Below are 55765 nucleotides of genomic sequence, written 5' to 3'. Positions count from 1 at the left end.
GCGTTGCGTTACTGCCGAGAACAGACCGAGCCGAAACGGGTGGTGAGCTTCGTCTGCGATACCGGTACGCGTTACCTGTCCAAGGTCTACAACGACCAGTGGATGAACGATCAGGGCCTGCTGCAACGCAAGCACTACGGCGACCTGCGCGATTTGATCGCGCGACGCTTCGAGGATGGCCGGGTGATCAGCGTCGGCCCCGACGACACCCTGCTCACCGCGTTCCAGCGCATGCGCCTGGCCGATGTCTCGCAACTGCCGGTATTGATCAAGGGGCAGCAACTGGTCGGCGTGATCGACGAATCCGACATCCTGCTGGGCGTGCATGAAGACGTTGCGCACTTTCGCAAGACCGTGTCGAGCGCCATGACCGATAAGCTGCAGACTTTGTCCCCCGACGCCACGCTGGCTGAACTGGAAGCCGAGCTGGGCCGTGGTCTGGTGGCGATCATCCAGGACGCCTCAGGTTTCCACGGCCTGATCACCCGAACCGACATGCTCAACCATTTGCGGAGATCACTGCCATGAGCCAACAGGACAACGAAGCCCCGGCACAGCGTTTCGCCACCCGGGTGATTCACGCCGGGCAAGCGCCGGACCCGTCCACCGGGGCGCTGATGCCGCCGATCTACGCCAACTCCACCTACCTGCAACAGAGCCCCGGGGTGCACAAGGGCCTGGACTACGGGCGTTCGCACAACCCGACGCGCTGGGCGCTGGAACGTTGTGTGGCCGACCTCGAGGGCGGCACCCGGGGCTTCGCGTTTGCCTCGGGGCTGGCGAGCATTTCCACCGTGCTCGAATTGCTCGAAGCCGGCTCACACATCGTCTCGGGCAACGACCTGTACGGCGGCACCTTCCGCCTGTTCGACAAGGTGCGCCAGCGCAGCGCCGGACACCGTTTCAGCTTCGTCGACCTGACCGACCTGGCGGCGTTCGAAGCCTCCCTGCAAGACGACACCCGCATGGTCATGGTCGAGACCCCGAGCAATCCGCTGCTGCGCCTCACCGACCTCGCCGCCATCGCCCGCACCTGCCGCGCCCGCGGCATCATCTGCGTGGCCGACAACACCTTCGCCAGCCCGTGGATCCAGCGCCCGCTGGAGCTGGGTTTCGACATCGTGCTGCACTCAACCACCAAATACCTCAACGGTCACTCCGACGTGATCGGCGGCATCGCCGTGGTCGGGCAGAACGCCGAACTGGCCGAGCGCCTGGGCTTCCTGCAAAACGCCGTCGGCGCCATCGCCGGCCCGTTCGACGCCTTCCTCACCCTGCGCGGGGTGAAAACCCTGGCCCTGCGCATGGAACGGCATTGCAGCAACGCAATGGAGCTGGCGCAGTGGCTGGAGCGCCAACCGCAAGTCTCGCGGGTTTACTACCCCGGCCTGCCCTCGCACCCGCAACACGAACTGGCGCAACGGCAAATGCGCGGTTTCGGCGGAATGATCTCCCTTGACCTCAACAGTGACCTGGCCGGAGCCAAGCGCTTCCTTGAGAGCGTGCAGATCTTCGCTCTGGCCGAAAGCCTCGGCGGCGTGGAAAGCCTGATCGAACACCCGGCGATCATGACCCACGCCACCATCCCGGCCGATACCCGCGCAGAACTGGGAATTGGTGATGGCTTGGTGCGGTTGTCGGTGGGGGTTGAGGATGTCGAGGACTTGAGGGCTGATCTGGCGCAGGCGTTGGCGCGGATGTAAGCCACCTTTTTAAGGTTCAAAGCTGTTCTTTGTGGGCCTGAGCGCCCACAAAGATCCTGCGCCGATGACAAAACCCCACGCAAATCTGGCACCCACAACCAACCACATGGCATGCGCGCAAACATCCCTCGCAGCACCTCGGGCGTAGTATCGAAGCCGACCTCGGGGCACAAACCCGTTCCCGGGCGCCCTGCAATGCAACGCTGAACCCCTCCATTTCTCACTAAAACAATAAATCGACCTTCGGGTCGCGGGAGACTTCTGTGCTCAAGAAAAGTGCGCTGGGCTGGCCAAAGATCGCCGGCCTTGGAATTGCGTTAGTGGTGGCCGGGCAGTTTTCCGGCTGGAACTTCGGCCTGATGGCCGGTGGCTGGTTGAATATGCTGATCGCCACGCTGTTGATGGCGCTGCTGTGCGGTGGACTGGCGTTGTGCGTGGCGGAACTGTCCACGGCATTGCCCAGTGCGGGCGGCGTGTTTGTGTACGCGCAAAGTGCCTTCGGACCGTTCGTGGGCTACCTGGTTGGCGTGGCCTGTGCGATAGCGCTGACCATCGGCACTGGCGCTGCCGCGACGTTTATCTGCGCTTACACCGAGTCGATTTTCGGGCTCGGCGGTTGGCCGGTGAAGATCGCCCTGTTCGCCGTGATCATCGGCATCCACATGCGTGGCGTTGGTGAGGCCATGGGCCTGACGTTCATTGCCGGCGTCATCGCCGTGGTCGCCTTGCTCACATTTGGCGCAGCCATGGCGCCCCATGTCGAACTGGCCAACTTGCTCAAATTGCCTGCCAATGTGGCAACTCCGGTCAGCCTCGGCGGCGTCTTCGCTTGCGTGCCGTTCGCCATCTGGCTGTTCATCACCGTCGAGCAAACCGGTTCGGCGGCCGAGGAAGCACACAACCCCGGTCGCACCATGCCCCGTGGCATTCTCGCAGCCATCGGCACCTTGCTGGTGACCGCGCTGGTGGTACTGGTCTGTGCACCGGGTGCCGGTGGCGTCGAGTTGGTGGGTTCGGCGGGCGACCCGTTGTACGCGGCAATGTCCAGCAACAGTGCCTTCGGTGAAGGTTCGTGGCTGGCCAAGGTGATTGGCTGCGGCGCGGTGTTCGGTCTGATCGCGACCTTCTTCTCGCTGGTCTACGCCGCCTCCCGTCAACTGTTCGCGATGGCCCGCGACGGCCTGTTCCCGCAATGGATGGGCAAGACCGGCAAGCGTGGCACGCCGTATCCGGCCCTGCTGCTGATTGGTGGGATTGGTTTGCCATTGTCGGCGGTCGACCCGGCCACCGTCATGCTCGCCGTGGTCCTGCTGCTCAACGTTTGCTACCTGTTCATTTTTGGCGCGTACCTGCACATCAAGCGCAACCAACCACGCCTGCCCCGCCCGTTCACCCTGGTCGGCGGCAAGCTGGTCGCCTGGCTCGGCCTGGCGCTGACGCTGGTGGTGATCGCCGCCTGTTTCCAGCTCGACATGCTGATGCTGATCGCCCTGGCCGTGACCTTCACCCTGTGCATTTTCAACTTCCTGCTGCGCGCCCGTCGCACCACCGTCACCGAGGTTCCAGACCATGCCTGAAGACACCCTGCTGCAACGCCGCCATCGCGTACTCGGCAGCGCTTCGCCACTGTTCTACGACAATCCCTTGCACCTGGTGCGCGGCGAAGGCGTGTGGCTGTTCGACGTCGATGGCCGCCGCTACCTCGACGTTTACAACAACGTGCCCTGCGTCGGTCACTGCCACCCCCATGTGACCGAGGCCATGCACCGCCAGGCCACCACGCTGAACATCCACACCCGCTACCTGGATGAACAAGTGGTGCGTTACGCCGAGCGCCTGACCGCAACCTTCGCAGCACCGCTGGACACCGCGATGTTCACCTGCACCGGCAGCGAAGCCAACGAACTGGCGCTGCGTCTGGCGCGGTTCACCAGTGGCGGCACCGGCATCATCGTCAGCGACTACAACTACCACGGTAACTCGGCGTCGCTGGCGCAGGTCACCACCGCCCTGCCCTCGCCGGAACCCTTCGCCGCCCATGCCCGAGCGGTGCCGATTCCATGCCTGTACCACGCACCGGCCGGCACCACTGAAGCACAGTTGGCGGAGGAATACGCGGCCAACATCGCGGCGGCTATCGCGTCGATGCAGGCCCAGGGCATTCGCCCGGCCGCGCTGCTGATCGATACCCTGTTCGCCAACGAAGGCCTGCCACGGGTGCCTGCGAGTTTCGTCAACAAGGCTGCCGCGCTGATTCGTGCAGCGGGCGGTTTGTTCATCGCCGACGAAGTGCAGTCCGGTTTCGGTCGCACCGGCGATCACCTGTGGGGTCATCAGGCCCACGGCGTGGTGCCGGACATCGTCACCCTCGGCAAGCCCATGGGTAACGGTTATCCGCTGGCCGGCCTGATCACCCACAAGGCCTTGGTCGAATCGTTCGGCCGCCACGCCATGTACTTCAACACCTTCGGCGGCTCGCCTGTCGCAGCAGCGGTCGGCATGGCGGTGCTGGATGTGATCGAAGAACAGCAATTGCTGCACAACGCACAAAGCGTCGGCGCTTATGTGCAGCAACGCCTGCAAGTCCTGGCCGCAAAACATTCGATCATTGGCGATGTGCGCGGCAAGGGACTGTTCTTTGCCATGGAGTTGGTACGCGACCACGCCAGTAAGGACCCGGCCGGACTGGAGGCGCGCAAGGTGGTCAACGACATGCGCGAGAACGGTGTGTTGATCAGCAAAATCGGCGCCGGCGACAACATCCTCAAGTTGCGCCCGCCACTGGTCTTCAGTCGCGAAAACGCCGATCTGTTTGTCGACACCCTGGACCACGCCCTGAGCGCCATTTGAGACTATGCCATGACCGAATTTCATACCCTGAGCCACGACCAGCAAGTCGCCCGCCTGCATGATCTGGCGCGCCATGCGCTGGAACACTGGGACGGCGATTTTGCCGAGATCGAACTGATTAAATTCCGCGAGAACGCGGTGTTCTCCGCCCGCCGAAACGACGGGCAGCGCGTGGCCCTGCGCATCCACCGCAACGGCTATCACTGCGAAGCGGCGTTGCGCTCCGAGCTGCAATGGATGGAAGCGTTGGCCAGCGCCGGCATTACCGTGCCGCAGATTATCCGTGCGCAGAATGAAAGCCACCTGATCGAAGTCACTCACCAGGCCATCGGCGAGCCGCGCCACATCGACATGCTCGCCTGGCTGCCGGGTGCCACCGCCGGAACCTCCGAGGCGGGTGTGCAGGCCGATACCGCCATCGATTTCCTGTTCAATGAGGCCGGTGCGATTGCCGCGCGGATTCACCTGCATTCGGCGCATTGGCAGCAACCGGATGAGTTCGTCCGGCATGCCTGGGATGAGGAAGGCCTGATCGGCGTCAATCCGTTCTGGGGGCGGTTCTGGGAGCTGGAGCAGCTTAGCGACGAGCAGCGGGATCTGCTGCAACAGGCCCGACGTACGGCACGCAAGGACTTGCGCCAATACGGTCGGCACCTGGGCAATTTCGGCATGATTCACGCCGACCTGGTGCCGGAGAACCTGCTGGTCGAAGGGCCGCAATTGCGTCTGATCGACTTCGACGATGCCGGGTTTGGCTGGCACATGTTCGAGTTGGCGACAGCCCTGTACTTCTGTCTTGACGATCCGCGTTTTGAGCAGATCAAGGCAGCGCTGCTGGAGGGCTACAACGCGGTCAAGCCGCTGACCGAGGCGGATCGCAAGACCCTGGCGCTGTTCCTGATGCTGCGCGGCACTACGTACCTGGGCTGGATTCACACCCGCCAGGGCACCCCGACGGCGATTGAAATGGCGCCGATGCTGATTGAACGGGCTTGCTGGTTGGCTCGGGAATATCTGCAGGCTTGATTCATCCTGTCCTTGTAGGAGCAGCCGCAGGCTGCTCCTACAAAAGAAGGTCTCAATCAAGCTGCGCTGGCATGCTCAACGCGATGAAACAAACGGTTGAAATACACCAGACTGTCGCGCGGTTCGCGCACGCCCACTTTCGTCAATTCCACGAACATCACCGAGTGCGAGCCCACTTCCTTGCACTCAGTGATCCGGCCTTCCAGTTGCACCAGGGCATCGCGCAGCACCGGCACATCGGCAGCGCCGTCGTCCCACAGATCCCAGGCAAAACGTTCGTCCATCGGCACCTTGGTCATGCCGGCGAAGTGACGGGCCAGTTCTTCCTGCTCGCCACACAGCACGTTGACGCACAGATGACCGTTGGTGCGGAACACATCGTGGGTGGCGCTGTTGCGGTTGACGCACACCAGCACGGTAGGCGGCGAGTCGGTCACCGAGCACACCGCGCTGGCGGTGATGCCGCAACGACCGCCAGGGCCGTTGGTGGTAATGATGTTCACCGCAGCAGGCAGCTGCGCCATGGCGTTGCGAAAGTCGATTTGCTGCTGGCTCAGGTCGGCCATGTCGATGCCCCTTCCTTCAGGAGGACCGCTGTCTGGCGGCCCGTAGGTGATGGAACAAGACTAAGGTTGTGCACGCGCCGCAACCATTCTGACGATCCCCATGACGAGGTTGGGTTTCCGCTAGTCGACTAGGTGGTTTCTTTATCGCAAGGGCCGTCGACAGTGGGTATTCTGCACACTGGCTCCACAAAGACGAGCCGTTGTGTGCCGCGCGTTCGCGTGCGAAAACAATAATTAGAAAACTTTCGTGGCAGCCCCGATGGAAATCCGTAAACCGATTGTTTATATCGTTGACGACGACAAAGACCTGCGCACCTCACTGGCGTGGTTGCTGGAGTCGGTCAGTGTGCAGGCGCAATGCTTTGCCGGCGCCGAAGAGTTCCTCAGCCAGTACGACCCCAAGCAGCCCGCCTGCCTGGTGCTCGACGTGCGCATGCCGGAGACCAGCGGCTTTCAGTTGCAGGAAATCCTCAATCAGCGCGGCAGCACCCTGCCGACCATTTTCGTCTCGGCCCATGGTGACATCCCGATGTCGGTCACGGCGATGAAGAACGGCGCGCTGGATTTTGTCGAGAAGCCCTACAACCCGCAGCAAATGATCGACCGCATCCAGGCCGCGCTGAAGACCGCCGTGCACGCCCAGGCGGACCAGCAGCAACGTCAGAACCTGCAAGGCAAGCTGGCGCTGCTGACGAGCCGTGAGCGTGAAGTGTTGATGCTGGTGATCGATGGCAAGGCGAGCAAGGTGATTGCCCGCGAGTTGAACATCAGCGTGAAGACCGTTGACGTGCACCGTACCAAGATCAAGGAAAAGATGGGCGTGAGCAGTATCGCCATGCTGGTGCGCGAAGTGCTGCATTTACCGGTGGATGAGCCGGTGCGGCATTGAGGGATTTGTGGCGGCCGTGAGGCCGCCATCGCTAGCAAGCTAGCTCCTACAGTGGTTTTGTGTTCGCTAGAGGTCCCTGTAGGAGCTGCGGTGTCAGATCTGACTGTAGCGCTTGCGATAAGCGCCCGGTGACACGCCGAAGCGCGATTTGAAGGCCGACGAGAAGTAGCTCGAATCCGAGAAACCCCAGGCATAACACAGCGCCGAGAGCTTCTGTTCGACATCGGCACGACGCAGGTTTTCGGCGCAGAAGTCCAGGCGACGGTGCTTGATGTATTGCGCCACCACCAGGCCGCGCTTGGAGAACATCCGGTACAGGCCGCGCACGGAAATTCCCACTTCACGGGCGATCATTTCGGGGCACAGTTCTTCGTCACTGAGGTGCGCGTCGATGAAGGCGATGATCTTGCGAAACTGCCGCTCGTGCGCATCTGCACCGCAGTCACGGGCGCTGATGCCCGGCAGCAGCAGGCTGGCCAAGGCATCGAGCACGGCTTCGCTTTCCTGCATGTCCAGCCCGTCTTGCTGGCGAGTATCGAGCACCAGTTTATTGGCCATCGACGCCAGGGGGCTGTTGGCCGCAATGCGCGTGGCGCAATTGACCGCGTTGAAATGCGACCCACGCTCTACCACCTGGCGCGGCAGAATCAGCGACAGCTGTCGGCAATCATCGTTGTAGATCATGTCGCTCGGGCGGCCCGCGTCGATCAGGGCGATGTCGCCGCAGCCGAGTTTCGCACGGTTGTCGCCCTGCTCCAGTTGCGAGCTGCCACGCAGTTGGAACACCGCGTAATAGTGGCCGTCGCTGCTGGTGCTGACGTCCTTGCTGGTGCGATACAAATGCACGTGCGCCATGTCGACCACACTGAGGTTGATCGCACCGCTGCGAAATTCCGCCAGTTCGCCGTAGAAATCAGTGTCCAGCGCCCGGGCATCGAAACGCCCACAGGCCTGGTTCACCTGGCTCAACCAACTTTCGAACGCCTCGTTGCGCACCGTCGATGCTGTAATCATGTCCGCAAAGCCTCACGTTTTTGTTGTTATTTTTCGACCGCTTCATTGAGCGGTTCGTCAAAACGGTTATTTCTGTAGCCATCGCCTCCCTCGACGGCCGCCGGGCGCCCATTCAACAGGCTCCGGCCCAAGCTTTCCAGTGAACTTTCGGTTTAAAGGTCCAGTACCAGACGAGCGGAAAGCGCCCGTGATACACACGCGCAAATCTGCTTGTTGGAGGCCTTTTCCTTGTTTGACAGGCAGTTGTCGCGGTGCTCCGGCAAACCGTCCAGCACCTCGACGATGCAGGTGCCGCAGATACCTTCGCGGCACTCGGTGTCGATGTCGCAACCATGGGCCTGCAACACGTCGACCAGGCTGGTGTTGGCCGGTACTTGCAGCACCACGCCGGAACTGGCCAGTTCGACTTCGAAGGTGCCGGCAGGCGCGCTGTTGGCGGCCGGGTCGGCGGCGAAATGCTCCAGGTGAATGGCGTCGTCCGAGCGACTGCGGGATGCCACTTCCACCACTTTGTTCATGAACGGTGCCGGGCCGCAGGTGTAGACGTGGGCCGCAGGATTGGCGCGGTTCAGGCACTCGCTCAATGCGCCGTCCAGATCCGCGGGTTCAACGCCGTAATGAAACTCCACATTGTCGGCAAAATTTGCCGCCAACAGCTCGGTAAACGCAGCGTATTGCGCCGAACGGGCGAAATAGTGCAGGCGATACGGCTGACCGCTTTCCGCCAGTTTGTAGGCCATGCTCAGCAGCGGCGTGACACCGATACCGGCGGCAAACAACACATGTTCACGGGCACTTTCATCGAGACGGAACAGGTTGCGCGGCGCCCCCATTTCCAGCTCCATGCCCTCTTCCACTTGCTCGTGCAGCGCGAGCGAGCCACCGCGCGACTGCGCTTCTTTTTTCACCGCCACCAGGTAGGCACGGCGATCCTGCGGCGGGCTGCACAGCGAATACTGGCGGGTTACCCCGGTCGGCCCGGTCAGGTCGACGTGGGCACCCGGTTCATAGGTGTCGAGCGGCTGGCCGTCACTGCGCACGAGGCGAAAGGAACGGATATCCAGCGCTTCGTCGACGATCCTTTCGATTTTCACCTTCATCATGGCATCACCTGAATACATATTTTTCGTTTAACACAGCACTTGTAGGAGCCGGCTTGCCGGCGAAGGCAGCCTTGAGTCTTGCATCGCCTGTCAGGGCGCCATCGCCAGCAAGCCGGCTCCTACAGGGTTATTTGTCCTGCCATAAAATCTGCTGTCAGCGCATGAACAGGCCGCCGTTGACGTCCAGGCACGCACCGCTCACTGAGTTCGCGTTGTCGGCGATCAGCAGCAATACACTGTCGGCGATGAACGTCGGGTCGCCGAGGGTGCCGGACGGGATCATTTTCAGGATCTGTTCCAGACGCTCCGGGGCGACACTTTCGCGCACCACCGGCAGGTCCAGCGGGCCTGGGGAAATGCTGTTGACCGTCACGCCTTGCGCTGTCAGTTCGCGGGCGAAGACCTTGGTCAACGTCGCCACGCCGCCCTTGGCCGCCGCGTAATGCGCGCCGGTAGCGGTGCCGCCGTTCTGCCCGGCCAGGGATGCGATGTTGACGATGCGACCGAAGCCACGCTCGGCAAAGTGCGCGCCGAACACCTGGCAGGCGACAAAAGTGCCGCGCAGGTTGATCGCCATCGACTCGTCGAACTCTTCCGGCGTGATGTCCATCAGCGCCGCGACTTTTGACACGCCGGCGTTGTTGACCAGGATGTCGGTGCCGCCCCACTGCTCAGTGAGCAGGTCACGAGCACGCTGGAAGTCGGCTTTGTTGCGCACATCCAGCTCAATGGCGATAGCGCTGGCGCCGCTGCCATCCAGTTCGGCGGCCAGTTGCTGCACGCCATCAAGGCGCAGATCCGCCAGACCGACGCGATAACCCGCTGCGTGCAGACGACGGGCGATGCACTCACCCAGTCCACGTGAGGCACCCGTTACAAGGGCTACTCGACTCATGATGTTGCCCTCACAAAAGGAAGCCGAGCGCGCTCAGGCTGTCGGTGGAGTTGATCAGCCGCACCACTTTACGCTCCAGGGTCGGCACGCCATCGGTGAAGCGAATGCGGTGGTTCAAGTCGGCCACGAACGGTGTGTGCACGCCGCGCTTGTAGGCGTACAGCAACTGCGCCGAGTTGACTTCGACGATGTCGCCCGCCGCTTCCACCAGGCGGAAACGCGAGATGGTGCGAATGGTTTTCGCCGCGTCGACGGCCGACGGCGAGTAGCCGGCGGTCAGGCGTTCGATGCGCAGATCACGCATGCGCGCATCGTCATAGGCGTAGTTCAGGGTCGCTTCGAAATCTTCGGTGTCCGGGTCGATCGGCACGATGTACTTGCCGCTTTCGCTCCACAAGGTCGCCCATTCGGCGTAGTTCTTGTGGTCGAGCAGTTCGGCTTCGCGCCAGATGAATTCCATGGCCTGGGCCAATTGCCCGGAAAAACCATTCAGGGTGTCGTGATTGCTCATTGGCTCATCATCCTTTTCCACATGTCGTAGGCACCGCGCATGCCGCCTTCGTCGGTGGCGTGGCTGACCTTGTCGCCGTTTTCTGCGGTGATTTCGCGGTTCAGGCCGCGGTTGACCAGGATCGGCGCATCAACGCCGGCATACGAGCCGCGCTGTACGCGATCCCAGGCTTCGGCATCGTCGGGGCTGCCGAAACCGAACGGACCCTGGAAGTGTTCGTGGATACGCATGCGTTCGCGGTTGGCGATTTCCGGGCCGCCTTCCATGCCGAGGGCCACGTGACGGATCTCGGTTTCGGTGACCGACACCGGGCGCAGTACACGGAAGAACGACATCGACATCGCCACGTTCGGGAACAGGTTCAGGTTGAAACCGGCGCCGTGCAGCGAGCGCACGATGCGACGGACCTGATCGGCCGGCATGGTTTTGGACAACTCTTCAGTGACATGAGCGAAGCGCTCCTGCAACTGTTCGGTGCCATCGTCGTGATCGAGATCGACGTGCTCCGGCACCATGACCATCACACTGTGGCCGTTGCCCAGTGAGTGGGTCACGGCTTGTTCGTCGGTCATGAACGAGAGCATTTCCGAGGTTTCTTCATCCACCGACGACATGAACGACTTGTGCACGATCGGGAAGTGATAACCGTCGGTGGTGTTTTCCAACTGGATCTTCCAGTTGCCCTTGAAGCTGAACTTGTGTTCGCCCTGGGTCTTGATCGGGTAACCGGCGCCCTGCTTCATGAACAGGTCCATCCAGTGTTTCGCACCGCCGAGGAAGTCTTCCAGCGGTTCGATCTCGTCGTTGTAGCTGGCGAAGACCATGCCGGCGTAGCTTTCGACGCGCAGGCTGGTCAGCGGCAACTCGGATTTCTCCAGGATGCCTTCGTAGCCATCCGGATACGGCAGCGCACGCAGCTTGCCGTCCAGGCCATAGGACCAGCTGTGGTACGGGCAGGTGAAACCGGTGGCGTTGCCCTTGTGCTTCTCGCACACGGTGGCGCCACGGTGGCGGCAACGGTTTTCCAGCACGTTGATGTTGTTCTTCTTGTCGCGCACGACGATCACCGGGCGACGGCCGATCATGGCGGTCTTGAAGTCGCCGCTGTTGCGCACTTCGCTTTCGTGGGCAACCCACACCCAGGTGCGGTAGAAAATCTTGTCCAGCTCGACTTCGAACAGCGCCGGGTCGTTGTACAGCGAGACGTCGACACGGTCGTGCTGGACCAGGTCTTCGGGGCTTTTCGACGATGCGATCAGCTGATATTCATGAGTGCTCATGCGGTTCTCCTCATGGCTTCTTTTTATGATTTGGTTTTAGCAGCCGGTCGTTGACCGGCCATGCTGAGTTGCAGCTGCGCACCGAAGGCGCAGACCCGTTCGTCCTGACCTTTGCGGCCAACGATTTGCAGGCCGACTTTCAATCCGCCGCAATCGAGTTCCACCGGCACCGTCAGGGCCGGATGGCCGCTGAGGTTGAAAGGCCGAACCAGCGGAGTCATGCCAGCCACGGCTTTGCTACCGGCGCGGGCTTCGCTGAGGGTCGGCGGCAGGGTCGGCATCGTCGGCAGCAGCAACACCGAAAAGTCTTCCAGCGCCGCATCCACTTGTCGGGTGAACGCTGTGCGCACGGCTTCGGCCTGAGCCAGTTCTTCGCGTGTGGTACGGCCGGCCGCCAGCAAACGTGTTTCCACATCAGCGCCGATCAAGCCTTTGCCGGTCAGGTGACCGAAGGCCGCCCAGTTTTCAAAATTGATCACGGTGAGGCCGGCGGCGAACGCTGCTTCGAATTCGCTCAGGTGCAGGCTGCCACGGCGCCATCCGGCACGGTCGGCGGCGGCCCCCAGGCAGGCTTGCAGGTGCGGGTCGCAGCCCACTTCCAGAAAGGCGACTTTGGCAGCGGCGCTCGGCAGGCCCTGTACTTCAAATCCGGGGCAAATCACCTGCATCGCGGCAATCAGATCGTCCATGGATCTGGCGAACGGCCCGACGCAATCGAGGCTCGATTCCAATGGATGGGCACCGACACGGCTGACACGACCGTAAGTCGGCTTCAACCCGGCGATGCCGCAGCACGCTGCCGGCACCCGCACCGAACCACCGGTGTCGGTGCCAATGGCGATGTCTGCAAGGCCTGCCGCGACTGCCGACGCCGAACCGCTGGACGAGCCGCCAGGCACGCGATCCGGTGCTTGCGGGTTGATCGGCGTACCGGTCAAGTCGTTGATACCGGTGACGCCGAAAGCCAGTTCATGCAGGTTGGTCTTGCCGACAATCTGCCAGCCAGCGTCGAGGATTGCGTCGACCACTTCAGCGTTTTTCGTCGCGGCCGGTGCGTCGGCGAAGGCGCGGCTGCCCGAACGGGTCGGATAACCGGCGATGTCGATGGAGTCCTTGATCGCAACGCGTTTGCCGTCGCCACCGAGGAGGAATTCGCTGATGAAAGTACTCATGCACTCAGCTCCGTGTTGAACAGCCGTTGCGTACGGAAATGCGCGATCAGCCAGACGCCGTCGACGCAACGAAAATCGATGTTCAGGCGCGTGCCGAACAGCTCGTTGCGGCCATCGGCGTAGGTCGAGATCTGCTGCATGATCCATTGCCCTTGCGCAGCCTTGCCGTCGACCACAATCGACTCGCTGGTGAGGTAGTGCAGGTTCAGCTTGAAGTGGTCCGATGGCGGCAGGTAGCCGCCGACAAACGCCGCCACCGCCTCACGTCCCTGATGCTGACCGAAGGTCTGCGCGGTCTGGGCGCCGAGGCCTTCCCAGATCGCATCTTCGGTGAACAACTGCGCCAACTGGCTTAGATGAATCGCCGCCCGCGGCACGTCGCACAGGTCCATGTAGCACGCCATCAAGCGGCGCACAGCACTCTCCCCTTCAAGCGTCGCCAGACGCTGCAGCAAGGCCTCGTTCATGGCTTACACCTTGGCCGCATCAGGAATGGTCAGCGGGCGACCAATGCGCGCTTCGATCTTGGCGTAGCGCCACAGGCTGTACTGGCCGACCGGCGTGGTGCGGAACAGGTTGCAGGCGTCAATCACCGACTGGTGGCAGTCGACGTCGGCCATGATGTACACGGTCCATGGCGAAGTCGTGGAGGGGCCGACCATCAGACGGTCGTCATCCATCGCGCCGAGCACGTTAATGCCGGGCATCGCGCCGAGATCGCCCATCATCTGGCTGAAGCCTTTCCACACGCTCAGGCCTTCGCCGGTGGGCAGGTCGAAAAAGTTCTGGGTGATGCCGATGCAGAAGACGACGCGCAACGGTTCCTGGGTAGCTTGGGACATGCGGTTGATCCTTGAAAAAGTGAAAAATCAATAGGGTTCAGATGTAGCCCGGGAACGGCGGGACGCCGAGGAACACCGAGCCCGCGCCGTCGTAAAGGCCTTCGCTGAGGAACGCGTGCTGGGTCACCACCATCGAGTCGCGCAGGTAGCGTTGCAGCGGATGGCGCAGGTAAATGGCGGTGGTGCCCGCCAGGCTGTAGGCGCTTTGCACGACTTCGGCACCGGCCTGGGACACGTGAATCGCAGACAGACGCAACAGGCTGGTCTGCTCTGGCGTGACCGGGTTGCCGGCGACGATCGAGTTCCACACCTGTTCGGTGGCGTTGTAGAAGAAACCGCGTGCGGCGCTGAGCTTGGCTTCAGCCTTGGCGATCTCGATGCGCACGTAGGCGCGGTCGGACAATTTCGGTGCGCCGGTAATGCCGCTGCCGCCAGCCATACGGCTGATTTCGTCGAGAGCCGCACGGGCCAGGCCGAGGTTGACCACTGCCAGCACTTGCGCGGCGTAGGCGATCGACGGGTAGCGGAACAGCGGCTCGTCGATGGTCGAGGCACCGCCACGGATGAAGGTCCAGCGCTCATCAACGTGTTGATCGGTCACGCGCAAGTCATGGCTGCCAGTGCCTTTGAGGCCGACCACTTCCCAGTTCTCGACGATGTCGACCTGCGCCGGACGAAACACTGCGGTGCGCGGCTTGCCGCCGGCAGCGCCGATACCAACGCCCAACAGGTCTGCACCTTTGCAGCCGCTGGCGAATTTCCAGGTGCCGTTGACCTGATAACCGCCGTCTACGGCCTCGGCTGGTTGCAACGGGAACAGACCGCCAGCGAATACGAGATCAGGGCTTTCGGCGTAGAGCTCAGCCAGGGTTTCCCGCGGCAAGGCTGCGAGGTAAACACCGGCGCTGCCGAAGCTGGCCACCCAGCCTGCCGAGCCGTCGGCTTCGGAGATGCGTTCGATCATTTCCAGGAACAGAGCCGGTGCCAGGGCGTCGCCACCGAAGCATTTCGGCGTGGCGGCGCGATAGATGCCGACCTGTTTGAAACGCTCGATCATGTCCCGGGGTACGTGGGAACCTTCGTCGAATTCATTGCGACGCTGGCGAACTTCTTCCAGTACCTGCGCAAAGGCCTGGCTGTCGACGACGTTCTCGTCAACGCCAATCAGTGCGTCTTGTTGCGCAACCGCTGAACGCAGCATGGGGCATTCTCCGTTTTGATTATTGTTAGTGGGCTGAACCGGTATCTTCTGTAGGAGCGAGCTTGCTCGCGAAAAAAGTCTGAACAACGCGATCATTCAGACAGGACGCGTTATCGTTGACGTCCATCGCGAGCAAGCTCGCTCCTACAGGTAGCCGTCGCAGCCTTTGCATTGCGGTCCAGTGTAAAAACCGCGTCCGGCCGCAACTATTGGTGCGTGCAGCCCCCCGGCTAAAGAAAACCCCTAGTTCGACGCCGGTTACCTCTGAGCGCATCCCCATGCGCGAGCGGGTATAAAAAGCCATACTTCTGACTTCACCGGTCAGACCCCTCTGCCGCCAAGGGCTGTGCGATGTATTTGCCAAAACCGAACGACTTTTATGCGCTGATCGAAGCCATGCCGCTGTGCATCATTCTTCACGATGCGCACACCAAGGAAATTCTCTGGGCCAACGCTGCCGCCCTGGCGGCGCTGGGCTTTACCCTGGAAGAACTGACGCCGCTCAAGGCTCCCGACATGACCCGCGACGCACCGAAGTACCGGCGTTCGGTGGGTCTGCGCTGGCTGGAGGGCGCTGCACGCACGGGCCAACGGGCCATCGAGTGGTGCTATCGGTCCAAGCAAGGCGTGGAGATTCTTTCCGAGGCGGTGGCGACGCTGGTGCACCTGGACGGTCGCGATGTGTTGATGGTGCAGTTCCGCGACATCTCCAAGGAAGACAAGGTCAAGCGCGACCTCAAACGGTTCGAAAGCCGACTCACGGCCTTCATGCAAGACCTGGCTGAAGGCGTGGCCGTACTCGGGCCCGAGGGCGATATCCGCTTTATCAGCGACTCCGGCGCGCTCCTGCTCAACAGTGAAGTGCGTCAGTTGATGGGTAAAAACTTCCTGGCCTGGTGCGACGATGCTTCGCGCCGGCGCCTGCTGCAACAGCTTGCCAACGAGACACCGGAACACGCGCCGTTCAGCGTCCACTATAAATTGCAGCGACGTGACGGCGAGTGGCGCTGGCATCACGCAACGTGCCGCTATATCGAGATCGAGGACGATCTGGTCGGTCACCTCCTGCTGTTTCGCGATGTCACCGAGCAGGTGCAGGCCGAAGAAGCGCGGCGGGTCAGCGAGCAGAAGATCGAATATCTGGCGCGCTACAACGCCATGGGCGAAATGGCGGTGGCCATCGCCCATGAACTGAGCCAGCCGTTGGCGGCAACCCGTAACTTTATTGAAGGGGCGGTGATTCGCCTGGGCAAATCAGCCGATGCCGATCAAGGCGTGGCCTGGGGTTTGCAGAATGCGGTGCGGCAAATCGAGCACGCCTCCGTGATTATCAAGAGCGTGCGCGATTACGTGGTCAAGCTTGAGCAATCGGAGGAGCTGGTCGATCTCAACGAACTGCTGCGCGAAACCCGTTATTTCATCAGCCTGCGCGCCGATCCGAGCCTGGTGCGCGTGGAAATCGTGCCCTCGCCCGTTCCGCTGCGGGTGAGTTGCGAGAAGGTGCTGATCGGCCAGGTGATTCTCAACCTGGCCTTCAACGCCATTGAAGAAATGGCCGACCTGCCGACCGAACGACGCTTGCTGCGCATTCATGCCAGCGCCGATAACGGCGTGGCGCTGGTGCGGATTGAAGACAGTGGGCGTGGCATTCAGGCTGCGGCGCAGGAAAAGCTGTTCGACGGTTTCTTTTCATCCAAGGTCAGCGGCAACGGCATCGGCCTGGCACTGTGCAAGAACATCATCGGCCGCCACCGCGGTGACATCTGGGCGCAAAACCAGGAGCCGTGCGGCGCGGTGTTCAGCTTCTCCCTTCCCCTCGTCTGACGCACACAAATCCTTCGACCTTACACAACCCCCGTGGCGAGGGGGCAAGCCCCCTCGCCACAAGTGCGCCTTGCTCCACTCTCTCAATCCCCGCTTTTCAGCCCGTGAAGCCACTTTCATGACACTGGCACAGACACACAAACACTTGGCAGGCAGGGCAATTCTCCTGATCCCGGTGCAAGGCAGAATCAAAGGGTAAAAATCTGCCAAAGCACCCGCGATCCGCGTTACCAACAATTCAGGAAGTTCCCCTTATGCGAACAAACAGGATCTCCGTACAGTCAGCGCTTGGCCTGAGCCTGCTTGTACTCGGTTTGAACAGTGCCCGTGCGGACCTGCCCGCCGGTACGATTGGCCAGACCGTTCTGGCGTTTCCACCCGAAGCTCACCGTGCGTTCGTCGTCGACGTCGAGTTCGACAGCTTCGTGGCTGGCCGCGTAACGGTTGTCGATCCGGACCAGAAACGCATTCTCGGTATGGTGCCGACCGGTTTCGCCGCGCCATCGGCCCTGAGCCATGACCAGAAAACCCTCTTCGCCGCCGATATCTGGTATTCGCGCGGTACTCGGGGTACCCGCACCGACGTGCTGACTGCCTGGGATACTTCGACCCTGTCGCCGGCCTGGGAAGTGCTGATCCCGAACAAGCGTGCCGAGTCGCTGACCCAGCGTTACGCACTGAAGACAAGCGGCGACGACAAGTTTGTCTACGTCTATAACTTCACCCCGTCGACGTCGGTGACCGTGGTCGACACCCAGGCCAAGGCCGTTACCACGGAAATCGCCATCCCTGGCTGCGTGCTCAACTACCCGATCGGCAACCGCCGCTTCGCCTCGCTGTGCGGCGACGGCAGCCTGCAGGTGGTGACCCTCAACGATCAGGGCCAGGAAACTGCGCGCAGCCGCACGCCGTTCTTTGATCCAAATGCAGAAAAACTCGTCGAGCGCGCCGTCAATGTCGGCGACACCTACTACTTCACCACCACGACCGGCACTGTGCGCCCGGTGGATTTCGCCGGCGATGCACCGAAGATCCTGCCGTCCTGGTCGCTGGTCAGCGAAGAAGAAAAGAAAGCCGGTTGGGCCCCGGGCGGCTGGCAGCTGATGGCCGTGTCGCCGAAGCTGGACCGCTTGTACGTGCTGATGCACGACGCTCACGAAGCGATGAAGTGGGAAGACCCGAGCCCGCTGATCTGGGCGTTTGATCTCAAGACCCATAAGAAAGTCGCGACCCTCGAAGCACCGGTGCCGGTGTGGAGCATGCAGGCGACCGGCGATGACAAACCGCTGCTGCTCGGTACCGACGTCGAGGGTGGCTTGCAGATCTTCGACCTCAAGACCAACAAGCTGACCGGCAGTATGCCCAAAGTCGCCAAAACCGCGACTCAGGTCATGAGCTACTAAGAGGTTCGGCCATGCACACAGATCCGATCTTCATCATTGCCAGTGCCATCGCCATTGCGGTGCTGCTGGCCAGTGCCGCGACCCACAAGGTACGAGCGCCGGCCCGTTTCAGGAAACAACTGGCGGACTACCAACTGTTGCCCGAGGCACTGGTACGCCCGAGCGCGCGGTTGATTCCATGGGTGGAACTGGCCATCGCGTTTGCCCTGCTGGTACCGGTCAGCCGTGGTTGGGCTGCCGTGAGCGCGGCAGGCCTTTTGGCGCTGTACGCAGCCGCCATCGGCATCAACCTGTGGCGCGGTCGCGCGGACATCGACTGCGGTTGCGCCGGGCCTGATCAGGCTCAGCCACTGCGCCCGGTCCTGCTGCTGCGCAACAGCGCACTGGTGGCGCTGGCGCTGGTGGCCAGCCTCGCGCCGGTCGCCCGCGACCTCAACCTGTTCGATGGTTTCGTGACCCTGGCAGCGGCCGCGGTTGCACTGCTCATTTACGCCGCGGCCGATGGCCTGCTGGCGAACTCCCCTCTTCTGCTCAAATTGATTGGTAGGTAACTCAAATGGAAGGCTTGATCGTTTCCAATGTTCTGCTCTGGGTGCTGCTGGTGGCCGTGGCGTTTGTCGTCATGGGCCTGGTGCGGCAGATTGGCGTACTGCACGGTCGCCTGGCGCCGGCCGGTGCGCTGATGGTCGACAAAGGTGTGGCCGTCAACGAAGCCGCGCCGCAAATCACCGCATCCGACCGTCATGGTCGCCCGGTGAACTTCGGCTATGCCGGTGAGAAATCGCAACTGCTGTTCTTCCTCTCGCCGACCTGCCCGATCTGCAAGTCGCTGCTGCCGGCGATCAAATCCATCGCCAGGGAACAGGCCGGTACGCTCGACGTAGTGTTCGTCAGCGACGGCGACATGGATGCCCAGCAAGCGCTGATCCGCGAACACAAACTCGAAGACGCCACCTACGTGGTCGGCCCGGAAGTGGGCATGACCTACCAGATCGGCAAACTGCCGTACGCCGCGCTGATCGACAAGTCCGGCACCCTGCGCGCCAAAGGTCTGGTCAACTCTCGCGAGCACCTGGACAGCCTGTTCGAAGTCGAGCATTTGAAGCACGCCACGCTGCAGCAGTACCTCAATGCCCAACCGCACACCCATGACCACGACCACAGCCACGGCCATAGCCACTGATAAGGCAGGGAGACCTTTATGAAACTGCTGGATCTGTTGTTTGAGCGTTCGTCCCGCCGTGTCGCCGACACCACCTCGCGCCGCAAACTGCTGGCGCGCATGGGTTCGCTGATGGTCGCCGGTGCCGCCCTGCCCCTGTTGCTGCCGCTGGATCGCACCAGCAAGGCCCTGGCCGCCGAGCCGGCACAGGCTGGCGACCCGGGTGATCCGAACAGCTGCGACTACTGGCGCTATTGCTCCATCGACGGCTTTCTGTGCAGCTGCTGCGGCGGGTCGGTAACGTCCTGCCCACCGGGTACCGAAGCCTCACAAGTGACCTGGATCGGCACCTGCCGCAACCCGGCCGATGGCAAGGACTACATCATTTCGTACAACGACTGCTGCGGTAAGCAAAGCTGCGCCCAGTGCGCCTGCACCCGCAACGACAGTGAAGAACCGGCCTACCGCCCGTTCAACAACAACGATGTGAACTGGTGCCTGGCCGCCAAATCGCACATCTATCACTGCACTGTTTCGGTCATCCGCGGCGTCGCCGTTTAAACGCGCACTTTCCGCCGGTTGCACAGGCAAACGGCGGTTTTTTTTTCAGGAGCTGGCTTGGCAGCGATGGAGCCGTCAAGGCACGCATCGACCCTGCGCACGCCTTCGCTGGCAAGCCAGCTCCTGCGAAAGGCAGATTTTTGTTGACCTGTAGGAGCCGGCTTGCCGGCGAAGGGGCCTTCAAGGCACGCATAGAGCTTGGGGGTGCCTTCGCTGGCAGTCCGCCTCTACCGATAACTTTGTATGCAGGCAAGGGGATTTTTATGCGCAAGTTGCTACTTCTCGGTCTCATCTGCTCCCTGACCGCCCCGCTCGCTTTCGCCCGCGCCATTCCCAACCCGGCGCAGGGCCATGCACCGGGAAACGAAGAAGTACAGAAACCAATCGCCCAGGCCGGCTACAGCAATAGCGTGAATTACCAGCTGCAATGCGCCGGCTGTCACCTGGGTGACGGCAGCGGTTCCGCCGCCAACGACACGCCGCGTATGAAGGGCTTTGTCGGCAACTTCCTGAAAGTCCCGGGCGGCCGGGAATTCCTCGTGCGAGTCCCCGGCATGTCGCAATCGGCGCTGAACAACGCGCAACTTGCCGACCTGCTCAACTGGCTGATGCGCGAAGACGGCATGGCAGGCAGCAGCCGACCCGCCGACTACCAGCCCTACACCACCGAAGAAGTCACCACATTGCGTGCCAAGACCATGCTCAATCTGCCTGGCACTCGCGGTGAGTTGATCAAAGAAATGCGCGCCCAAGGCATCGTCATCGATGACGGCATGAATTACTGAGCAGCGCTCACGCCCCGTTCGTCGATCAGTCGGCTATCTGCAATGTGGCAACGGGCGTTTCTTGCATCCTGCACGCCCTCGAAGTTTTCCCTTCTGCGCAACCCTCTGATTTTCCGAGAGTCGGTTCACCCATCGGTCTGGCATGTTAAATGCGACGACTGGATGGAATACCCGCACCGACCCATAAGGGTTGTCACTCAGCGAATTCAGAGGTCACCACCATGAACGCCATTGATCTGTTGCAAGCCGACCACGAGAAAGTCAAAGCCATCCTGACCCAGTTGAGTGAATCAACGGATCGCGCCATCAAAAAACGTACCGAGCTGCTCGGCAAACTGGAAATGGAGATCTCCATTCACACCAGGCTCGAGGAAGAAATTCTCTACCCAGCCTTTAAAGAGGCGGGCGCCAAGGAGCAGGACATCCTGTATTTCGAAGCCAAGGAAGAACACCGCACGGTGGACTCGCTGGTGCTCCCCGACCTCAAACTGACCGATCCCGGCACACCGGAGTTTTCTGGACGGGTGAAAGTCGTCAAGGAATTGCTTGAGCACCATATCGAGGAGGAAGAAACCACGATGTTTCCTCAGGCGAAAAAACTCCTCGGTAAAGCCCGGCTCGAAGAGTTGGGTATGCAAATGGAAGCGATGAAAACCAGTTATAAAAAGGAGTGGGCGGCAGGTATGGCGGCTTGATGCCGAACAGTCCACGTGTAGGGGCGAGCGTGCTTCGGGCGGTGAAGGACTTGAGAGCGCTGCGTTTTTCAACAAACACGCGATCGCGAGCGTGCTCGCTCCTACAGAAAAAAACGGTGATTCTCGATGGCTGCTTCTATGCAAACTCTTCTTCTCTACCGCAACGGTTGGGTGCCGAATAATCCGCGGTTGCCGGTGCTGATTTATCCAAAGGCAATCTCCGTTGAGGGCGACGATCCTGCTGCGTTTTTCGAGCAACGCTTCAGTGCCAATGGCTGGCCGCCGCAATGGCGCTATGGAATCTACGACTATCACCACTATCACACCGAAGGCCATGAAGTACTGGGCGTTGCCAGCGGCAATGCCCGCCTGATGCTTGGTGGGCCGGACGGGCGTGTGGTGGAAGTCAGCGCGGGGGATGTGCTGTTGCTGCCCGCCGGAACCGGGCATTGCAATCTGGGCTCAAGCGACGACTTTCTGGTGGTGGGCGCCTACCCGCCGGGGCAACACGCCGACATCCGGCGCGAGGCACCGAGCACGGCGCAACTGGAACAGATTGCCCATCTGCCGTTTCCCGACGAAGATCCGGTGCAAGGGCTCAAGGGTGCTTTGAGCGAGCACTGGATACCTGAGCAACAGTCGTGAATCGTGGGCACGCGATCCCCTACGCAATGATTTTGGCGTAAACCGTTCTATCAATATTTCCCCCGGACAGAATCACCCCCACCTTTTTGCCCTCCATCGTTTCACGCTCCTGAATAAGCGCAGCCAACGCAGACGCGCCGGCCCCTTCTGCGAGGTTATGGGTGTCGGTGTAATAAACGCGCATGGCCTCGGCAATCTGCGCGTCGCTCACTGTAACGATCCGCGCTGCACCGCCGGCATAGACGACGAAGGCTTCGGGAATGGGTTTGCGCACGGCCAGACCGTCCGCAAAGGTATTGGCCGAGTCGGTTTCGCAGATGACGCCGGCATCAAACGACAACTTTGCCGCCGCCGCTTCAGTGGAAACCACACCCACCACCTGCGTGCTCAAGCCCAGCGCATCGCGGGCGGCGATCACTGCGCAGATCCCCGAGCCGCAGCCGATTGGCACGTAGACCGTATCCAGGTCCGGTGCAGCCGTGAACAACTCCAGCGCATAGGTGGCCACACCTTTGACCAACTCGGTGTGGAACGGCGGGACCAGAAACAGCCCATGCTGTTGCGCCAGACGTGCGGCCTCTTCACGGGCTTCGTCGAAATCGCGGCCGTACTCCACCACCTCGCCGCCAAAGCCGCGCATGGCATTGTTCTTTTCGACCGAATTACCTTGCGGCACCACGATCAACGCTTTCAATCCCAACGCACTCGCCGCCAATGCGAGGCTCTGACCGTGGTTGCCGCGGGTAGCGGTGACGATGCCTTTCGCCTCAGGGTGCGAACGCTTGAGCCAGTGCATGAAGGTAATGCCGCCGCGCACTTTGAAAGCGCCCGTCGGGGAGTGGTTTTCGTGTTTGACCCACACCGTGCAACCCAACCGCTCAGCCAGCAACGGCCAAGGGTACTGGGCGGTGGCCGGCATCACCTGGTAAACGAGATGGGCAGCTTGTTCGATATCGTCGCGGGTCAGTCTGTGCATGAGTGGCCTTCCTGAGGTTTTGCCCAGTCTAGACTCGGACGCAGCCTGGCGGCTTTCAAAAAACTGACCTGACTTTTGTCCCCGCTCTTCACTACTATGCCGTTATGAGCCCTCGAAACCGTCCACCCCCATCGCTCCCGCCTGAACCGGTGCGTCGCATCGAGGCCGGGCCATGGGCGATCGAATTGCTGCCCGCCAACACCTACGCGACCCGCTATGTGGCGTCCCGATCGGCGATTGGCTTCGCCTTCGACAGCCAGCGGGGCCTTCACGCTATCGGCAGTGACCGGGTGCTGCCCTTCGAGGCTGTCCCGAACGGCCTGGCATTTGTCCCAGTCGGGTGTGACGTTCTGTCCCAATCACCCAAGGGCGGTGAATACCTTCGGATGATTCGCACCGACGACGTTGCGCTCGGGGGCGATCGTGCATTCAACAATCGCATCGATCAGCCAGCGACGATCCTTGCGCTGCACATGCGCAGTGCGCTGTTGCGGGCTTCAGTGGACGACGATTGGGAGGCTTGGGCGGTTGCGTTGTCTGAACGGGTAAAGGGTAACGATGCGCCAGTACCGTCCCATGGCTCGATAACCGGCAGCCGGATGCGCCTGCTCGATGAGTTCATCGACGCCGGCCTCGACGGCCCGCTGGGAGTCCAGGCCATGGCGCAGTTACTGGGATTGTCCGAAGGCTATTTCATTCGGGCCTTCAAGCACGCGACCGGTAAAAGCCCCCACAGCTACCTGATCGACCGCCGCCTCGCCAAAGCCCGCGCCCTGATGCGCGACTCGACAATCAGCTTGTCGGCGATTGCCCATACCTGCGGTTTCAACTCCCAGGCGCACATGGCGACCACTTTCAAGCAACGCCTGGGCGTGAGTCCGGCGCAGTTGCGTGGTGGATGCAGGCACTAACCCTGACGACGTCACCGTGGCCTGGCGGACTTGCGCAGGCCACAGCTGCGAACCGCGTACTTGATGAGCCCCCTAACTCGCGCTGATGTTGCCGCAGAAAAGGGGGCGGCTACCGTCTGCCGGGCTGGTGCGAACGAGCAAGGCATAGTCGCCCTTGGTCAACTCGCTCAGTGCCACCGGTGCCTGGGCCCAATGCTGGGTACGCGGGGCAAGAGATGGATAGTCGACACTGTTGGCCTGACGGGTCTCGTATACCGGCTGGGCACTCAACTGCTGACACGAGCCAGAGTAGATCGCCGTATCGAGACGGCTGGATACCGCCTGGTCGTGAGGAACACCACCGACGCTCAGCCAGATACTGGTTTGGTTACCCACTGGGCTGAGGGTGGCTCGAGCGATATGCTCTGCGTTTTGCGGGGTAGCATCGAGGGGGACATCGACAATCGCGGTTCTGCTTGCGCAACCGGAAATTGCCCCTACTGCCACCACCAACGCCAGCCAAGACTTTCTGTTCATCACAGATCTCCTGATTTGAGGTGCGTTGATTTCATCCCCCCTGTGAAGTCTAGTGGCCTGCTCCGGGCGCGGGATCTGAATGATGGACGGTCATCGACAGGGCAGGGTCAAAAGCGACGAATTTCCAACACGGCGCGCAACCCTGCCGGGATGCGATTTTCCAGTTTGATCTGCCCACCCGAACGATCTGCAATGGCTTGTACTATGGTCAGGCCCAACCCGGCACCCTGGTCATTTCCTCGGCTGTAAAAACGCTCGAAAAGCCGGTCGCGATCCGCCTCATCGATACCCGGCCCCTCATCCTCGACAGACAGTTCGTAGCCATTTTCTTTTTCAGCCAGCCTTACCGTGATCAATCCATTGAGTGGAGAGAAATTCGCCGCGTTGGTGACCAGGTTGTTCAAGGCAATGTCGATGGCCGCCGGGTCAACGCTCACCAGGCTGATGTCGTCGCTGACATCGAACACCAGCTCAAGCCCCTTACTCAATAACCAGGGCGTCAATTGAACCAGGCTGTCGCGCACGGTGGCGGCAAGGTCGATGGGCTCAGGCGGTCGATTTCCCGCTCCCGGCTCGAGACGGGCCATGGTCAGCAACTGGTTAACCAGGCGGCTGGTACGATCCACGCCGGCAATCAGGTGTTCCAGCGATAGGCGACGATCCTCGTCACTCCCCGCCTCCAGCAGATTTTGGGCATGCACTCTGAGCACGGCCAGTGGGGTTCGCATTTCGTGGGCAGCGTCGGCGATAAAGCGCCGTTCACGCCCCATGACTTCCTGAATTTGCGCGAGCATCCGGTTCAGGGCTGCCTGCATGGGCTCAAGCTCAGTCGGTAACGGCGTCAATTGCAGGGGCTCGAGTGAGCCTGGATGCCTTGCCCGCAGTGTTGCAGCCATGTTGACGAGCGGTTTCAACCCCCAGCCGATGGCCAGCCAGATCATTGCGGCCAGCATCAGACTTCCCAGAATATTAGGCCACAACGTGTGGCGCACTATACGGTCCACCAGGTCTGATCGGACGTCGTCCCGTTCGCCTACCCAGATGCGCAGGTTGTTCTGCTTGTCTTCGAGCATGAAGGCGCGCCAGTGCCGTTTTTTCATGTCGACCACGTCGCTGAAACCGGGCGCGCTGGGCGCCGCGTTGAAAGACGGTGAGCTCGCCGTGTGTACCAGCAGTTCGCCCTTGAAGTTCCAGACCTGGAAGGCAATCTTGGTTTCGTAGGGATGCCCGTCGACTCTGGGCTCCGCCTCGCTCAGAGCCTGGTTGAACGCCTGATACAGATCAGCATGTTCCTTGCTGGCCACGGGCATGCGCATGACGCCCTGGAGCAACCGGGCGTTCTGGGCCAACTGGGCATCATAGACCTCGGCAATTTCGTGGTTGCTGTCATGCAGGTTGAGCAGGCTGATGACCGTCAAACCCGCAAGCATCAGTCCGATGATCAGGGTCAGGGTACGACGCCTGATCGAGGTCATCGACGCTCCTCCACCAGGTAACCGATCCCCCGGATGGTACGGATCAGGTCGGCGGAGAACTTCTTGCGCAGGTGATGGATGTGCACCTCCAGGGTGTTGCTTTCGGCTTCCTCGTTCCAGCCATAGAGCAATTGCATCAGGTGATCGCGAGTCATGACGCGACCGGGCGGCGAGAGCAGTTCGTGGAGTAACTGGTACTCCTTGGGTGTCAGGGCGACGGACTCACCCTTGTAGGTGACTTGCTGGGTACCAGGGTTCAGGCTGACTCCGGCGTGTTCGATCAGCGATTGCGCGCGGCCGGCGCTGCGTCGCAACAGCGCACGGATACGGGCTTTCAACTCCGCCAGGTCAAACGGCTTGATCAGGTAGTCATCGGCACCGGCATCCAGCCCGGCGATACGGTCTTCGGTGGCATCGCGCGCGGTCAGGATCAGCACCGGCAGATTGGAACCCACGTCACGCAAGCGTCTGAGTACTTCGAGACCGTGCATGCGTGGCAGCCCAAGGTCGAGTACCGCCAGATCGAAGGCTTCAGTGACCAGCGAGTGCAAAGCGCTGCTGCCGTCCTGCAACCAGTCGACGGTATAACCTTCACGACTCAGGGCCTGATGGATGCCTTTGCCGAGCGCCACGTCATCCTCTATCAGTAATAAACGCACACGGACTCCTGTCAGCCGAGTTTTTTGTTCACGTCCACCAACAGCGTTTCAATCTCTTTGCGGCGCCCGGCATCGGCGGTTTCGCGGCCGGGACGAGGCGCGGCCTTCAGCGCTTTTTGCAGTGCAGCCTTCGCTTCAACGTAACGCTTTTGACGGTAGAGGTGATCGCCCCAGAAGTACAGGCTATCGATGCCATCGGGGTTCATTTGCACCGCTAGCTTGAGTAACTGCTCGGCCTTGTCCGAGTCGCCAAAACCAATCGGCCATCCCGGGACACGGTCGTACAACGCCCCGAGGCTGGTGTAGGCAGAGCCTTGCAGGGCTTTGGGGTCCAGGGCCAGGGCTTGTTCCAGATCAGCCTTGGCATCCTTGACCTTGCTCAGTGCGCCCAAGCCTCCCTGAGCCCCAGCCCAACTGCTGGTCACAATGCCAGACCAGATCCAGGCCTCAGCCACCGTTTGGCGTTCCTGTGTGAAGTTCGTAGCCTGAGCGGCGAGCTTTTCGAAGGCCGCGGTTCGCTGCCCCTCCGGCAATTGGTATTGAATGTGGGCCCAGGATTGCTGAATTCCGTTCAGGCGCTGCTGATCTTGTGCATCCAGTGCCCAGGCACTCTGACTCAAAGCGCCAAGTAGCAGGCAAGCGGCGATGTTTTTCATGGTTTGAGGCTCTCCTGGTCGGGTTTCTTGCTCAAGCGGCGAATCAACGGCAATTGCTTGCGCAGGCCTCTGTCCACCAGTTGGGGCAGCAGGCTATTGAGACGTACGAAAAAGCGCTCCGGCCAGCCCAGGTACAGATCGCGACGGTCACCGGCAATGGCGTGAATCACCGCGGCCGCCACGGTTTGCGGATCGTCGACGTTGGTCTTGAGCGCATCGTTCAGCGCTTGGGCTGCCGGGCTGTTCATGCTGGTGCGAGTGGCCCGCGGGGCGACGTAGAGTACGCCGACGCGCGTATCTGCCAGCTCCCGGCGCAAGGCTTCGGAAAACCCACGCAGGGCAAACTTGGTGGCGCAATAACTGGCATAGCCGGGATAGCCAATGGAGCCATAGGTCGAACCAACGTTCACCACCATGGCACTGGTGGCCTGCTTGAGCAGTGGCAGCAAGAGTTTGGTCAGGCAGACAGGTGCACTGATGTTCACCGCCAGCATCGCGTTGATCTCGCAGTCATCCAGTTGTTCGAGCATGGAGAAATGATTGACCCCGGCAGCATTGATCAGCAGGTTAATGCCGCCCATGCTTTCGGCCTCGGCCAGCACCTCGCGACGCTCGGCGAGGAGGGTCAGGTCGGCGTCCACCCAGCACAGGTTTTGCGGGTAGCGCTTGAGCAAAGGCTCCAACGGTCCCCGATGCCGCGCCACTGCCAACACATGGGCACCACTGACGCACAGTGCTGTGGCGATTGCCAGACCGATACCACCGCTGGCACCAGTCAACACGACGCGAGCTTCAGAAAGGCGCATGCAGGCTCTCCCCGTCACGCGGCAAGCCACGGAACATACCGGCGTAGAGCCGATAGACCACTTTTGAAGCCTCAATGACGGTGGCCTGATCATCCGGGTCTTGCAGCTTGTCCATCAGTCGGCGGAAGGTCTGCATGTGTTCTATATCCAGCGAGCCGTGGGAACTGAGATAACTGAAGGCACTTTCCGGCAGGCTCAGGTGTTCGCGAATGCTCCCGGCGGCGCGGGTAGCCAGCGCGATGCTGGTACCTTCGAGCACGTTGACCATGCCGAACAACCCCACCGGGTTGGCCCGGGCAATCAAGTCGTAGAGGTAGCTGACCATCAGTTCGATCGGCAAGGACGGACGTCCCTCGCGCACAGCCTCCTTGTCGCCGCCGCAGGCTTCGATGTCATTGAGTACCCACTGCTCGTGGCCATACTCGTCCTCGATGTATTCACACACCGCTTCGCGCAGCCATTCCAGACGTGATGGCAGGCGTGCCCCGCAGGCCATCATCAACGGAACGGTATGGCGCACGTGGTAATAGGCCTGTTCCAGAAAGGCCCGGTAACTTTGCAGGCTGACGTTGCCCTCCAGCGCATCACGAATGATCGGCACGTTGAACAACTCAAGACGTTCTTGGTGAGTGGCTTCTTGCAGCGCATCAAAAAAACTCATGGCACGTACTCCTCGGCAACGACCGATTCGCTCAGTTGCACCCGATAGTGTTCGACAATGGCATCACGGCGAGGCCGGCCATTGGCGGTGAGCAAACCGTTGGCGGGCGTGAAGGGTTGGTCGAGCCGGGTCCAGTGACGAATCCGCGCGTACTCGGGCAAAGCCTCGTTGGCCTGCGCGACGGTGGCGGCCAGCTGATCGTCGGTACAGTCCTGACGAAGAGGCCAGAGCAGCGCATGGTTGTGCGCCATGGCTTCGCCGTACACGAAGGCCTGGGCAACATGACGGCGCTGGGTCAGTTCGGCCTCCACCCACTCGGGGTTTACGTTGCGACCGAAACTGGTCACGAACTGATGTTTCTTGCGCCCCTTGAGGTAAAGAAAACCTTCGGCGTCGAACTCGCCCAGATCCCCGCTGGGCCACCATTGAGTGGTGTGTGGTGCCTCTCCCAGGTAGCCCAGCAAGGTTGCACCCTTGATGAGCACTTCGCCGTCGTCCGCCAGGCGAATCTCCACATGGGGCAATGGCTGCCCGACACTGCCGGGGCGGCGCGCTTGCGGGCGGTTGAGACACACCACCGAGGCACATTCCGACAGTCCATAACCTTCATAAACCGGGACTCCCACACGCTGTGCACGATGCAGCAAGTCCTCGCAAACCCGGGCGCCGCCCACAGCGGCAAAACGCAGATGCCGCGGGTCGAAGGCTTTCTGTTCGGCAGCGCTGACCAGCACCAGCAGTAACTGAGGCACTAAAATCAGGCTCTGAGGAGATCGGCTGGACAGGCATCTCAACAGCTGCGGTACATCGACACCGCTTGCGCCTTGAACCCCCAGGGTTTTCTGGCTGGGCAGGCTCAATGTCGCGCCGGCAGACAGCGCGGCATAACAACCGATGTTCTCAAGCAAAATGGCCAACGGCAGCAGGGCCAGGTGGTGCTGTGGGTCGGTGGGTTTGCTGGCCAGGTCCAGCTCACGGGTGACTCGCAGAATGCTTTGGGCACTCAAACAAACACCCTTCGGTGTGCCTGTGGTACCCGAGGTGAACGTCAATTTGGCGGTGCCTTCGGGCATCCGGTCTGTGCCAGCGAATGAGCGACGCCAGAACTCACCGTACTTCTGATACTCGGCCGCTTGCAGTTCGCCGTCCATTCGTGGCTCGGCAATCACCCGTTCGGCCTGACTGTGTTCCAGGCAATGCCTGCGTTGCGCCGGACTGAAAAAGGGCGGCAAGGCCACACAGGTCAGGCCTTCGAAAAGTGCTGCCAGATCCCAGAGCATGGCGTCTACGCCGTTGTCCAGTGCCAGAGCGACAACCTTGACCTGCTCATTGCGCAGGCGCTGCTGGCGATACGTCACTTCGGCATACAGCGTGGCGTAGTCCAGCTTCTGCTGGTCGTCCCACAATGCGGTGGCGTTGGTTTTTCGCTCGGCATGATCGCGCAGGGTCTGTTGGAAACGTTCCAGTTCAGGCGACATGGAAGGCTCCTGCAAGGGTGGTTGGCAACCCCATGCGACTGAACAGACCCATGCTGCATAAATGAATGAATCCGCAACGGATGTTGCCCACGTGAACCCATGGTTTGCTGTCGTAGTAGCTGCCCCAGGCATGGCGGTCCTCACCCAGGCGCGCAGGGTCGGCAGCACATAGCGTCACCGGTTTCAAACCAAGACGATGAAAGCTGTTCACCAGCCCCAGGTTCCCGGTAAAGGCGACCCACTCCAGTCCTCCCATGGCCAGCAGGTAGGTCATCGCGATGATGCTCACTCGGGCGCTTGCGGTGTCGCTGGCCGCCAGATTGCCCACTTCGACGATGGCCGAGCGGTCCACGGTCTGATCGGCGACCGCACTGATCAGCGGATCAATCGCCTCGTCCAGATAAGCCTCCAGAAACAGGGGACCGGCACTGGCCAGACGCACGCCGACCACGGCGCACAACGCCCCCGCCGCATCGTTCATACCAAACAGTTGCGGCATGAAATGGCGAATGTCGGCTCCGTGTGCCTTGCGAAAACGTTGCTGGATGAAGGCTTCGAAGGCGTCCCGTTGCGGGTCGTCCGGCAATGCTCTGACGAGATGCATCTGTGGTGTTTGCGCTTGGCCAAAGCGCAGCGGCAACTGAGTGTTCCAGTTGAAATCGGACATTGAAGACACCTCCAGGGAGCAATCCGGGAGCAGTATCCAAGGCATTTCTTAACGAAGTCTGAAGGCGAGAAAAAGAGTAGTGGACGAAGCTGCGGCCCAAGGTGTGTTTGTCTTTTTACTCAAGATTTGACCGGATGACGCAAGGTGGCTTTGAGTGATTGATGGCAGAAAATGACCAGCGCAGTACAGTTCAACTGCCCGAACGCTTCGCATTCGACAATAATGGATGCCATACCCCATAGGCAGAGCAGCCGATTGAACATCGATACCCGAATCAAATTCCGTCATCTGGTGTGTTTTCTCGAAGTGGCGCGCCAGGGCAGCCTGGCACGTGCTTGCGATAAGTTGGCCATCAGCCAGCCCGCGCTTTCCAAGACGCTCAAAGAACTGGAATCCCTGCTGCAAGCCACTCTGTTTGAACGGAGTAAAAAGGGCTCGACACTGACCGAGGCTGGAGTGGCCTTTTTGCGCTATGCGGGCCCGAGCGTGCAATCGCTGCGTGAAGGGGTCAACAGTTTGCGCTCCGGGGTACATGAACCCATTACCGTGCAGCTCGGTGCGCTGTCCACGGTCGAAAGTCTGTTGGTGCCTGAAATCGTATCCCGTCTACACCAGCGTCATCCGGCATTGGTGGTCAATGTCGTGACCGGGCCGAGCGCCTATTTGCTGTCCCGGCTGCGAGTCGGAGAACTGGATCTGGTGGTGGGCAGAATGACCGATAGCCCTTTGATTCTCGGGCTGACGTTCGAACACCTCTACAGCGAATCCATGACCCTGGTGGTCCGTAACGGCCATCCATTGCTCGCTGATCCGCTGGGGCATAAAAACCTCGAAGACTATCCGCTGGTATTACCCTCGGCAGGGACGACGATCCGCAAGTTCGCCGACAGCCTGTTTGTGCAGCACGGCATAACACCATCACGTCAACGCCTGGAAACCCTTTCGGTGGCGCTGAGCCGGCGCTACGTGCAATGCAGTCAGGCCATCTGGGTCGCGCCATTCGATGCGGTCAGACAGGATTTGCGGCAAGGCGATCTGGTAGAGCTGGATCTTGGAATGCGTGAACCAGGGGGCTCTGTAGGGCTGTGCACCAATCCTGTATTGCCCGTGACAACGGCGGCTCAGTGGTGCGTGGAAGCGTTGCGTGAGGTCGGAGAAGAATATCGTGAGGGAAAATATCCATAACCATATGGATATGCATCAAGTCGGTTTTTTCATTTTTTGGTTGGGTCGCACAAGCGGAAACTGGGTGTCACGTCGCTGCCAAGGCAGTGCCCGCCTCCGTCCAACCATAACAACAGGAAAAACGACATGTCTGATGCGCACGACAGCCGCTTCGTCATTCGTGACCGTAATTGGCATCCAAAAGCCCTGACACCGGACTACAAGACTTCCATCCTGCGATCCCCACGCCAGGCACTGGTGAGCATCCCCCAGTCTTTATCCGAGACCAGCGGCCCGGACTTCTCCCATCTGAAGATGGGTCAGCACGATAACGATCTGCTGTTGAATTTCAATCACGGTGGCCTGCCCATTGGCGAACGCATCATCGTCGCCGGTCGTGTCTGTGATCAGTACGGCAAGCCGATCCCCCACACCCTGGTGGAGATGTGGCAAGCCAATGCCGGTGGCCGTTACCGGCATAAGAAAGACAGTTATCTGGCCCCCCTTGATCCGAACTTCGGTGGCGTCGGCCGAGCATTGACCGACCGCGATGGCAACTATAGCTTCCGCACCGTCAAACCCGGCCCTTACCCATGGCGCAATGGTCCCAACGACTGGCGGCCGGCGCATATCCATGTCTCCATCAGCGGCCCGTCCATTGCCACGCGCCTGATTACCCAGCTGTATTTCGAAGGCGATCCGTTGATCCCCATGTGCCCGATCGTCAAGTCGATCGCCAATCAGGAAGCGGTGCAAAGCCTGATCGCCAAACTCGATATGAGCATGGCCAATCCTATGGATTGCCTGGCTTATCGCTTTGATATCGTCCTGCGCGGCCAGCGCAAGACCCACTTCGAAAACCGCTGAGGAGGCCTGCACATGCCCGTTCAACTTCTGCCCGAGACGCCGTCGCAAACCGCAGGCCCCTATGTCCATATCGGACTGGCACTGGAAGCCGCCGGAAACCCGCCGCGCGATCAGGAAATCTGGAACCTGATGGCAAAACCTGGCGCGCCAGGTGAGCACATTCTGTTGATGGGTCACGTTTACGACGGTAACGGCCACTTGATTCGTGACGCGTTTCTGGAGTTTTGGCAGGCCAATCACGATGGCCTCTACGACAGCGCTTTCGATCTGGAAAAGCCCTTCAACTGCTTTGGCCGTACCGCCACGACCGATGTGGGCGAATGGACGATCAACACCGTCAAGCCGGGCGTAGTGAAAAACGCCTCGGGCGTTCCCATGGCTTCGCACATCAACGTGGCGCTGTTTGCCCGAGGCATCAACATCCACCTGCAGACCCGCCTGTATTTCGACGACGAACCCCAGGCGAATGCCGTCGATCCGGTCTTGAACCTGATTGAACAACCTCATCGGCGCGAATCCCTGATCGCCCGGCGCTGCACGGTTGACGGCAAGCTGGCCTACCGATTCGATATTCATGTTCAAGGCGAAGCGGAAACCGTGTTCTTCGACTTCTAATCACGCCGGCCGGGTGTTGAGACGCCATCGCTCAACACCGGCTCAGCGCTTTTCTCATGCCCGCTGCAAGACCGACTCACCTGCCTTGGGTGGCAAGCGCAGGTTGTCCAGCAATGCAATCCCCCCAATCGCCGCAACACAAAGGAACGTCAGCTGAAAGTCGAGTGTTTCTGCGTGCCCGGTATTGCCGTGGATGCTCATGGCAAGACGCAACAGCAATGCGCCTGCGGCAACACCCATCGCCATGCTGAGCTGGAAGAACATACTGAACAAGGTTGAAGCATCGCTCATCTGCTCCTTGGGAACGTCTGCAAACCCCAACGTGTTGAACGCGGTGAACTGCATGGAGCGTGACAACCCCCCGACGAACAGAATCAACAAGACAAGCACCCTGCTCATGTGTTCATCGAGCAAGGCACAGGCCGCTATCGCCAGCACGCCGAGCACGCCATTGACCATCAACACCGGGCGAAAGCCCCAGCGTTGCATCACCGCCGAGGTGAACGGTTTCATGGCCAGATTGCCCGCAAAGACGGCCAGCACCAACAGCCCCGCATCCAGCGCAGAAAGGCCGAAGGCCAGTTGAAACATCAGCGGCAGGAGAAACGGCAAGGCGCTGATGGCGATCCGGAAAATCGATCCACCACACAAGCAGACGCTGAATGTGCGGATGCCCAGAACCCCCAGTGCCAGCAATGGCTGTGCATGCCGGCGCATATGTCGCCAGGCCAGGATCGCGAGCACCACACCAGCCCCACTGAGCAACAGTGCGTGAAGCAAATTGGCTTGGCCTTGCCCCAGCATCTCGACGCCAAACAGCAGTGCAGCGCTGGCAGTGCCCGCCAGCAGAAAACCACTGAAATCAAAGGTTCGGTTAACGACGTGTTCTTGCCTGGGAATCAGCAGGAGCGCGGCCACCAAGGCCAACACGCCTAATGGAAGATTGAGGTAGAAAATCCATGGCCAGGAGGCGTGGGTGACGATCAAGCCGCCCAAGGGCGGTCCAAGCACCGGAGCAACCAGACCGGGCCAGGTAATAAAGGATATCGCCCGCACGAGGTCTTTCTTTTCGGTGGTGCGCAGCACCGCCAGGCGCCCGACCGGGACCATCATCGCGCCGCTGATGCCTTGCAGCACGCGCGAGGCAACAAAAGTTTCCAGGCTGCCACTCAATGCACACATCAGCGAAGACAGGCTGAACAGCACGATTGCCGAACTGAATACCAGCCTTGAGCCAAAGCGATCGGCCAACCAGCCGCTGATGGGGATGAACACCGCCACCGCGAGCATGTAGACGCTCATCCCGATGTTCACATCCACCACCGGCACACCAAACGTCCTGGCCATGTCCGGCAGCGCAGTGGCGATCACCGTGGCGTCGAGGTTCTCCATGAAGAAGGTGACCGCGACCAACAGGGCAATCCACATCGAACGGCGTTGAGACATAGGTCATCCCTGTTGAATCAAGACATTGGTTGCCACTTTACTATCGACAGTGGGGTATATCACCAAACGCATAGCGGTCATCCCCATCCCTGAGCCTCCTCAATAAAGTGCAGCACCGCACTGGAACGCTCATCGATGCGGGAAATCAGCGACAGTTCGCTGACCATTTCCGGTTGCGCCAGCGGCACGATCCGAATGCCTGGCATGGTCAACCGGGTCATGGTTTCAGGCACGATGCTCAAGCCGATACCCGCCGCCACCAATCCGGGGATGCTCATCAGTGACGGCACAGACATGATGTTCTCGGGGTGCAGCTGGTTTTGCCGGCACGCCTGGAGGGTGTGCGAGGTCAGGCCGATGCCGGCACTGTCCTGCAAAAACACAAATTTCTCGTGCCGCAACGTCGCCAGTTCTCCGCTAAAGCTGTCCGCCAGTTCATGGTTGTCCGGGATCAGCAAAACCAGCCGGGATTGACTGAAATGATGGGTGCGCAGACGATCAGGCAGGTGATCCTTAAACACCCTGGCAAAGGCCAGGTCGAGTGTGTGGTCCAGCAAACTGTCGAACTGCGCGCGGATCCCCGCGTCCACCAGCGACACTTTGACTTCGGGGAACGTGCTGAAGTAATGCCGCAGCAATTGCGGAAGGTTGGCCTCGAACAACGCCGAGTGGTAGCCGATGTTGATCTCCCCCACTTCACCGCGTCGGGCACGCCGTGCAGCGGCAGTCGCCAGTTCGCTGGACTCGATGGACTGCCGCGCATGGGGCAAAAACGCCTCGCCGGCAGCGGTCAACGCGACGCCCCGGTTTTCCCGGCGGAACAGTGCCAGCCCCAGCTCGGACTCAAGCGTGCGCATCAATTGACTCAGCGCCGGTTGCGCAATACCCAGTTGTTCTGCCGCCCGGCTGAAGTGCTGCAAGTCGGCGGCGACCACAAAGGCTTTCAGATGACGCAGTTCCATGATCCTCACCCATAAGGCCAGCTTATCTATTTGTCGTGATTTTGATAATTATTCTGTAGGGACGATGCGTTAATGTCTACCCACTGCAAACGCTTCCTGCAAAGGCCTCTGCCCGAACGGAATCGTATGGGTATCCCGTAACCATAAAAACAATGACGAGCACCTCAATGAGCACAACCAGTCACGAGACTCATGATTCGCGCATGCCTCGCAAAGCGGTGACCGCCGCGACCGTTGGTACCGCTTTGGAGTGGTTTGACTTCACCCTGTATGGCGCGGTGTCGGCGACCATTCTGCCCAAGCTGTTTTTCCCGGCCATGGAGCCGACCGCCGGCCTGCTCGCCTCGCTGGCAACGTTTGGCGTTGGCCTGGCCGCTCGTCCATTGGGCGCGATTACCTGTGGCTACCTCGGCGACAAACTGGGCCGCCGCAATCTGATGCTGGCCACCGTGACCCTGATGGGTCTGGCCTCTGTGCTGATGGGCCTGTTGCCTACTTATGCTCAGATCGGCATTTGGGCACCGATCCTTCTCGTTCTGCTGCGGATCATTCAAGGCTTCGCGCTGGGCGGTGAGTCCACCGGGGCACAACTGATGGCGCTGGAGCACGCCTCCCCAGACCGACGCGGACGTTATTCCGGCTTGCTCGGCTTGTGCTCGCCCCTCAGTCAGATATTAGCCAACGGCGTACTGATGGGCCTGGCTGCGACACTTTCCAGCGAACAATTCGAAAGCTTTGGCTGGCGGATCCCCTTCCTCCTGAGTTTCGTACTGGTGGTGGTCGCGATCTTCATCCGCCTGAAAGTCGATGAAACCCCAGCCTTCGTCGCCTTGAAAAAGACCCCGATCAAGCAGGAAAAAAGCCCGCTCAAGTCCGCTGTTGGTAGCCACTACAAAACCATCCTGCGCTTGATGTTTTTCTTTTGCTCGCCCGCTGCGCTGTTCTATCTGATCGTGATTTTCTCCCTCAGCTACCTGACCAAGCACCTGGGCTTTAGCCAGTCGACAGGCTTCATGTCGCTGATGGTGGCAAACATGTGTGCGATCTTCGGTGCGCTGGCCGGTGGTTATCTGTCCGATCGTTGGGGCCGTAAAAAGGCGCTGGCATTCGGTTCGTGCATGACCTTGCTGATCCTGTTCGTCTATTTCCCGATCCTCAACACGCTGAACGTTGCCGCCATCATGGCAATCATGGGGCTGTTTTTGGGCTTCACCCAGTTTCAAAGCGGCATCCAGCCGGTGGCATTCGCCGAAGCATTCCCGACCCAGGTTCGTTACTCGGGCTCGGCACTGGCCTACACCGGCGCCAACCTGGTCATCGGTGGCCCGATGCCAATGATCGCGGTCTATCTGATGAGCCAGTCGAACAACTCGCCCTGGCCGCTGGTGACGCTGTGCGCCGTGATCAACCTGATCTCGCTGGCCATGATCCTCATCGGCCCTGAAACCCGCGGCATCGACCTGAACGCCGTCGCGGCACCTGACGCGGACACGACTGCCGCTCCAGCCCTTCTTTCCAAATAACGCAGCAGGACGACCATGAACCGCACCGTCTTCATCCTTAACGGCCCGAACTTGAACCTGCTGGGTCGTCGTGAGCCGCACATCTATGGCCACACCACGCTCGATCAGATTCGCCAACGCAGTGAACGGCTGGCCGAGGAACTTGACCTGGTCTGCGACTTTCGCCAGACCAACCACGAAGGCGTGATGGTCGACTGGATTCAAGAAGCCTTCGAGCAAGGCGCAGCGGTGATCATCAACCCGGCCGGCTTATCGTTTCATTCGATTCCGGTGCTCGATGCCCTGAAGCTGCTCAACACACCGCTGATTGAACTGCATCTGTCGAACATCCATGCACGGGATGAACTGCATCGCCACTCCATCATGTCCGGCGCGGTGAATGCGGTGATCTGCGGCATGGGGGCCGACGGTTACCCCCTGGCAATCCGGGCCATTGACGACCTGCTGCGTCGTCAGGTGGCCAACAGCTGACACCCCTCTTCGCTTAACGCTTACCCGGCGGTCTCCCGGCAGATGGTTGCCAGGGCCGCCTGCGCCTGAAATTCAGTCGCCGACTGCAAAAAACTGCCAAAAAAATAATAATTCACTGCGAGAGAACCCCTCATGCATCACTCTGTTTTTCGCCGTAACGTGCCTGCACATTACACATTGATCGGCCTGACCCTGGCACTCGGTGCGGGCGTGGCGACTGCTGCTCATGCCGATGAAAATAGCGGTTTCATCGAGGGCGCTACCAGCACGCTCAACCTGCGCAACGCTTACATCAATCGCAACTTCGTCAACCCCGCCTACCCGCGTCCAGCCGCACCACAGAACAAGGCTGAAGAGTGGACGCAAAACTTTATACTCGACGCCCGCTCCGGCTACACCCAAGGTCCGGTAGGGTTCGGCGTGGATGTTCTGGGACTGTATTCGCAGAAGCTCGACGGGGGCAAAGGCACGGCCGGCACGCAACTGTTGCCTGTCCATGACGATGGGCGTCCAGCGGACAACTTTGGACGGTTGGGCATTGCCGCCAAGGCCAAGGTTTCCAAAACGGTGGTGAAAGTAGGCGAATGGGTCAGTTCGCTGCCGATTCTGCGTTCAGATGACGGCCGTTCGTTGCCGCAGACCTTTCAAGGCGCCCAGATCACCTCCCAGGAAATCAACGGGTTGACGTTGTACGGCGGTCAGATCAGGCAGAACAGCCCGCGTAACGACGCCAGCATGGAAGATATGTCCATGAACGGCAAAGCGGCGTTCACGTCCGACCGGTTCAACTTCGGCGGCGGCGAATACACGTTCAACGAGAAACGCACGACGGTTGGACTCTGGTACGACGAACTTCAAGACATCTACCAACAACAGTACATCAGCCTCAACCACAGCCAACCGGTAGGTGACTGGACACTGGGCGCCAACATGGGCTACTTCATTGGCAAGGAAGACGGTGCCAGCCTGGCCGGCGATATGGACAACAAGACCGCTTTCGGCTTGTTCTCCGCCAAACTGGGCGGCAACACCTTTTATGTCGGCTTGCAAAAGCTCACCGGTGATACCGCGTGGATGCGGGTCAACGGCGCCAGTGGCGGCACACTGGCGAACGACAGCTACAACTCCAGTTTCGATAACGCGCAGGAACGCTCCTGGCAGGTTCGTCACGACTTCAACTTCACAACGGTCGGTGTCCCTGGACTGACGCTGATGAACCGTTACTTGAGTGGCGACAACGTGCACACAGGCGCTATCACGGATGGCAAGGAATGGGGCCGCGAATCTGAATTGGCTTATGTGATCCAGTCCGGCGCCCTGAAAAACCTGAGCGTCAAATGGCGCAACTCCAGTATTCGCAGAGACTTCAGCACCAACGAATTCGACGAAAACCGGCTCTTTGTCAGCTACCCGATTTCGTTGCTGTAGTGCGACGGCCCTGAACACGGTAGAGAACAGGCGAAACGCTTTGTCAGCTCAACGGGACGTTGCTGTCTCATGAACAAGGATGAATGAGATATCTTGTCGAGCTGTCGATCTGTTCAACACTCCAGGGAAGCCAATGCTGAGTTCACTTGTATCCAGAGGTCAGTCATTGGCACCTGACCGGTCAGAACCGTTGGTCCCCTGGTGGAGTTTTACCAAGACAGTTCTGGCCGTGACGGCACTTTCACTGGTTCGCGATGGCCGGGTCGGATTGGACGACCCGGTTCTTGATCAACCGTTCACGTTGCGCCAACTACTGCGGCATGAGGCGGGTCTGGCCGACTATGGCGAACTGGCGGAGTATCACAGCGCGGTTGCGAACCATGAGAGCGCCTGGCCGGCAGGTGAAATGATGCAACGTCTTGAGGGCACTCGACTGCGATACAGCCCCGGAACCGCGTGGCGCTACTCGAATGTCGGTTACTGGCTCATCGGCAGGCTGATTGAACGAGTGACTGATCTGGCGCTTGAAGAGGCCGTGAGTTGTCGTGCATTCACGCCCTTGGGTCTGTCGGGCGTTCACTTCGCCAAAACGCGAGCAGATTTACAAGCAACCTGTCTGGGTAAATCGTCCCGCTATGACCCTGCCTGGGTTTATCACGGCCTGCTGATCGGCCCCCTTTCGCACGCAGCGCTATGGCTCGACCGCCTGCTCGGCGCAGACCTTCTCTCTACGGATTTGCTCCAGCAAATGCAGACCGCTCGAACATTGGGCGGTCCGATTCCCGGACGACCATGGATTGCACCGGGATATGGTCTTGGGGTGATGCAGGGTCCGATTGAAGGTGGCCTGACCCTGTGCGGGCATACCGGGTGTGGCCCTGGCAGTGTCATTGCGGTGTATCGCTGCTCCGACGCAGAGGCATCCGCGTGTTGTGCCGCGTATGACGCAAGCGCCAATGAAGGTGCCGTCGAAGCCCACGTGGTTCATCAGTTGAAAAAAGTCTTGGGTACAGGGCATAAAAACGTATGAGGCCGATCAGGAGCCGGTCAAATAGTTAAGCTGATATCATGCGAGCCCTTACCAGCCGAGCCAAAAAACATGAACCGTCAAAAAAAATTAAAACAGCTATTCAAGGCTAAAGCCAAAAAAGCGAGTGCGAAACTGGCACCGGTCAACAAGAACAAATACATCAGTAAAGCTGACCGATTGAAGCTGGCGGCGGCTGAATCCAGTCACGACCCGGTCGTTTCTTGCGAGTCCGAATAACGGGTTCACGCTCGGTATGGTCAATGGCGCAAGCGCATCGCTCAGTGACTGGATACCTCACGCCACGACGCGTGAATGGGGAATTGACCCGCGCTAAGCCCCGGCTCGTTGTGCATATTTTTGGCGTCACGTGCAGCATCGACGTCACCGCCTGGCAAAGCCCCGAAGAGTCCTTACAGTCCCTTCTCCCGACATGGACGGCTTCGAGCTGCTCAGGCACCTAAGCAGCCATCCGCGAGCCAAGCGGATTCCGGTGATTTTCATTACTGCCAAACCCATCAACCCCGAACTTCTACAGTTGAAGGTCAGCAACCAGTTACGTCAGATCGAGCAGCGCAAACAGCTAAAGACCGACTACGATAACCTGTTGAACCTGGCGGATTTGCGCGAGGACATCGAGCAGCAAGTTGAACTTCTCGCCTCTCGACAACCGACTGAACAACGTCGGTCAAGAAGCGTCAATCGGTACACGCGTATGTTTTACGGTATCGCCTGAATGAGACTACACACGACTGTTGAGCACCGGCGTTCGACTCGCCTTCCTGCCACGCATAGAAGGTCGCCATGGGCCTAGTACTGATCGATGAACAGTTGGTGTTTGACGAAGACAACTTCTTGTTGTTTCGAGCCGATTGTGCAGACGAGGAGCCTTTACGCGTGGGCGCAATCGCCAGTCGATGCCTGGCCATGCTCTTGAGATCCGGTGGCACGGTAGTGCGTAAGCGCGAACTGATGGAGGGGGCGTGGGGCCAGTTCGGCCTGGAAGTAACCGACAACAGTTTGGCTCAGGTGGTCCGACAATTACGCCTGGCGCTGGAAAAGCTGCAACCCGATAGAGAGTTCATTCAGACGTTGCCGCGCATAGGCTACAAGCTCGCGGACAGTGTACGGGTCGAGGAAGTATCCAGCGTATCGAAAGCCGTGCCCGTTGCGGGTGAAGCCGTCGTTGACCGCGAACGCCCCATCCTTGCTCCAGCCATGCCTGATACGGGGAGCCAGGACGCCGAACCGCCTTCGATCATGGCAATGCCGGCAGCAATGGAAAGTGCTTGCGATTCTCTGCCTGTATCACCGGTAACCTCGCCCGTACGTTGGGGGCTTTGGGTGGCATTACTCCTGTGGGGTGCCCTTGCATTTTTGCTGGGAAGAATCGGGCTGCCCGCCTCGCCAGAGGTCATACCCCCAACGTTCGCTACGCCGGTAACAATAAGTGAGGTACAGGTCCATCTGTCCGCTCGAGACATACAACCCATGGCGCCGTCCTTCCTGCAACCCCTGGTGCTGCGCAGTCGTAAATTGGCGGAACTTGAGGGACTGTCACTGGACAATCTGCACCTTTATCTGTTGCCCGCCCGTCGTGGCGCCGATCAGATTCTCTGTGAGGGTGAACTTGAAAAAGTCGGTAGTCGCTGCATAGGTGTACAACAACATGACTAGATCTGGCGCAAACGCAGTCTGGTGCCTGGCCTTCCTTTTCGTCGGCCTGCTGGGCGTGGGGCTTGGGCGCCTGTCGGCAGAGCACGCTACCGGCCGGGATTTCTGGTGCGAAGGGGAAAGTGCGCATCAAACGCATTCTGAAGCGCGGCCGGGTTGGTTGACGATACGTTACAGATTGGATTTGCAGCGCACCGGCCTGAGCCATATGCGCATGGTGGCCAAATTGATTGATGCCAACACCGGCACAGAACTGGGAACCGCACGTCGCAATAGCGCCTTTGAGGTGCAACAACAAGGACATCGTTTGCAAGTCAATGTTGTGAGTGCTGCTCAGGGCGAAGCCGATAGCACGAGTCCTGAGCTTACGAGTACGTTGGGCCTGTTTATTTTTCGACCAAACAGTAACTTGAGTTACTGGATACGGCCACTGACTGAATCTCGTTATCTCATTGATGATGGTAATGACATGTTCATTTTGTGCAGCCGGCGATGACACGCTCGCAAAAGCCCCCCATGAACTTTGGCACGGCTCATGAGTGCTCAGCGCAGCAGCAAACTGATCAACCTGACGAAAAACCGAGTCAAGTCTGGCGGCAAACCGCGCGCGCGTGATTGAAACGGGCTGGATCAGCCTTGTGCAGATTTTCTCGACTATAACTAAACGACGCTCGTTCACCTCAAACAGAGGATTGCTGACATGCGCCCCGATTCATCGTTTCGTCTTTCAGGATGGCAGAGGCCGATACTCATTACCGCCCTCGTCGCCAGTGTGCTTGCGTTAGGTGCCTGCGCCTCGGTGGACGCCCAGACCAGCGCTTACGTCGGGGTCGAGCACCCTGCCCCGACGTTGCCCAGTGAAGTTCAGGTGCTACGGACAGAACCGACCAGACCCCATGTTCGACTGGGCGAAATCCTGATCAATGCCACGGTTGACCCGGCTCCACCCATCACCCAGGTCGAACAAAAGCTGCGTGAAGAAGGTGCCAAGCTTGGCGCAGACGCGGTCGTCGTCGTTTATGACGCAATCCAGCCCGTCGCCGCCTATGTCACAGGTCCCCTGTGGAGCCGAGACATCGAAACAATCCAGGGACGCAGGCTCAAAGGCATTGCCATCAAATACCAATGACGAGGTGTACCGCTATGAAAGCCATTCTGTCCTGGATGACAGTCACCCTGATGACTGTGCTGATCAGTGCCTGTTCCGCCGTGGGTTCAAGCGATGGTGGCGCCGGTGAAACCGAAATACGCTCAGGCAAGATCGAGCAGATTACGATGACGCAGATGCAAACCAACCACGACAGCGGCGTCGGCGCCGTGCTCGGTGGCCTCGGTGGCCTGGGCATCGGCAGCCTGATCGGTGGCGGCACCGGGCGTGATGTCGCCATGGTTGCCGGCGCGCTCGCCGGTGCAGTGGGCGGCAATTACGTCGAGAAGAAAAAGTATGATCAACCGGTCGACGCCCAGCAGGTCATCGTACGGGTCAACAGCGGCGTACTGGTCTCGGTGACCCAGCCGATCAATCCTTCTTTGAAGAAAGGCCAAAAAGTGTATATCGAGGGTTCGGGCAATGATGCGCGGGTTGTAGCGCAGGGCAGTTAAGTTGGTTTGACTCTGAAATCACTGTGTCTGCCTTCTGCTCGCGATGGTCTCAAGAGCGCTGCGTTTATTCTGTAAACGCGCGTTTTCGTTAACGACCATCGCCAGCAGGCTCGTTCCCACAAAACCTCCCGTCTGCTAAAAAACGTAAATCGGCAAAAAAGCAAAATTGCCATGTGCTCCCCTCGTTCTTTCATACGTCGCAGTGTTCACTGCCCGTCTCTGTCTGTCTGGAGTTTTATCGATGCCCTCGCCCAATTCCCTGCCCGCTGCATTGCTGGGGCTGGCCCTTGTCTGTCCGGCCATGACCCAGGCCCAAGGTCTGGAACTGGGACAAGTCCTGATTGGCGCTGAGGATCAGAGCGACGAAGACCAGAGGATCGAAGACGCCGAGGCCCGGCTTGCCGAAGTGCCCGGCGGCACCAACGTGGTCGACATGCGCCGGCCACTGCAAGGTCGCGTCGCCAGCAATCAGGATGTGTTGGCGTATCAGCCCGGGATTTACGCGCAGTCTGCCGGCAACGAAGGAACCAAGATTTCGATCCGCGGCTCGGGCATCAACCGGGCACCGGGCGCCCATGCCTCGGGGCTGTACGCCATGCTCGACGGTCTGCCGCTGACCGGCCCTGGCGGCACGCCCTATGAATTGCTGGAGCCACTGTGGCTGGACCATGTGGAAGTGCTGCGTGGCGCCAACGGTTTCGACAGAGGTGCCCTGGCCCTGGGCGGGGCCATCGACTACATCAGCCATACCGGCTACGACGCGCCGAAATTGCAGGTACGCTATGCGACGGGCAGCCACGGGTATCAGCAGCGTCAAGTCAGCTCCGGGCAGGTATTGGGAGCCTTCGATTACTACATGGCGCTGACTGATGCGAACTCGGATGGGTATCAGGATCACACGGCCAGCACGAGCCAGGGCGTCATCGCCAATTTCGGCTATCGCTTCAACCCGAACCTGGAAACGCGCTTCTACCTGCGCCACCGTTCGACCGACAACGATCTCGCCGGACGCGTGACCAAACAGTCCATCGAACACGACCCACGGGCAGCCAACCCCGCCTACGTGACACGGGACGACAGCCGTGACCAGCCCGGCAGTACCTTTATCGGCAACAAGACCACCTACTACATCGATGACGATTCGAGCATCCAGACCGGTCTGGTCTATCACGACTATCCGATGGATTTGCGCGAAGGTCCCAACCGCCTGAAGGTGGCCTACACCGATGTCAGCGGCACCTTCGACTACAAGCGTCGCGACACGCTGTGGGGCCTGGCGAGCAACAGCACCGTGGGCCTGCGCGTCACCAAACACCTGCCCAATGACGGTGCCAGCGAGTTCGTGCGCATCCCTTCCGGCAACACCGCCGGTTATGCACCGGGCACGCTGATGCGCAACTTCACGTATCAAGGCTCGGACAGCGTCCTGCATGTCGGCAATGATCTGGAGATCGCCGACGACCTGTGGCTGACCACCGGCCTCGCCGCGATCTACACCCGTCGTGAAAGCGCCGTCACCTACCCGCAAGCAGGCGGCAAGACCAGCCTCAACGATTGGGACTACGCGCCGCGCGTGGGTCTGCGTTACCAGCTGACACCCGACCTGCAGCTGTTCGGCAACCTCAGTCGCTCGGTCGAGGCGCCTCACCCGTGGTCGCTGATCTACAGCTCCAACATTCGCTTTCCCGCCGGCAGCGGCCCGGCCACCGGCACCCAGCGCGTTCCGATCGAATTGCAAAACCAGACCGCGACCACCCTGGAGCTCGGCGGTCGTGGCGACAGCGCGATGGGCCAGTGGAGCCTGTCCTGGTACTACGCCCAGGTGCGCCACGAATTGCTCTCGGTACTGCCGGATGCCAATGCCACCACACCCTTTGAACTCAACGCCAGCCCCACCGTGCACCAGGGTGTGGAAGCCAGCCTGCAAAGCAACCTGTGGTCGCCGGACGGCGGCGGCCAGTTGAGCCTGCGCCAAAGCTACACCTTCAGCGACTTCCACTACCGCGACGACGACCGCTTCGGCGACAACCGCCTGCCGGGTCTGCCGATGCACTACTACCAGGGCGAACTGCGCTACGACTGGACGCAGGGTTTCTTCGCGGCGCTCAACACTCAGTGGGTGTCCAAGGTCGCGGTCGATTACGCCAACAGCTATTACGCCGACCCTTACGCGATCTTCGGCGCGACCCTGGGCTACAACGCGCCCAAGGACGACTGGCAGACCTGGCTGGACATCCGCAACCTGACGGACAAGCACTACGCCGCCACGGTCACGCCGGGTTACGACGACAAAGGGTTAGACGCGGCGCGGTCGACGCCTGGCGAGGGAATGGCGATGTACGTCGGGGTGTCGTGGAGCCTGCACTAAGGCCACGCAGCACAGCTGAAATGTCGCTGAACAAACGGAAAAAACAGGTTTCGATCATCGAAACTTGCGAAAAGCGACAGTCAGCTAAGCTTAGGCTCAGCTAATTGCCCACGATGCTCGCGGCGGCAGTGTTTGGATTTTCTGGAGAGCGTCTGCAACAGCTATTTCAGAGAATTCCAAAAATTAGCGCAGGACTGCCCTGATGACCGAGCCTCTCCTCAGCTTTGACGAACTCAAGCGTGCTGCCGTCAGCGGCGAAATCGACACCGTGCTGGTGTGCATGGTCGACATGCAGGGTCGACTGGTCGGCAAGCGATTCCAGGTCGAGTTTTTCATCGACAGCGGCCATGAAGAAACCCACTGCTGCAACTACCTGCTGGCCGATGACATCGACATGGAGCCGGTGCCCGGCTACGCGGCGGCGAGCTGGAGCAAGGGCTACGGCGATTTTGTGCTCAAGCCCGACATGCGCACCCTGCGCAAGGTGCCGTGGCTTGAGTGTACGGCGCTGGTGCTGTGCGACGTGCTCGACCATCACCATCGGCAAGACCTCCCCCACAGCCCGCGGGCGATCCTGAAAAAACAGGTCGAGCGCCTGCGCGAGCGTGGCTACACCGGCATGTTCGCCTCGGAACTGGAGTTCTACCTGTTCGACGAAAGCTACGAGGCCATCCACAAACGCAATTACCTCAAGCCGAAAACCGCCGGCCACTACATCGAGGATTACAACATCCTGCAGACCACCCGCGAGGAACCGGTGCTGCGGGCGATCCGTAAAAATCTGCAGGCCTCGGGCATTCCCGTGGAGAACTCCAAGGGTGAATGGGGCCCGGGCCAGGAAGAGATCAACATCCGTTACGCCGATGCCATGACCATGGCCGACCATCACGTCATCATCAAACACGCGTGCAAAGAGATCGCACAGCTACAGGGCAAGGCGATTACGTTCATGGCCAAATGGCGTTACGACGCGGCCGGCTCCAGCAGCCATATCCACAATTCACTGTGGGACAAGAACGCGAAAAAACCGCTGTTTTACGATGCCAAGGCTGAGTTCGGGATGTCCAAACTGATGCGTTCGTGGGTCGCCGGACAGCTCAAATACGCCAATGACATTACGTGTTTCCTTGCGCCCTACATCAACTCCTACAAGCGTTTTCAAGCAGGCACCTTTGCCCCGACCCGTGCGGTGTGGAGCCGCGACAATCGCACCGCCGGCTTTCGCTTGTGCGCCGAAGGCAGCAAATCCATCCGCATCGAATGCCGCATTGGCGGCGCCGATCTGAACCCGTATCTGGCCTTCGCCGCCCTGATCGCAGCGGGGCTGGCCGGCATCGACGAAAAGCTCAGCCTCGATGCGCCCTTCGAAGGTGATGCCTATGTCGACGAGCATTTGCCGGAAGTCTCCAAGACCCTGCGCGAAGCCACTACCGCGCTCCAGGGCTCGAGTATGTTGCGCGAGGCATTTGGGGACGAAGTGATCGACCATTACGTGCACACCGCCGAGTGGGAACAGAAGGAATACGACCGGCGAGTCACCGACTGGGAATTGCAGCGCGGTTTCGAGCGCTATTGAGAAGCTCATGACTTCAATCATTCAACTGATCTCACCGGTTGATGGCCGGGTCTACGCCGAACGTCAGTACGCCGAGGCGGCAGCCGTCGAACAGGGGCTGGACGCTGCCGCAAACGCACAGATCCAGTGGAAACGTCGACCGATAAGCGAACGCGCGGCGTTTTGCAGCGCCGCGGTGGATGCAATGCTGGCCATGAAAGATGAAATCGTCCCGGAACTGGCCTGGCAGATGGGCCGGCCGGTGCGCTTCGGCGCCGGCGAACTGCGCGGTTTCGAGGAACGGGCGCGGCATATGATCGCCATTGCGCCCCACGCCCTGGCCGCGCACGAACCGACGCCCATCGACGGGTTTCGACGCGTTGTCAAACGTGAACCGCTGGGCACCGTGCTGGTGGTCGCCCCGTGGAATTACCCTTACCTCACGGCGGTCAACACGATCATTCCGGCACTGATGGCCGGCAACGCCGTCATCCTCAAACATGCCTCGCAAACGCTGCTGGTCGGTGAGCGCTTCGCCGAAGCCTTGCGCCGCGCCCGGCTACCTGAAGGGCTGTTCCACAATTTGTTGCTCGATCATGCCCAGACCGCCGCGATCATTGGCTCCGGGCGTGTGCAGCAGGTGAACTTCACCGGTTCGGTCGATGCTGGCAAAGCCATGGAAAACGCCGCCACCGGACGTTTCCTCGGTATCGGCCTGGAGCTGGGCGGCAAGGACCCGGCCTATGTACGGGCGGATGCGAATCTTGAACATGCCGTGGAAAACCTGGTGGACGGCAGTTTCTTCAATTCCGGGCAGAGTTGCTGCGCCGTTGAACGCATCTACGTCGCTGAAAAAATCTATCCGCAATTTATCGAGCGCTTCGCCGAATTGACCCGCCAATACGTGCTGGGTAACCCACTGGACGAAGCCACTACACTCGGCCCGCTGGTGACACCGGGCGCGGCCTTCTTCGTCCGGGGTCAGATTGCCCAAGCATTGGCCCAAGGTGCACAGGCGCTGATCGATCCGCAGGCGTTTGCCGCCGACGTACCGGGCAGCGCCTACCTCGCGCCGCAGGTGTTGGTCGACGTCACCCATCAAATGTCGGTGATGCGCGATGAAAGCTTTGGTCCTGTGGTCGGCATCATGCCGGTGAGCGGCGACGACGAAGCCATCGACTTGATGAACGACAGCGAGTTCGGGCTCAGCGCGTCCCTGTGGACCCAGGACCTCGATGCTGCCGAACACTTGGGCAACCTGATCGACACCGGCACCGTATTCATGAACCGCTGCGATTACCTGGACCCGGCCCTGGCCTGGACCGGCGTTAAAAACAGCGGGCGCGGCGTCACGCTGTCGCGCCTTGGCTACGAGCACCTGACCCGCGCCAAATCCTTCCATTTGCGCCACGAGATCTGAGCCATGAGCCTGACTGGAAACTGGAATTACCCCACAAGCATTCGTTTCGGAGTCGGCCGCATCAGCGAGCTGGCCGAGGTCTGTCGCAGCCAGGGTATCCAGCGACCGCTATTGGTCACCGACAGTGGACTGGCGCGAGCGCCGATCACCACGGCCGCACTGAACGCGATGCGCGATGCGGGTCTGGGTGCCGAGCTATTCTGCGACCTCAAGCCCAATCCCGTCGAAGCCAACCTGGCCGGTGGGCTCGATGCCTGGCGTGCGGGAAAGCACGATGGCGTGGTGGCCTTTGGTGGCGGCAGCGGTCTGGACATGGGCAAGCTCATCGCCTTCATGAGTGGCCAGACTCGCCCCGTCTGGGACTTTGAAGACATCGGCGATTACTGGACCCGCGCCGATGAGAGCCGTATTGCCCCGGTCATTGCCGTGCCGACAACCGCCGGCACGGGCTCCGAAGTGGGCCGCGCCGCCGTGATCATCGACGAGCTGACGCACACCAAACGCATCATCTTCCATCCGAAAATGATGCCGCGCGTGGTCATCAGCGACCCGGCCCTGAGCGTCGGCATGCCAGCCAAAGTCACGGCCGGCACCGGCATGGATGCCTTGTCCCATTGCCTTGAAGCGTACTGTGCCCCCGGTTTTCACCCGCTGGCTGACGGGATTGCCGTGGAGGGCATGCGACTGGTAGCCCAGGCACTGGTGCGGGCGGTACACACTCCTTCCGATCTCGAAGCACGCGGGCAAATGCTCGCGGCGGCGGCGATGGGCGCCACCGCGTTCCAGAAAGGCCTGGGCGGCATGCACGCCCTGGCGCATCCGATTGGCGCGCTGTACGACACCCACCACGGCATGACCAACGCGACCCTGATGCCCTACGTTCTGAAATTCAACCGCCCGGCCATCGAGGAACGCATCACGCGCCTGGCCGCGTACTTGCGCCTGCCCTCCCCCGGGTTCGACAGTTTCCTGGCCTTCGTGCTCAAACTGCGCAAGGACATCGCTGTGCCGCACACGCTGTTCGAGCTCGGCGTGGATGACCAGCAAACCGAGCTGATCGCCGACATGGCAATCGTCGACCCGTCTGCGGGGGGCAATCCATTGCCATTGACCAAGGCCGGCGTGGCGGAAATTTTCCAGGCGGCATTCCACGGCCGTCTGTAGGAGCAAGTTAGCGCCAGCAGACAAGTTTTTCGGTTGTAAACAGGAGCAGTACGACAAGGGGTTGAAGGCCAGCCCATCCGGCATTCCGGGTGGATGCGTATCAAAACCTGAAGGGGCACACGATATGAATCCAGCAAGTCAGCCCGGCACCGGTGCAGCGCCGGACGATGACACCAAGGTGCTGCACAGCATGGGCTATGCCCAGCAGCTCTCGCGAAGAATGGGGGTTTTCTCCAACTTTGCGATTTCCTTTTCGATCATCTGCATCCTCTCCGGCGGCATCAACTCGCTGGCCCAGGGCACCTCGGGTGCGGGCGGTGCCTCGATCGGCATCGGCTGGCCAATCGGCTGCCTGATCTCCGGGGTGTTCGCTTTGGCCATGGCGCAGATCTCGTCGGCCTACCCCACCGCTGGCGGCTTGTATCACTGGGGTTCGATCCTGGGTAACCGTTTCACCGGGTGGCTGACAGCCTGGTTCAATTTGCTGGGGTTGGTCACGGTGCTCGGCGCGATCAACGTCGGCACCTATTACTTTTTCTTCGGTGCTTTCGGGCCGGGACTGGGCATGGAGGACACCACCACGACACGGGTGATTTTCCTGGCGATCCTGACCGGTCTCCAGGCCTTGTGTAACCACCTGGGCATCGGCCTGACGGCCAAGCTCACGGACTTCTCCGGTTACCTGATTTTCGCCACGGCCCTCGCCCTGACCATCGTTTGCCTGATCTCGGCACCCAGTTATGAGTTCGCCCGCCTTGTGACGTTCGCCAACTATTCCGGCGAAGCCGGCGGCAGCGTCTGGCCACAGGTGTCCAACGGCTGGATTTTCATGCTGGGCCTGTTGTTGCCGATCTACACCATCACCGGCTACGACGCCTCTGCGCACACCTCCGAAGAAACCCGCAACGCCGCCATGTCGGTGCCACGGGGCATGGTGATGTCCGTGGTCTGGTCGCTGCTGTTCGGTTGGGTGATGCTCAGCTCGTTCGTGCTGATGTTGCCGAACATGGACGAGGCCGCCAGCAAAGGCTGGAGTGTGTTTTTCTGGGCCATGGACACTCAGGTCAACCCGACGTTGAAACTGGCGTTGTACGTGGCGATTTTCATCTCGCAAGTGCTCTGTGGATTGGCGACAGTCACCTCTGTTTCACGCATGATCTTCGCCTTCTCCCGCGACGGCGGCCTGCCGTTTTCCAAAGCGCTGTCCTCGGTCTCCCCGACCTTGCGCAGCCCGGTCGCCGCGATCTGGACCGGTGCCACCCTCGCCGTGCTGTTCGACTGGGGGTCATCGGTGATCTCGGTCGGTGAGACACCGGTCTACACCATCGTCGTCTCTTGCACGGTGATCTTCCTGTTTTTCTCCTTCATCATTCCCATCGTGTTGGGCCTGTTTGCCTACGGGACGCCGAAGTGGCCGACCATGGGGCCGTGGAACATAGGACGCTTCTGGTACACCGTGTTCGCCCTGCTGTCGGTGCTCTCGATGGTGATCATTTTCATCATCGGTATCCAGCCGCCGAACGATTGGGCGCTGTACATCACCATTGGCTTTCTGGTGCTGACCGCCATCGTCTGGTTCGGCTTTGAAGCCCGACGCTTCCAGGGTCCACCGGTGGGTGACATGATCGTCAAGCGCCAGGCCGAAATCGCAGCGGCGGAAGCGGCGTTGAACAAACGCGTGGGTGGCTGACGCCACAGTGTTCGGTCAGTTGGCGACACAACGGGGGGAAGCAGGATGACTGGAATAACAGAGCGCAAAGGCTCGACCTGGGTCCTGCTTACCCTGCTTGCCGTCAGTCTGGTGCAGACCGCGGGCTGCTCAGGCAACAAGTCCACGCCTCGCTATGCGGCCCCTCGCATTGGCTCGGCGTGTTATGCAAAAGCGCTCCCCACTGTGGGTGAAGGCGGCCTGGCCTGGGGCGACACCTTGAGCATGGCGCGGCAAAAATCCCTGACCAATTGCGCACGTTATGCAGGGCGATCCGGTGGCACGCCGAGTACCTGTCAAGTGGTGCTGTCGGAATGCAAGCATTGATACCGCCGATTTTCGTTTGTGCGCCGCTTTTGCCGTTCTGTGCCACAGTTCGCCTTTCAGGGGCTCGCGCATCGGGCAAGGTACGCGACTGATACTCAAGGCCGCCTTCCTCAGCAACGGACCCGCCAGGACGGCGGGTCCGATTGGGCAGTTGCATTGTGTTTCAGCGCGCACTTCTTTCATGCCAGAAATAATGATAATTGCTGTGATTTAAATGGAGACAACCCAGCGAATGGTCTAGATTTTCATAGGCGCCTCCCCATCGACTCTGGCCTTGGCCTTTGCTTGCGCTGAGCGAATTTGCAGACGCACTGGTCTCTGGAGGTCTCTATGCATCAAGCAGGATTGGCTGAACCGGATAATCGAATCAGTGACAAGTATCTTGCCGCACAATTGGAAAGTTGCCTCCAGACAAATGATCCAGGTGTCTTGGTGACTGCGCTGGGCAACATTGCCCGGGTCAAGGGAATGAGCCAGCTCGCGCGCGATACAGGAATCAGTAGAGCCACTCTGTACCGAGCACTTTCCAAAGACGGTGACCCGAGCCTTTCGATCGTTCTGAAAGTGGCCGCGGCCTTGGGCATCAAAGTCAAGATCGTTGTGGTCACCGTACCCGTGAATTGAGCCCTTGGGGGTTGATTGCCTCGCCCCAACTTGGAAAACAGACTGGCGAATTCCAATGAAAGTTTATGGCCTGGTACGCCTTTGGAGCCCCCCTTGCCAGCTGTCTTTTCCCGTCATGTTTTGCGGTTGGCGTTATTGCTTTTTTGCAGTGGCGCTGCGTCATCTGTTATCGCCTGCCCGACAGGGCAATTCCAAGTCTGCGTGGTCGCCTGTTTTTGTGCGCCCGGTTCCGAAGAGGACGTTGGGACGATCTTCGATGAGATGAACCAACTGGCAGCCTCGGGATTGGAAAACTGGATCGTGCTGTCGCGCAACAACGCGGCAACGGGCGATGTTCAACCGATCCCGCTGAACATCCGGGCGCAACTCGAACCCTTCTATGACATCCAGGTGCTCGACTCGGCTCGCTACAAAATCGGTGATGAAACGGAGCTGAACGCCGCCAACACCCTGCTGCAAAATCCCGATATCAATGCCGTCACCCTTGTCGACCTCATCGTCTTTCGCAACCCTGATGATGCGGTGAACAACGTCGCGCTGTGGGCGCATGAGTTGAAGCACGTGGAGCAATACCAGCAATGGGGCGTTCGCGAGTTTGCCACTCGCTACACCCGTGACTATTCAGCCGTAGAGGCACCTGCCTACGAGATTCAAAACCAGGTGGACAAAGCCTTGAGACCCGCCGCTGTCGAAGCGCAACCGCCCCGAAGCCCCTGACCCTCATTGCGGCCGGAGATCCACCGGACTGACCGGCGGGCCGAGGCCTGCGCCAACGCAGTGACTTCTCAGTGTTCTTCAAATACACCGAAGCGCAGGACATGAGCGAGGTAGTCCGGCTGGAAAATACCCTGATCGGGTTTGAACTGCGCGTGCGCGTTGTCCTGCTGCCTGTGCCTGATCTCGTTGGGGCCATCATCATGGATGGCATCAAAGGCACTCACACCGGTCAGCTCGGCGTTAAGGCTGCCTTTAAGTCGTTCTGCACTCATTCTTATTCTCCTTACGACTGAAGGTTGTACGGCCGGGCATCGCGTCGGCCGGTCGAACATGCGAAATGCGATTGCCGTGCATTTCGCAAGAAGGAGTGTTATCGAGGGGAAGGTTTCTCACTTTTCAATCGACGACAGCGCTTTTTCATTTCATGACAAAATGTTTCCATCGATCCGGGGCGCACCGATCAGAGCATTTTCTCCAGGCCGATCTTGTCACTGAGCCAGGCTTTGAAGCTGCGCCATTTTCCACCGGGTTCCTTGTGCAAGGTATGCAGTTGGTCGTCGTCCTCCGTGACCCAGACGATTTCGCCATGTTCCAGCCGGGCCTGGTAACTCATGGCGGGCGCCATGCCCTCAAGCGCCAACTTGCGCACATAGCCGGCCAGTTCAGGACTATCGACCAGTACTCCGACTTCGGTGTTCCAGAGGACTGAGCGCGGGTCGAAATTGAACGAGCCGATGAACACTTTTTTCTGGTCGAGGATCATGGCCTTGGTGTGCAAGCTGGAATCCGACCCCCCGCTGAAACCAAATGAAGAAGAACCGCCACTGGGGTCGTCAGGCTGACGCCGCAGCTCATAGAGCTTCACCCCATGCTCGAGCAGCTCCTTGCGATAAGGTGCATAGCCTCCATGCACCGCCGGCACATCGGTGGCTTCCAGCGAGTTGGTCAACAAGCGCACATCGACACCGGCATCGGCACGACCGAGCAAGTAACGCATGCCCGATTGTTGCGGCACGAAATACGCCGAAATCATGATCAGCTCCTTGTTGACGCTGTCGAGCTCAGGCCGCAGCTGCGTGGCCATCAACAGAGAACGCGCCGGTTCGTCGTCGGCCAGCACCTTGCTCGGTGCGTCCCACATTACCTTGCCGTAGGCCCAGATCATCTGCTTGCGCCAATTGGCGAGTTGCGGGCGGGAACGGTAGGTCATGAGGTGATCGTACAGAGCCTTGTTCTCGATACGTGTGGTCTGGAGCGATTGCTCCAGGCGGTGCCGGCTCTGGAGCAAGTCATCGGCGGTAGGCTTGTTGATCAGGAAATCACTGATCGACTGGCTCAGGCCGCTGTTCCAGTATTGATCGAAGCTCACGCCCAACTGCTGGGCAACCGGGCCGATGCACAGCAGGTCCATGTCGGTGAAGTTGAGATCGGGTTTGGCGTCGAAATACTCATCCCCCAAATTGCGTCCGCCGACAATGGCGACACTGTTGTCGGCCAGCCACAGTTTGTTGTGCATGCGCCGGTGCTGCTGGGAAAGATCGAGCAGGCGCCCCATGGTTCGGGTCACCATGGTGCTGCGCCCCAGATGCAGGGGATTGAACACACGGATATGGATATTCGGGTGCACGGCCAATGTGGCGATGACCTCCTCCTGCCCGTCACTGGCCGTGTCATCGAGCAAGATGCGTATGCGCACGCCACGGTCAGCGGCCAGCAGAATTTCACGCACCAATGCCCGGGTGCTGAGGCCGTTATGCACGATGTAGTACTGCAGATCGACGCTTTTCTGCGCATTGCGGATCAGCTCGGCGCGCGCCCGAAACGCTTCACTGCTGTTGGGCAGCAGGCGAAAACCGGAGCGTCCTTCGTGTGGCGCGGCTTGCGCCTGGATGGAGCGCCCGAAAGCCGAATCGCTGGCGGGAATCGCCGCGCTGAAGTCATGAGGCAAACGCGTGGGGGTGGCGCAGCCAGCGAACAGCAGTGCGAACAGCAGTGCGAACACCAGGACGGGGAGGAACCGGTAGATGGGCAAAGCCTCGTCCTCGCTGGATGTGTTCTGACCTCAGGAACCCGCCTATGATTACGACCCCACGGCAATCTGCACGGCTAATTTCAGTAAAGCCCGGTTCAGGCAGCGTGTCGAAGTTTCCGACCATTTCCCCCGGATTTGA

General features: G+C 60.2%; 59 protein-coding genes (1 of these 59 running past the window's edge). 36 read left to right on the top strand and 23 right to left on the bottom strand.

Going from position 1 to position 55765, the window contains the following annotated elements; all coding sequences use genetic code 11:
• From QMK58_RS12460 to QMK58_RS12440, 5 genes are all read left to right on the top strand, one after another.
• Window positions 1–528, top strand: the end of a protein-coding gene (locus QMK58_RS12460; RefSeq protein ID WP_320396370.1) for a pyridoxal-phosphate dependent enzyme. Its footprint begins 849 nt before the window's first position; the window shows 528 of its 1377 coding nt (coding positions 850–1377); the start codon falls outside the window, past its left edge; its stop codon occupies window positions 526–528.
• Window positions 525–1703, top strand: a complete 1179-nt coding sequence (locus tag QMK58_RS12455) for a trans-sulfuration enzyme family protein (RefSeq protein WP_053161147.1) — start codon at window positions 525–527, stop codon at window positions 1701–1703. Before QMK58_RS12460 ends, QMK58_RS12455 begins: the two co-directional genes overlap by 4 nt.
• Window positions 1704–1966: 263 nt before the next feature.
• A complete protein-coding gene (locus QMK58_RS12450; RefSeq protein ID WP_320396369.1) occupies window positions 1967–3280 on the top strand; it encodes an amino acid permease in 1314 nt (437 codons plus the stop codon).
• On the top strand, window positions 3273–4553 hold the full coding sequence (locus QMK58_RS12445; RefSeq protein ID WP_320396368.1) for an aspartate aminotransferase family protein: 1281 nt from the start codon (window positions 3273–3275) through the stop codon (window positions 4551–4553). Before QMK58_RS12450 ends, QMK58_RS12445 begins: the two co-directional genes overlap by 8 nt.
• 9 nt (window positions 4554–4562) lie before the next feature.
• Window positions 4563–5579 carry a phosphotransferase enzyme family protein gene (locus QMK58_RS12440; RefSeq protein ID WP_320396367.1) on the top strand — a complete coding sequence of 339 codons (1017 nt, stop codon included), beginning with the start codon at window positions 4563–4565 and terminating at the stop codon, window positions 5577–5579.
• Window positions 5580–5635: 56 nt separating this feature from the next.
• Here QMK58_RS12440 and hpaC read toward each other — a convergent pair whose 3' ends face one another.
• Window positions 5636–6145: a 4-hydroxyphenylacetate 3-monooxygenase, reductase component gene (gene hpaC / locus QMK58_RS12435; protein ID WP_053161156.1), complete on the bottom strand. Its 510-nt coding sequence runs from the start codon at window positions 6143–6145 to the stop codon at window positions 5636–5638.
• Between the two features lie 259 nt (window positions 6146–6404).
• Between hpaC and QMK58_RS12430 the strand changes: the two genes are divergently transcribed.
• On the top strand, window positions 6405–7034 hold the full coding sequence (locus tag QMK58_RS12430) for a response regulator transcription factor (RefSeq protein WP_053161157.1): 630 nt from the start codon (window positions 6405–6407) through the stop codon (window positions 7032–7034).
• A gap of 93 nt (window positions 7035–7127) precedes the next feature.
• Here QMK58_RS12430 and feaR read toward each other — a convergent pair whose 3' ends face one another.
• The 9 genes from feaR to QMK58_RS12385 form a co-directional block, all read right to left on the bottom strand.
• Window positions 7128–8048: a transcriptional regulator FeaR gene (gene feaR / locus QMK58_RS12425; RefSeq protein ID WP_053161159.1), complete on the bottom strand. Its 921-nt coding sequence runs from the start codon at window positions 8046–8048 to the stop codon at window positions 7128–7130.
• Window positions 8049–8200: 152 nt separating this feature from the next.
• Entirely contained in the window at window positions 8201–9151 is a 951-nt protein-coding gene (locus QMK58_RS12420) for a PDR/VanB family oxidoreductase (RefSeq protein WP_053161373.1), read from the bottom strand.
• 154 nt (window positions 9152–9305) lie between these two features.
• Window positions 9306–10046 (bottom strand): SDR family NAD(P)-dependent oxidoreductase, encoded by a 741-nt coding sequence (locus QMK58_RS12415; protein ID WP_053161160.1) that lies wholly within the window; start codon window positions 10044–10046, stop codon window positions 9306–9308.
• Window positions 10047–10056: 10 nt separating this feature from the next.
• On the bottom strand, window positions 10057–10557 hold the full coding sequence (locus QMK58_RS12410) for an aromatic-ring-hydroxylating dioxygenase subunit beta (protein ID WP_053161163.1): 501 nt from the start codon (window positions 10555–10557) through the stop codon (window positions 10057–10059).
• The gene (locus tag QMK58_RS12405; protein WP_053161165.1) at window positions 10554–11837 is read right to left on the bottom strand and encodes an aromatic ring-hydroxylating oxygenase subunit alpha; all 1284 of its coding nucleotides are present in this window, start codon (window positions 11835–11837) and stop codon (window positions 10554–10556) included. The genes QMK58_RS12410 and QMK58_RS12405 overlap by 4 nt, the downstream gene beginning before the upstream one ends.
• A gap of 23 nt (window positions 11838–11860) precedes the next feature.
• The gene (locus tag QMK58_RS12400; protein WP_320396366.1) at window positions 11861–13009 is read right to left on the bottom strand and encodes an amidase; all 1149 of its coding nucleotides are present in this window, start codon (window positions 13007–13009) and stop codon (window positions 11861–11863) included.
• A complete protein-coding gene (locus QMK58_RS12395) occupies window positions 13006–13476 on the bottom strand; it encodes a nuclear transport factor 2 family protein (RefSeq protein WP_053161169.1) in 471 nt (156 codons plus the stop codon). The genes QMK58_RS12400 and QMK58_RS12395 overlap by 4 nt, the downstream gene beginning before the upstream one ends.
• 3 nt (window positions 13477–13479) lie before the next feature.
• Window positions 13480–13851, bottom strand: coding sequence for a hypothetical protein (locus QMK58_RS12390; protein WP_053161170.1), 372 nt, complete (start codon window positions 13849–13851; stop codon window positions 13480–13482).
• Window positions 13852–13888: 37 nt separating this feature from the next.
• Window positions 13889–15052 carry an acyl-CoA dehydrogenase family protein gene (locus QMK58_RS12385; RefSeq protein WP_053161172.1) on the bottom strand — a complete coding sequence of 388 codons (1164 nt, stop codon included), beginning with the start codon at window positions 15050–15052 and terminating at the stop codon, window positions 13889–13891.
• 351 nt (window positions 15053–15403) lie between these two features.
• On the opposite strand from QMK58_RS12385, the gene QMK58_RS12380 reads away from it, so the two are divergent.
• The 8 genes from QMK58_RS12380 to QMK58_RS12345 all read left to right on the top strand — a co-directional run bounded on the left by QMK58_RS12380 (window position 15404) and on the right by QMK58_RS12345 (window position 22127).
• Entirely contained in the window at window positions 15404–16876 is a 1473-nt protein-coding gene (locus QMK58_RS12380; RefSeq protein WP_320396365.1) for a two-component system sensor histidine kinase NtrB, read from the top strand.
• A 254-nt stretch (window positions 16877–17130) separates the two neighbouring features.
• A complete protein-coding gene (locus QMK58_RS12375; RefSeq protein WP_053161176.1) occupies window positions 17131–18279 on the top strand; it encodes an amine dehydrogenase large subunit in 1149 nt (382 codons plus the stop codon).
• 11 nt (window positions 18280–18290) lie between these two features.
• Window positions 18291–18830: a MauE/DoxX family redox-associated membrane protein gene (locus QMK58_RS12370; RefSeq protein ID WP_053161178.1), complete on the top strand. Its 540-nt coding sequence runs from the start codon at window positions 18291–18293 to the stop codon at window positions 18828–18830.
• A 5-nt stretch (window positions 18831–18835) separates the two neighbouring features.
• Entirely contained in the window at window positions 18836–19462 is a 627-nt protein-coding gene (gene mauD, locus QMK58_RS12365; RefSeq protein ID WP_053161180.1) for a methylamine dehydrogenase accessory protein MauD, read from the top strand.
• Window positions 19463–19480: 18 nt separating this feature from the next.
• Window positions 19481–20002 carry a methylamine dehydrogenase light chain gene (locus QMK58_RS12360; protein ID WP_008050506.1) on the top strand — a complete coding sequence of 174 codons (522 nt, stop codon included), beginning with the start codon at window positions 19481–19483 and terminating at the stop codon, window positions 20000–20002.
• Between the two features lie 263 nt (window positions 20003–20265).
• Entirely contained in the window at window positions 20266–20787 is a 522-nt protein-coding gene (locus tag QMK58_RS12355) for a hypothetical protein (RefSeq protein WP_053161184.1), read from the top strand.
• A 221-nt stretch (window positions 20788–21008) separates the two neighbouring features.
• The gene (locus tag QMK58_RS12350) at window positions 21009–21482 is read left to right on the top strand and encodes a hemerythrin domain-containing protein (RefSeq protein WP_053161186.1); all 474 of its coding nucleotides are present in this window, start codon (window positions 21009–21011) and stop codon (window positions 21480–21482) included.
• 126 nt (window positions 21483–21608) lie between these two features.
• Window positions 21609–22127, top strand: coding sequence for a cupin (locus QMK58_RS12345; RefSeq protein WP_413817407.1), 519 nt, complete (start codon window positions 21609–21611; stop codon window positions 22125–22127).
• A gap of 19 nt (window positions 22128–22146) precedes the next feature.
• Here the strand turns inward: QMK58_RS12345 and QMK58_RS12340 are convergent, their stop codons facing one another.
• A complete protein-coding gene (locus QMK58_RS12340; protein ID WP_320396363.1) occupies window positions 22147–23103 on the bottom strand; it encodes a threonine dehydratase in 957 nt (318 codons plus the stop codon).
• 104 nt (window positions 23104–23207) lie between these two features.
• On the opposite strand from QMK58_RS12340, the gene QMK58_RS12335 reads away from it, so the two are divergent.
• Window positions 23208–24014, top strand: coding sequence for a helix-turn-helix transcriptional regulator (locus tag QMK58_RS12335; protein WP_053161192.1), 807 nt, complete (start codon window positions 23208–23210; stop codon window positions 24012–24014).
• A gap of 72 nt (window positions 24015–24086) precedes the next feature.
• On the opposite strand, the gene QMK58_RS12330 is transcribed toward QMK58_RS12335, so the two are convergent.
• The 8 genes from QMK58_RS12330 to QMK58_RS12295 all read right to left on the bottom strand — a co-directional run bounded on the left by QMK58_RS12330 (window position 24087) and on the right by QMK58_RS12295 (window position 30932).
• Entirely contained in the window at window positions 24087–24530 is a 444-nt protein-coding gene (locus QMK58_RS12330) for a hypothetical protein (protein ID WP_320396362.1), read from the bottom strand.
• A gap of 107 nt (window positions 24531–24637) precedes the next feature.
• On the bottom strand, window positions 24638–26005 hold the full coding sequence (locus QMK58_RS12325; RefSeq protein ID WP_053161194.1) for a sensor histidine kinase: 1368 nt from the start codon (window positions 26003–26005) through the stop codon (window positions 24638–24640).
• Window positions 26002–26664, bottom strand: a complete 663-nt coding sequence (locus QMK58_RS12320) for a response regulator (RefSeq protein WP_053161195.1) — start codon at window positions 26662–26664, stop codon at window positions 26002–26004. Before QMK58_RS12320 ends, QMK58_RS12325 begins: the two co-directional genes overlap by 4 nt.
• Window positions 26665–26675: 11 nt before the next feature.
• Window positions 26676–27320, bottom strand: coding sequence for a tetratricopeptide repeat protein (locus QMK58_RS12315; RefSeq protein ID WP_320396361.1), 645 nt, complete (start codon window positions 27318–27320; stop codon window positions 26676–26678).
• Window positions 27317–28126 (bottom strand): SDR family oxidoreductase, encoded by an 810-nt coding sequence (locus QMK58_RS12310; RefSeq protein WP_053161197.1) that lies wholly within the window; start codon window positions 28124–28126, stop codon window positions 27317–27319. Before QMK58_RS12310 ends, QMK58_RS12315 begins: the two co-directional genes overlap by 4 nt.
• Window positions 28113–28787, bottom strand: coding sequence for a TenA family transcriptional regulator (locus QMK58_RS12305; protein ID WP_053161199.1), 675 nt, complete (start codon window positions 28785–28787; stop codon window positions 28113–28115). The genes QMK58_RS12310 and QMK58_RS12305 overlap by 14 nt, the downstream gene beginning before the upstream one ends.
• A complete protein-coding gene (locus QMK58_RS12300) occupies window positions 28784–30265 on the bottom strand; it encodes an AMP-binding protein (protein WP_053161200.1) in 1482 nt (493 codons plus the stop codon). Before QMK58_RS12300 ends, QMK58_RS12305 begins: the two co-directional genes overlap by 4 nt.
• Window positions 30255–30932, bottom strand: a complete 678-nt coding sequence (locus QMK58_RS12295; protein WP_053161202.1) for a thermostable hemolysin — start codon at window positions 30930–30932, stop codon at window positions 30255–30257. The genes QMK58_RS12300 and QMK58_RS12295 overlap by 11 nt, the downstream gene beginning before the upstream one ends.
• A gap of 255 nt (window positions 30933–31187) precedes the next feature.
• Here QMK58_RS12295 and pcaQ point away from each other — a divergent pair, with 255 nt between their 5' ends.
• The 3 genes from pcaQ to pcaG all read left to right on the top strand — a co-directional run bounded on the left by pcaQ (window position 31188) and on the right by pcaG (window position 33578).
• Window positions 31188–32117: a pca operon transcription factor PcaQ gene (gene pcaQ, locus QMK58_RS12290; RefSeq protein WP_053161205.1), complete on the top strand. Its 930-nt coding sequence runs from the start codon at window positions 31188–31190 to the stop codon at window positions 32115–32117.
• A 126-nt stretch (window positions 32118–32243) separates the two neighbouring features.
• Window positions 32244–32963 (top strand): protocatechuate 3,4-dioxygenase subunit beta, encoded by a 720-nt coding sequence (gene pcaH, locus QMK58_RS12285; RefSeq protein ID WP_095151406.1) that lies wholly within the window; start codon window positions 32244–32246, stop codon window positions 32961–32963.
• 12 nt (window positions 32964–32975) lie between these two features.
• Entirely contained in the window at window positions 32976–33578 is a 603-nt protein-coding gene (pcaG, locus tag QMK58_RS12280) for a protocatechuate 3,4-dioxygenase subunit alpha (protein WP_320396360.1), read from the top strand.
• A gap of 54 nt (window positions 33579–33632) precedes the next feature.
• Here pcaG and QMK58_RS12275 read toward each other — a convergent pair whose 3' ends face one another.
• Complete coding sequence (locus QMK58_RS12275; protein ID WP_053161211.1) at window positions 33633–35024, bottom strand: MFS transporter; 1392 nt, start codon at window positions 35022–35024, stop codon at window positions 33633–33635.
• Window positions 35025–35101: 77 nt separating this feature from the next.
• Window positions 35102–35986: a LysR family transcriptional regulator gene (locus QMK58_RS12270; RefSeq protein ID WP_053161213.1), complete on the bottom strand. Its 885-nt coding sequence runs from the start codon at window positions 35984–35986 to the stop codon at window positions 35102–35104.
• 167 nt (window positions 35987–36153) lie between these two features.
• Here QMK58_RS12270 and QMK58_RS12265 point away from each other — a divergent pair, with 167 nt between their 5' ends.
• From QMK58_RS12265 to QMK58_RS12180, 18 genes are all read left to right on the top strand, one after another.
• Entirely contained in the window at window positions 36154–37509 is a 1356-nt protein-coding gene (locus tag QMK58_RS12265) for an MFS transporter (protein ID WP_053161215.1), read from the top strand.
• 15 nt (window positions 37510–37524) lie between these two features.
• Window positions 37525–37980, top strand: a complete 456-nt coding sequence (locus QMK58_RS12260) for a type II 3-dehydroquinate dehydratase (protein ID WP_053161217.1) — start codon at window positions 37525–37527, stop codon at window positions 37978–37980.
• Between the two features lie 132 nt (window positions 37981–38112).
• Entirely contained in the window at window positions 38113–39408 is a 1296-nt protein-coding gene (locus QMK58_RS12255; protein WP_082344516.1) for an OprD family porin, read from the top strand.
• A 133-nt stretch (window positions 39409–39541) separates the two neighbouring features.
• Entirely contained in the window at window positions 39542–40438 is an 897-nt protein-coding gene (locus QMK58_RS12250; RefSeq protein WP_053161219.1) for a serine hydrolase domain-containing protein, read from the top strand.
• A gap of 69 nt (window positions 40439–40507) precedes the next feature.
• A complete protein-coding gene (locus tag QMK58_RS12245) occupies window positions 40508–40675 on the top strand; it encodes a DUF2986 domain-containing protein (protein WP_082344517.1) in 168 nt (55 codons plus the stop codon).
• A gap of 193 nt (window positions 40676–40868) precedes the next feature.
• Window positions 40869–41171, top strand: coding sequence for a hypothetical protein (locus QMK58_RS12240; protein WP_320396359.1), 303 nt, complete (start codon window positions 40869–40871; stop codon window positions 41169–41171).
• Window positions 41172–41239: 68 nt separating this feature from the next.
• On the top strand, window positions 41240–42112 hold the full coding sequence (locus QMK58_RS12235; RefSeq protein WP_053161222.1) for a transcriptional regulator: 873 nt from the start codon (window positions 41240–41242) through the stop codon (window positions 42110–42112).
• On the top strand, window positions 42105–42605 hold the full coding sequence (locus tag QMK58_RS12230; RefSeq protein WP_053160235.1) for a hypothetical protein: 501 nt from the start codon (window positions 42105–42107) through the stop codon (window positions 42603–42605). Before QMK58_RS12235 ends, QMK58_RS12230 begins: the two co-directional genes overlap by 8 nt.
• Before the next feature lie 204 nt (window positions 42606–42809).
• A complete protein-coding gene (locus QMK58_RS12225) occupies window positions 42810–43238 on the top strand; it encodes a hypothetical protein (RefSeq protein WP_053160237.1) in 429 nt (142 codons plus the stop codon).
• Window positions 43239–43252: 14 nt separating this feature from the next.
• Window positions 43253–43711 (top strand): glycine zipper 2TM domain-containing protein, encoded by a 459-nt coding sequence (locus tag QMK58_RS12220; RefSeq protein ID WP_053160239.1) that lies wholly within the window; start codon window positions 43253–43255, stop codon window positions 43709–43711.
• Between the two features lie 241 nt (window positions 43712–43952).
• On the top strand, window positions 43953–46079 hold the full coding sequence (locus QMK58_RS12215) for a TonB-dependent receptor family protein (protein ID WP_320396358.1): 2127 nt from the start codon (window positions 43953–43955) through the stop codon (window positions 46077–46079).
• Between the two features lie 202 nt (window positions 46080–46281).
• Window positions 46282–47655 carry a glutamine synthetase family protein gene (locus QMK58_RS12210; RefSeq protein WP_053160242.1) on the top strand — a complete coding sequence of 458 codons (1374 nt, stop codon included), beginning with the start codon at window positions 46282–46284 and terminating at the stop codon, window positions 47653–47655.
• Window positions 47656–47662: 7 nt separating this feature from the next.
• Complete coding sequence (locus QMK58_RS12205; protein ID WP_320396357.1) at window positions 47663–49054, top strand: aldehyde dehydrogenase family protein; 1392 nt, start codon at window positions 47663–47665, stop codon at window positions 49052–49054.
• A gap of 3 nt (window positions 49055–49057) precedes the next feature.
• Window positions 49058–50218: an iron-containing alcohol dehydrogenase gene (locus tag QMK58_RS12200; protein WP_320396356.1), complete on the top strand. Its 1161-nt coding sequence runs from the start codon at window positions 49058–49060 to the stop codon at window positions 50216–50218.
• A 124-nt stretch (window positions 50219–50342) separates the two neighbouring features.
• On the top strand, window positions 50343–51908 hold the full coding sequence (locus QMK58_RS12195; protein WP_053160247.1) for an amino acid permease: 1566 nt from the start codon (window positions 50343–50345) through the stop codon (window positions 51906–51908).
• A gap of 45 nt (window positions 51909–51953) precedes the next feature.
• Window positions 51954–52253 (top strand): hypothetical protein, encoded by a 300-nt coding sequence (locus QMK58_RS12190; RefSeq protein ID WP_053160248.1) that lies wholly within the window; start codon window positions 51954–51956, stop codon window positions 52251–52253.
• Between the two features lie 330 nt (window positions 52254–52583).
• Window positions 52584–52877, top strand: coding sequence for an addiction module antidote protein (locus QMK58_RS12185; protein ID WP_053160250.1), 294 nt, complete (start codon window positions 52584–52586; stop codon window positions 52875–52877).
• Window positions 52878–52970: 93 nt separating this feature from the next.
• Window positions 52971–53594, top strand: a complete 624-nt coding sequence (locus QMK58_RS12180) for a DUF4157 domain-containing protein (RefSeq protein WP_413817425.1) — start codon at window positions 52971–52973, stop codon at window positions 53592–53594.
• 68 nt (window positions 53595–53662) lie between these two features.
• Here QMK58_RS12180 and QMK58_RS12175 read toward each other — a convergent pair whose 3' ends face one another.
• Together QMK58_RS12175 and QMK58_RS12170 are read right to left on the bottom strand one after the other, a co-directional pair.
• Window positions 53663–53866 (bottom strand): hypothetical protein, encoded by a 204-nt coding sequence (locus QMK58_RS12175; RefSeq protein ID WP_053160256.1) that lies wholly within the window; start codon window positions 53864–53866, stop codon window positions 53663–53665.
• A 188-nt stretch (window positions 53867–54054) separates the two neighbouring features.
• A complete protein-coding gene (locus tag QMK58_RS12170) occupies window positions 54055–55626 on the bottom strand; it encodes a phospholipase D family protein (RefSeq protein WP_320396355.1) in 1572 nt (523 codons plus the stop codon).
• Window positions 55627–55765 lie beyond the last annotated feature (139 nt).

It is taken from the genome of Pseudomonas sp. P8_241, from assembly GCF_034008315.1.
GTDB lineage: Bacteria > Pseudomonadota > Gammaproteobacteria > Pseudomonadales > Pseudomonadaceae > Aquipseudomonas.
This window is presented reverse-complemented; position numbering and strand designations above follow the sequence as displayed.

Excerpts from the sequence above, each read along its gene's own strand:
- QMK58_RS12445 (WP_320396368.1), top strand. The coding sequence starts at position 3,273 with ATGCCTGAAGACACCCTGCTGCAACGCCGCCATCGCGTACTCGGCAGC.
- feaR (WP_053161159.1), bottom strand. The coding sequence starts at position 8,048 with ATGATTACAGCATCGACGGTGCGCAACGAGGCGTTCGAAAGTTGGTTG.
- QMK58_RS12335 (WP_053161192.1), top strand. The coding sequence starts at position 23,208 with ATGAGCCCTCGAAACCGTCCACCCCCATCGCTCCCGCCTGAACCGGTG.
- QMK58_RS12345 (WP_413817407.1), top strand. The coding sequence starts at position 21,609 with ATGGCTGCTTCTATGCAAACTCTTCTTCTCTACCGCAACGGTTGGGTG.
- QMK58_RS12420 (WP_053161373.1), bottom strand. The coding sequence starts at position 9,151 with ATGATGAAGGTGAAAATCGAAAGGATCGTCGACGAAGCGCTGGATATC.
- QMK58_RS12190 (WP_053160248.1), top strand. The coding sequence starts at position 51,954 with ATGACTGGAATAACAGAGCGCAAAGGCTCGACCTGGGTCCTGCTTACC.
- QMK58_RS12355 (WP_053161184.1), top strand. The coding sequence starts at position 20,266 with ATGCGCAAGTTGCTACTTCTCGGTCTCATCTGCTCCCTGACCGCCCCG.
- QMK58_RS12220 (WP_053160239.1), top strand. The coding sequence starts at position 43,253 with ATGAAAGCCATTCTGTCCTGGATGACAGTCACCCTGATGACTGTGCTG.
- QMK58_RS12275 (WP_053161211.1), bottom strand. The coding sequence starts at position 35,024 with ATGTCTCAACGCCGTTCGATGTGGATTGCCCTGTTGGTCGCGGTCACC.
- QMK58_RS12415 (WP_053161160.1), bottom strand. The coding sequence starts at position 10,046 with ATGAGTCGAGTAGCCCTTGTAACGGGTGCCTCACGTGGACTGGGTGAG.
- QMK58_RS12400 (WP_320396366.1), bottom strand. The coding sequence starts at position 13,009 with ATGAGTACTTTCATCAGCGAATTCCTCCTCGGTGGCGACGGCAAACGC.
- QMK58_RS12370 (WP_053161178.1), top strand. The coding sequence starts at position 18,291 with ATGCACACAGATCCGATCTTCATCATTGCCAGTGCCATCGCCATTGCG.
- QMK58_RS12380 (WP_320396365.1), top strand. The coding sequence starts at position 15,404 with ATGTATTTGCCAAAACCGAACGACTTTTATGCGCTGATCGAAGCCATG.
- QMK58_RS12210 (WP_053160242.1), top strand. The coding sequence starts at position 46,282 with ATGACCGAGCCTCTCCTCAGCTTTGACGAACTCAAGCGTGCTGCCGTC.
- QMK58_RS12175 (WP_053160256.1), bottom strand. The coding sequence starts at position 53,866 with ATGAGTGCAGAACGACTTAAAGGCAGCCTTAACGCCGAGCTGACCGGT.
- QMK58_RS12185 (WP_053160250.1), top strand. The coding sequence starts at position 52,584 with ATGCATCAAGCAGGATTGGCTGAACCGGATAATCGAATCAGTGACAAG.
- QMK58_RS12265 (WP_053161215.1), top strand. The coding sequence starts at position 36,154 with ATGAGCACAACCAGTCACGAGACTCATGATTCGCGCATGCCTCGCAAA.
- QMK58_RS12235 (WP_053161222.1), top strand. The coding sequence starts at position 41,240 with ATGGGCCTAGTACTGATCGATGAACAGTTGGTGTTTGACGAAGACAAC.
- mauD (WP_053161180.1), top strand. The coding sequence starts at position 18,836 with ATGGAAGGCTTGATCGTTTCCAATGTTCTGCTCTGGGTGCTGCTGGTG.
- QMK58_RS12195 (WP_053160247.1), top strand. The coding sequence starts at position 50,343 with ATGAATCCAGCAAGTCAGCCCGGCACCGGTGCAGCGCCGGACGATGAC.
- QMK58_RS12250 (WP_053161219.1), top strand. The coding sequence starts at position 39,542 with ATGCTGAGTTCACTTGTATCCAGAGGTCAGTCATTGGCACCTGACCGG.
- QMK58_RS12255 (WP_082344516.1), top strand. The coding sequence starts at position 38,113 with ATGCATCACTCTGTTTTTCGCCGTAACGTGCCTGCACATTACACATTG.
- QMK58_RS12305 (WP_053161199.1), bottom strand. The coding sequence starts at position 28,787 with ATGAGTTTTTTTGATGCGCTGCAAGAAGCCACTCACCAAGAACGTCTT.
- QMK58_RS12260 (WP_053161217.1), top strand. The coding sequence starts at position 37,525 with ATGAACCGCACCGTCTTCATCCTTAACGGCCCGAACTTGAACCTGCTG.
- QMK58_RS12230 (WP_053160235.1), top strand. The coding sequence starts at position 42,105 with ATGACTAGATCTGGCGCAAACGCAGTCTGGTGCCTGGCCTTCCTTTTC.
- QMK58_RS12325 (WP_053161194.1), bottom strand. The coding sequence starts at position 26,005 with ATGACCTCGATCAGGCGTCGTACCCTGACCCTGATCATCGGACTGATG.
- QMK58_RS12315 (WP_320396361.1), bottom strand. The coding sequence starts at position 27,320 with ATGAAAAACATCGCCGCTTGCCTGCTACTTGGCGCTTTGAGTCAGAGT.
- QMK58_RS12270 (WP_053161213.1), bottom strand. The coding sequence starts at position 35,986 with ATGGAACTGCGTCATCTGAAAGCCTTTGTGGTCGCCGCCGACTTGCAG.
- QMK58_RS12360 (WP_008050506.1), top strand. The coding sequence starts at position 19,481 with ATGAAACTGCTGGATCTGTTGTTTGAGCGTTCGTCCCGCCGTGTCGCC.
- QMK58_RS12205 (WP_320396357.1), top strand. The coding sequence starts at position 47,663 with ATGACTTCAATCATTCAACTGATCTCACCGGTTGATGGCCGGGTCTAC.
- QMK58_RS12330 (WP_320396362.1), bottom strand. The coding sequence starts at position 24,530 with ATGAACAGAAAGTCTTGGCTGGCGTTGGTGGTGGCAGTAGGGGCAATT.
- QMK58_RS12215 (WP_320396358.1), top strand. The coding sequence starts at position 43,953 with ATGCCCTCGCCCAATTCCCTGCCCGCTGCATTGCTGGGGCTGGCCCTT.
- QMK58_RS12375 (WP_053161176.1), top strand. The coding sequence starts at position 17,131 with ATGCGAACAAACAGGATCTCCGTACAGTCAGCGCTTGGCCTGAGCCTG.
- QMK58_RS12245 (WP_082344517.1), top strand. The coding sequence starts at position 40,508 with ATGAACCGTCAAAAAAAATTAAAACAGCTATTCAAGGCTAAAGCCAAA.
- QMK58_RS12200 (WP_320396356.1), top strand. The coding sequence starts at position 49,058 with ATGAGCCTGACTGGAAACTGGAATTACCCCACAAGCATTCGTTTCGGA.
- QMK58_RS12430 (WP_053161157.1), top strand. The coding sequence starts at position 6,405 with ATGGAAATCCGTAAACCGATTGTTTATATCGTTGACGACGACAAAGAC.
- QMK58_RS12295 (WP_053161202.1), bottom strand. The coding sequence starts at position 30,932 with ATGTCCGATTTCAACTGGAACACTCAGTTGCCGCTGCGCTTTGGCCAA.
- QMK58_RS12405 (WP_053161165.1), bottom strand. The coding sequence starts at position 11,837 with ATGAGCACTCATGAATATCAGCTGATCGCATCGTCGAAAAGCCCCGAA.
- QMK58_RS12300 (WP_053161200.1), bottom strand. The coding sequence starts at position 30,265 with ATGTCGCCTGAACTGGAACGTTTCCAACAGACCCTGCGCGATCATGCC.
- QMK58_RS12240 (WP_320396359.1), top strand. The coding sequence starts at position 40,869 with ATGGACGGCTTCGAGCTGCTCAGGCACCTAAGCAGCCATCCGCGAGCC.
- pcaG (WP_320396360.1), top strand. The coding sequence starts at position 32,976 with ATGCCCGTTCAACTTCTGCCCGAGACGCCGTCGCAAACCGCAGGCCCC.
- QMK58_RS12385 (WP_053161172.1), bottom strand. The coding sequence starts at position 15,052 with ATGCTGCGTTCAGCGGTTGCGCAACAAGACGCACTGATTGGCGTTGAC.
- QMK58_RS12390 (WP_053161170.1), bottom strand. The coding sequence starts at position 13,851 with ATGTCCCAAGCTACCCAGGAACCGTTGCGCGTCGTCTTCTGCATCGGC.
- QMK58_RS12440 (WP_320396367.1), top strand. The coding sequence starts at position 4,563 with ATGACCGAATTTCATACCCTGAGCCACGACCAGCAAGTCGCCCGCCTG.
- QMK58_RS12310 (WP_053161197.1), bottom strand. The coding sequence starts at position 28,126 with ATGCGCCTTTCTGAAGCTCGCGTCGTGTTGACTGGTGCCAGCGGTGGT.
- QMK58_RS12225 (WP_053160237.1), top strand. The coding sequence starts at position 42,810 with ATGCGCCCCGATTCATCGTTTCGTCTTTCAGGATGGCAGAGGCCGATA.
- pcaH (WP_095151406.1), top strand. The coding sequence starts at position 32,244 with ATGTCTGATGCGCACGACAGCCGCTTCGTCATTCGTGACCGTAATTGG.
- QMK58_RS12395 (WP_053161169.1), bottom strand. The coding sequence starts at position 13,476 with ATGAACGAGGCCTTGCTGCAGCGTCTGGCGACGCTTGAAGGGGAGAGT.
- QMK58_RS12350 (WP_053161186.1), top strand. The coding sequence starts at position 21,009 with ATGAACGCCATTGATCTGTTGCAAGCCGACCACGAGAAAGTCAAAGCC.
- QMK58_RS12455 (WP_053161147.1), top strand. The coding sequence starts at position 525 with ATGAGCCAACAGGACAACGAAGCCCCGGCACAGCGTTTCGCCACCCGG.
- QMK58_RS12410 (WP_053161163.1), bottom strand. The coding sequence starts at position 10,557 with ATGAGCAATCACGACACCCTGAATGGTTTTTCCGGGCAATTGGCCCAG.
- QMK58_RS12340 (WP_320396363.1), bottom strand. The coding sequence starts at position 23,103 with ATGCACAGACTGACCCGCGACGATATCGAACAAGCTGCCCATCTCGTT.
- hpaC (WP_053161156.1), bottom strand. The coding sequence starts at position 6,145 with ATGGCCGACCTGAGCCAGCAGCAAATCGACTTTCGCAACGCCATGGCG.